The following is a 57,165-nucleotide window of genomic DNA, read 5'->3' on the forward strand; positions in this document are numbered from 1 at the left end:
ATCTCCACATCGAGATTGACACCCGATATCAACTATCCTCTGTACTCGCCTACATTATCCCGCTCGTCGAACATTTGGAAGGCAGGTACGGACTCAACACTTAATCCAATGGATGTCTTTAAGGTTGATGTGGCAGGACAATGCGGCTACAAGCAGACATTTAGTCATGCGATCGCCTCGGGCGCCTGGGTACAGCCGGACGATAAGACGACGCTCAGTCTCGATGGCAAGGTCATCAAGTCGAAAAGTGTTTAAATGATTCAAAGGACTTCAGCTTCTAAGTTGAAGTCCTTTGAATCATTTACCAAAAATAAAAATTATATCCCTTTCGACATCTAGAAATATGGTAATAATTAACTTGATATCAAAAAGGGAGAGGATGGATTGTTAAGCACTAAGTATTTAATAAACATTTTCCGCGTTTTGTCATTGGGACTGGGAATAGTGTGGTTATGGGGTTCAGTTCTTGGAGGAATGACTCCAGAATCCTATGCTCCAACGATAATAATCTTTGCCTGTATGTTAATAGCTGACTATTTAAGCAGGATTCAATTGTTGATTATCGAAAAGAATAACTACATAATACCTATGTTAGCTAAAGTTCTAATAGTTGCTAATATTGGAGTTTATTTCGTAATGGTTTTGCCAGTCATTAGTGGAGGGTATATACCTTTAAAGACAGATTCTGGCGGACTTCACATCTTTGTAGATACTTCTATGGTGCCTTTTGATTTTTGGATAGGAGAAATAAAACTTTACCTTAAGAGAGCGCTTGAAATTGCAATAATAGCTGTAGTAGCTACTGAGTATTTCTTCTATATTTGTCCAACACTCGATAGAGAAGAGTATGAGGCTTTTTTGAAACAGCTACGAAGTGTCAATGAAGATGAATCGAAACGAACATCTTAACTAAGGAGGTTTACAATGTTAAGAATTGTTTTAATCTCACTAATAGTGATGTTTCTTATGACAGTATTTGTCTTCTACTCTTCATTAGGTCATATGGGAGTTCAAAGCGTAAGAAGAAAATTGATCTATACAGTTCTTGGGACTACATTTGCTATTAAGATGGCTTTTAACTTTAAAGGCAGATTGAGCATGATCACGAGACATTTAAAAACTCGAGGCAAGCCCATTCCCTCAAATTTCAAATTAATGATGATGGTATTCTTAGACAGTTTTGATATCAAAAGAAACATTGAAGCATTAACATTCTCTTCTGCTGCTTTCGAAGAAGATCACCCCGTTAAAAGCAAATCTACAAATTCTATTCAAGCAGGAATTGAAGACTATGATTACATTCGAGAATATTTTAAAGAACATAACATTTCGAGATAGTTGCAGTTTTTCAACATCTGCACGAAAAGTCCCCACTTCAACTGAGTGGGGACTTTTTTATTGGGCAATGCCTTTTTCAGGAACAGACAAATCTGTCGGCCGTGAAAAACGACCTGTCATGAAATTGAAGTACACAGAGCATAGGTCGCCATCACAGCTGACGTGTAATAAGACCCTACCTTTTAGGATTTTTTCAACGCTGAAGATGACATCTCGCCTCTCAAAAGATGTTGAGAGTCGTGTATAGATCCAGTTTAGTTCCTCTTCGCTTGCTTGGCGGAATGGTTTACTATATCTAAAAGTCTCCAATATCATCACCTCACATAAAGAATAACGCCTAAGGAAAAAGTCGTCATGTGTCTATATCGTTAAAAGAAGGTAAGATATACATCATAAGAAAGAACTCTATATAGGAGTTTGTCGCGCCACTTCAAAAACATTTGCTTTTTAATAAGAAGATAGTGAACCAAAGCAAATGCAATTATAGTATTTATATCTAGTTTATTTGTTTGTACTTAAACACGAAAAATCAATTGATCGCGCGCAAGACGTTGTTCGTCGGCGGATTAAATTCGTCGATCGTTCATCCGCGCGACGTCTTCCGCGAAGCGCTCAAGCTGTCGGCGGCGTGTTTCATCGCTCTGCATAACCATCCGAGCGGGGACGCGACGCCGAGCCGGGAAGACATCGAAGTGTCGGAGCGCTTGGTCGAAGCGGGCAACATTGTCGGGATCGCGTGCCTCGACCACGTCATCATCGGCGAGGATCATTATGTCAGTATGAAGCAACGGGGCTATATGAATGGGTGAAATGGAATTAATTTTCCAAATGAGACATCTGTTTGTTATACTGACAGACGAGGTGTTTACATTGGAGAAATTAATTTGGCTTTTAATGATTAGCTTTGCATGTTTAGCGAGCTTCGTTCCGCTCGACCCAATCGTATTATCACTCGTCGTCTTCGTCCTGTTCGTTTTGATCAGTATTGGGTTATATTACCGACTACAGAAACATCATTGGCTCGATCGCTTCTCACCGCTCGTCGGCATCGGAATCGGCCTCACCGCACTCGTCGCCTATCTAGCTGTGTTTCTCGCTTGGGGGAATGCAACGCTTGATTCACAAATGTGGCAGATGGTCGGACAACTCACTTTCACGTACGTCGGGGGTTATTTGTTCGTTCTGATCATCTCAAGCTTTGTGGCTGGAGCGACGCGTCAAAAGCCATCGCGGTTTTATCGGCCGGTGCTTCTCCTCTCCGTAATTTGCTACGGGGCGATGCTGTTAATGTCACTTTCGACGCGAACTTGAATCGGCCGTAATTTGAAGCAGGCGCATATCCGCCTGCTTTTTTGTATTTTAGAGGAGTCGTCAATCACCGCGTTGAAGATGTAAGGACAGAAGGTTAATCAAAGGGGACATGAAAATACATGAACGAGGAGAGTATTTACAGTGAACAAGAGTTAAAGCTGACGTTGAAGGCCATCAAAAACCGGACAGCTCAGTTACACGAATTAGACGAGGATCGCGTCATCCAATCGATGCTCCATCATATCGGTTCGACGGACCCCGAAATGCGAGATCAGTTGATTTATACGCTCTTTTACCGGTTCATCATCGAAGACGAGCAACTGACGAACGAACAGTTGACGAACATGTTGAAGACAACGCTCAAATACCACTTGTTCCACGGAATCGGAGAAGCGGAATCGGATACGGTCTTCACACGGTCGTTCTCGACGTTGTTGATTGCCTTGATTGTGTATCAAGACCGTCAACAAGGATTTTTACCGGAAATGGATATCGAGATGTTGAAAGCAAAGCTCCTGGCGTATCTTGATTGTGAAATCGATACGAGAGGCTATGTGCCCGCAAAAGGTTGGGCTCATTCCATCGCCCACGTGGCCGATGCATTCGACGAACTAGTCTTGCATCCGAAACTTGACGAGACGGAGTTCAGCGAAATCTTGGAGGCGCTATGGAACAAAGTCATGATTCCGACTGTCTATCTGCATGACGAGGACGAGCGCTTGCTGAATCCCATTTTTGCCTTGTTACATCGCGGGATGGACGAACACGAAATTATCATTCTGCTAGAAGGCTTGCCTGCTAGATTGAGTGTACAAAAACAGCAACTCGAGGCCGAACAGTATTGGCACGTCGTTTGTAACGTGAAGTCGTTTTTGAAAAGCTTTTTTGTGAAATCATTTGAGATGAACCGACCGATGCTTCAAACCACCGTGTCTGAAACGTTGAAGCAGATATGACGAGGTCCAGGCAGGCGCTTCCATGCGTCTGCTTTTTGATTTGCGTTTTTGTTGAAAAGAAGGCACACTAATATACGGTGGAACAGGACTGAGATGAAGGGGATTGTAAATAACCTGTAATCGATTGAACGTTTTCAAACATGATTTTTCCGTTATAATAATAATTAGTGTAACCAGGAGAGGGGCAGTACGTATGTTTCGTAGTTTTAACCGAGAAATCGGAATCGACCTTGGAACGGCAAATACGCTCGTTTATGTAAAAGGTCAAGGCATCGTTGTTCGTGAACCGTCCGTAGTGGCGTTCCGTACAGATACAGGTAGAATTGAGGCCGTAGGTAATCAGGCCAAAGATATGATTGGACGTACGCCGGGGAACGTCACGGCACGCCGTCCGATGAAAGATGGGGTTATCGCTGACTTCGAAACGACAGCAACGATGATCAAATATTTCATGGAACAAGCACAAAAATCAAAGAGCGGGTTGTTCTCATCGAAAACGAACGTTATGATCTGTGTGCCAAGCGGCATCACGTCAGTTGAAAAACGTGCGGTTGAAGATGCGGCCAAGCAAGCAGGCGCTCGCGAAGCGTATACGATTGAAGAACCGTTCGCGGCAGCAATCGGCGCCGGTCTCCCAGTTTGGGAACCGACAGGCTCGATGGTCGTCGATATCGGTGGCGGTACGACCGAAGTCGCAGTGATCTCACTCGGCGGCATCGTGACGAGCCAATCGATCCGTGTCGGTGGTGACGAAATGGATGACGCCATTATTCGTTACATTAAAAACAAATACAACCTCATGATCGGGGAACGTACGTCAGAAGCGCTCAAGATGGAAATCGGTTCGGCCCGCATCGACGAGTCGAACGAAAACGAAACGATGGAAATCCGCGGACGCGATCTCGTGACCGGTCTCCCGAAACAGATCGAAGTAGGGGCAGTTGAAGTGTGCGAAGCACTTTCAGACACGGTCGACGCGATTCTAGCCGGTGTGAAACAAACGCTCGAACAAACACCGCCAGAACTCGCAGCCGACGTCATGGACCGCGGTATCGTCCTTACAGGCGGCGGCGCGCTCCTTAAAAACTTGGACGGTGTCATCTCTGATGAGACGCACATCCCGACTCTCATTGCGGATGAACCGCTCGATTGCGTTGCGATCGGGACTGGAAAATCTCTTGAAATGATGGACGTCCTCCGTTCAAAATCAGGCATCTCGTCACGCCGATGAAAGGTGTTAAACGATGAGCCGGTTTGTACGTAATAAAAAGCTCATCATCACGCTGATCGGTATCATTTTATTTCTTGTCATTTTAGGAGTTTCGATTCGAGGACGGTCGGAATCCGCCTGGTACCAAGACGTCACGCGTGATGTGGTCGGAACGTTCCAACGGGTGTTCACGGTGCCGATCGGCTGGATGGATAGTACCGTGTCCTCGATTTCGAACGTCCGTGAAATTTATGAAGAGAACCGTGAATTGAAGCAACATTTGACGAAATACGCCGAAGTGTCTGTCGAAGCTGACGACCTGCGCCGTGAGAACGAGGAGTTGCGTCAAATGGTCGAGGCGGGCGAAAGCTCGCTCCGTGACTTTGATTTGATTCCGGCAGAGGTCATCGGGCGCACGCCGAACGACTGGCAGCGCTATGTGACGATCAACGTCGGGCAAGAACGCGGCGTTGAAAAAGGCATGGCTGTGACGGCCGCTGGCGGCATGGTCGGGCGCGTCATTCAAACGAGCGCCTATACGTCACAAGTTCAGCTCCTGAGCGACAACAACCGGACGAACAACGTCTCTGCGGTCGTCAAAGATGCGGACGGTAAGGCGGCGTACGGAACGATCGACGGCTTCGACAGCGAGACGAACGAACTCTTTTTCACAAAGGTTTCGAACAGCGTCAAGTTGAAAGAAGGCGAGATCGTCTCGACGTCAGGGCTCGGCGGACGTTATCCGGCCGGTCTCGTCATCGGTAAGGTGAAGTCGATCGAGACCGATGAATATGGTGTGTCTCAAGTTGCCCGCATCACGCCAGAGGCGGACTTCAACGAGTTCTCGCAAATGTTTGTCATCGATCGAACGCTAGACGAACCGTTTTTGACGGGTCCCGAGGAAGGAGGAGCAGCGGGTGAGTAACATGAAAGTGTTCATCGCCCTGTTCCTCCTCTTTCTTATTGAAGGGACATGGGCTGCCATCTTTTCATGGCACTACGCGACGCCGTTCGTGTATTTGACGTTGATTGGGTTAATGTACGTCGGTTTGTATGGCCGGTTTGAGTCGGCACTCGGATTCGGTCTCGTATTCGGGTTATTGTATGACATCGTCTACACCGACTTGCTCGGAATTTACTTATTTACTTTTTCACTCATTCCTCTCTTAGTCAGCTTCGTGTTAAAATATATAGGTGAGAACTTCTTCTCGGTCGTCATCACGTTCACGTTCATGATTCTCGTCTTCTCCTTCGGGATATACGGTATCATGGCAGCGGTCGGTGGGACGACGATTACCATACAAACACTATTAGTTGAACAGATTCCAGGGACGCTCGTCGTCAATGTGATCGCCGTCGCGATTCTTTATTATCCGATGACGCGATACGTGGCGGTGCGCCCTGTAGCGAAAAGAGGGTAGCCATGATGGAGCGTAAACGACACATTACGATAAAAGGACATCGCAACGGTATTGCAATCCACTTCAATCCACGGAGTGGCGTCGATGAGGTGCTCGGAGAGCTTGAGGCCACGTTACAAGAAATGGAGCCGCCCTCTGGGGAGATTGCACTCAAGTTGCACGCGGGTACTCGTTATTTGGACGAGGAGCTGTCACGTCAAATTCGTGAAGTCGTTGCTCGTCATGGCGTTTTTTATATCGAGGAGCTGTCGAGCGAGGTCATGTTGACCGAAGAGGCGAAAGCGACTTACGGGAAAAAGACGTTCCATTACCATAGCGGTACGATCCGCAGCGGGCAAGTGCTCTCGTTTGAGGGTTCGGTGCTCATTGTCGGCGACGTCAATCCGGGGTCTGAAGTTCGGGCGACGGGAAGTATCTATTGTTTAGGCACGATACGAGGAAATGTCCGGGCCGGTGTCGAAGGATGGGAGGACGCGGTCATTACCGCAAGCCTATTGCATCCGCTGTTTCTAGCGATCGGTGAACACGTGCTCACGCCAGACGACGATGCCGAGATGCCAGAGATCGAGATGGGCTGCGCGTATCAGACGAATCATGGCATTGAAATGACGCGTCTCCGCCAAGTCATGACAGGGCTTAAAGACGCATATGCAATGGAATTACAGAGAGGGTGAGTTTGATGGAGCAAGTAGTAGAGCCTGTACATACAGCAAAAGAAGTGAAGAAAGGTCGGGCCATCGTCGTGACGTCGGGGAAAGGTGGCGTCGGCAAGACGACGACGACCGCTAACCTCGGGACGGGTCTCGCATTGTCCGGACACTCGGTCTGTCTCGTCGATACGGACATCGGTCTACGGAACTTGGATATCATCCTAGGACTCGACAACCGGAGCATCTATAACCTCGTCGACGTCATCAACGGGCAGTGCAAGTTGCCCCAAGCGCTCGTCCGTGACAAGCGGTTCGAAGAGATGTACCTGTTGCCGGCGGCCCAGTCAAAAGACAAGACATCGGTCCAACCGGAGCAAGTCAAAGAGATCATCGACCAGTTGAAGACGGAATATGATTTCGTCTTGATCGACTGCCCGGCCGGAATCGAGCAAGGATTCATGAACGCCATCGCCGGCGCCGACGAGGCTATCGTCGTGACGACGCCTGAGAAGGCGGCCGTCCAAGACGCGGACCGCATCATCGGTATGCTCGAACAAGCGGAACACGTCGCGGCGCCTAAACTCATCGTCAACCGCGTGAAGAATCATCTCGTCGCATCGGGCGACATGCTCGACATCGATGACATCATGCGCATCCTGTCGATCGACCTGCTCGGCGTCGTCGTCGATGATGAAGAAGTCATCGCCGCGGCAAACCGGGGTGTCCCGGTGACAATGAACCCGGACAATAACGCCGGACAAGCGTATCGCAACATCACACGCCGTATTCTCGGTGAGTCGGTGCCGCTCATGTCCATCCAGACGGACCAACAACCGACCGGATTTTGGGCACGATTGCTATTGAAGTTTGGAATGAAAAAAGTCTAAGGCAACGAAAGTTGCCTTTTTGTGTCGAAAGGAGTGCTCGTATGAAACTCATCTATGAACGGACCCCGTCAATCGAGCGGGCCATGCTCGTCGACGGCGAGCGTCTGCTTGAAGTCGAGGAGCGCTTTGTCGATCAGCTCTCGGTCGGGACGATCCTTGAAGCCGCGATCGAACGGATTCATCCGTCACTCGGTGCCGCTTTCCTCGTCAACGGCGAGACGACATTTTTCTTGCCGATCGCCGAGACGCTCCGGGCGCTCGCTGCCTACCCGGAAGTCCCGGGTATCGGTCAGGCGGCCGTCGTCGGGGAGAAACGTCTCGTCCAAGTGACGAAAGAGGGCATCGGGGGCAAGCACCACAAAGTGACCGAGAACATTCGGTTCGGAGGGCGCTATCTCGTCTACTTCCCGTATGGACGGCGCCAGTTGTTCAGCCGCAAGCTCGACCTCGCTACGCAGGACCAGTTGTCGAAAGTGTTCACGCTCAATGAGGCGGAAGGTGTGTTGTTCCGGACCGAATCAGGACAAGCCAGTCCCGAGGCGCTTCGCGAGGAGCTGGCCTTGTTGCGGGCCCGGGCAGCTGACGTCGAGACGGCGCGCCGCGGTCAAGACGAACTGCTCTGTGAGCAGTTCGTCCGGCGTCATTCGGTCGAGTCGGTACTGTTGAACGATAAAGAGGCGCAAGAGCGTTTGAAGCGGCTCGACGTCCCGGTCGAACGCCACATCGGCAAAGGCCGGATGAAAGAAGCCGCGCGTTTAGACACAGCGATCGAGAAGCTCGGGAACCGTGTCGTCTGGCTCGAAGGCGGGTCTTACGTCTTGGTCGAACAAGTCGAGACGATGACCGTCATCGACGTCAACAGCGGCAAGAACGTCGCCGTCAAAGACAAAGGGCGCGCCGCCGACACGATCAATGAGGCGGCGCTGTATGCGATTATGGAACAGCTCCGCCTGCGCAATATCTGCGGCATGGTCGTCATCGACTTTTTACGCGGGTCAAAAGACGGACAAGACCGACTTTTGAAACGAATGAAAGAACTCGGGGCCCGTGACCCACGTCGTGTCGAAGTGTACGGCTTCACACGGATGGGACTGTTCGAACTATCGCGCGAGCGGACCGGACGTTCGATTCAAGACCGGATGACGTATAACGGTGCACCGTCGAAGCTGGCCGTGTTCTCGCGGCTTGAACGCACGCTCATGGAGCTAGACGGAAAACGGGAGGCGGTCGTACTGTCGCTGCCGGCGAAGTGGCAAGACGGGGCCTGGGACGCGTCAGGTCTTCATGTGTTCTTTATAGAAGGAGAGCCCGACGTCGCTTTTCATGGTACACTCGAGGAATGTGAGAACTTCGTATCTCGTCATTGACAAGCCTCGCGCGAGAGTGGTAATATCTATAACGTTAGTTCGTTTGGAAGCACCCAAATGGCTACAACCGCACAGAACGGGTTGAAACGGTTTCGCCCTGCCCTGGATGGCGAGTCTGAGTTTAATAAGGAGGTGCACGTATATGTACGCAATCATCAAAACTGGTGGTAAGCAAATCAAAGTTGAAGCAGGTCAAGAGATCTACATCGAAAAACTCGATGCTGATGTCGAGGGTACTGTAGAATTCGGTGAAGTTCTTTTCGTTGGTGGTGACGATGTTAAAGTCGGAGCTCCATTCGTAGAGGGCGCTAAAGTAGTAGCAACTGTCGTTAAACACGGTCGCGCGAAAAAGATCACTGTCTTCAAAATGAAAGCTAAGAAAAACTACCGTCGTAAGCAAGGTCACCGTCAGCCTTACACGAAAGTTCGCATCGAGAAAATCGAAGCGTAATTTCTATGATTCAAGTAACGGTCAGACGAGACGAGACGAAGTCGATTCGTTCCGTCGAAGTGACAGGTCACGCCAACTTTGCTGAACCCGGTTCTGACTTAGTGTGTGCCGGCGTTTCCGCCATCATTTTTGGGGCGTATAACGCTGTCGAGGTACTCGCAGGCCAGTCGCTTCTTGTAGAAATGGCAGACAAAACAGAGGGTGGTTACTTTTATGTCGAGACATATCCTGAACTATCACCGCAGGATATGACTCGCACCCAGCTGTTATTAGAAGGGATGCTCGTGCAACTAGACACGATCGCCCAAAGTTACGGTGATTATATCCAAATTGAACAATAGGAGGTGGACCTCATGTTACAATTGAACCTTCAGTTCTTCGCATCGAAAAAAGGAGTTGGATCGACTAAAAACGGTCGTGACTCGATTTCGAAACGCCTCGGCGCTAAACGCGCTGACGGACAGACAGTTTCAGCTGGATCGATTCTCTACCGTCAACGCGGTACGAAAATTCACCCAGGTGAAAACGTCGGCCGTGGTGGCGACGACACATTGTTTGCTAAAGTTGACGGCGTAGTACGCTTCGAGCGTCTTGGTCGCGACAAGAAACAAGTGAGCGTTTACCCAGTTGCGTAAGTAGAACCACGCAAAAGACTCTAGCCACTTATTTGGTTAGAGTCTTTTTTACTAGGAGAGGATCAAATGGACTCACAGGCAACGCTGAAATTATTATCGACCGTCCGTCACGAATGGATGAATCGGCTTCAGATGATCTCCTTGTATGCGGCGCTCGAGCCTGATAGACTCGAGGAGCTGTACGAACGTTATCGTCAGCACGCCGACGAGGAGAGTGCGCTCGTTCGCTTAAATATGCCGGCGACTAGTCTCGTCATCATACAGGCGAATTGGGAAGGGCGGTTGACCTATAAGGTATCGACCGACCGTGCGTCGTTGGACGACGCACGCGTGGCGGATAAACTTGTCCGTCTTCTGTCAGGAACGGATGGACCGATTCATGTGACGTTCACGGACGGACTGGCGGTTCGCGTCTTCGGCAACGTGCCGGGAGATGTGTTCACGTCAGACGAAGTGCACGAACAGACTGTAGAATGTTCTACGTTTCGTTTAAAAGGAGGGAATTAAATGTTTGTCGATCAGGTGAATATTTTTGTAAAAGCTGGAGACGGTGGTAAAGGAATGGTCGCGTTCCGTCGCGAGAAGTATGTTCCAGACGGTGGACCAGCAGGTGGTGACGGTGGTCACGGTGGCGACGTCGTCTTTGAAGTAGAAGAAGGATTACGGACGCTCGTTGATTTCCGCTTCTCGAAGAAGTTCATCGCCTATAACGGTGAAAAAGGAATGTCGAAAGGGATGCACGGACGTAAAGCGAAGCCGCTCGTCGTCAAAGTCCCGCCAGGCACAATCGTCTTCGATTCAGTGACGGATACTGTCATTGCCGACCTTACCGAGCACGGCCAACGGGCCACGATCGCTAAAGGCGGCCGCGGTGGACGCGGAAACTGTCGATTTGCGACACCGTCGAACCCGGCACCAGAAATCGCTGAAAACGGAGAACCGGGCCAAGAGCGTGAGTTGCGTCTTGAACTGAAACTCCTCGCCGACGTCGGTCTTGTCGGATTCCCGTCAGTCGGGAAATCGACGCTCTTGTCGGTCGTCTCATCGGCACGTCCAAAAATCGGAGCATACCACTTCACGACGATCACACCGAACCTCGGTGTCGTTAAAACAGCTGACGACCGTGACTTCGTCATGGCCGACCTTCCTGGACTTATCGAAGGCGCGAGCCAAGGCGTCGGTCTCGGTCACCAGTTCTTGCGTCATATCGAACGGACGAAAGTCATCGTTCATATGATCGACATGAGCGGGATCGAAGGACGTGACCCGTTCGAAGACTACACGACGATCAACCGTGAACTCGAGTCGTACAACTTACGTCTCCTCGAGCGTCCACAAATCGTCGTCGCCAACAAGATGGATATGCCGGATGCGCCAGAACTTCTTAAAGAGTTCCAACAGAAAGTCGGCGATGACGTCAAAGTCTTCCCGATCTCGGCACTCGCGAAAGAAGGACTTCGCAACTTGCTCATCGAAGTAGCTAATCTCGTCGACGCGACACCTGAATTCCCACTTGAAGAGCTCGAAGCGAAAACAGCCACACCACGTGTCGTCTATCGTTACGAGAAGGAAGAGAAAGGGTATCAGATTCATGTCGATGAGTACCAACGCTTCGTGATCACGGGGCCGCGCATCGAGAAACTATTCAAGATGACGAACTTCGATCACGATGACTCGATCAAACGATTCGCCCGTCAGATGCGTCAAATGGGCGTCGATGAGGACCTTCGTAAGCTAGGTGCTCAAGATGGCGACGTCGTTGCGATCTCTGACTTTGAATTCGAATTTGTCGAATAATCTTTTAAATAGGAAATGGAGTGTGAAGTAAACGTGGACCCTGTGCCCTCGTCTAGTTTAATTCTTTATGCAGTTCTAGTATTTTTGTCAGCTTTCTTCTCTTCAGCAGAGACCGCGCTCTCGAGCGTGAACCGCGTCCGGATGATCCGGATGAGTGAAGACGGGGATAAGGGCGCGAAACGCGTCCTCCACCTCGTCGACCGGTTTGACGATACGCTCTCGACGATCCTCGTCGGGAACAACATCGTCAACATTGGTGCCGCGACCGTTTCGACGGCGATCGCCACGAGTATATTCTCGGGTGGGACCGGCTTGATTGTCTCGACGTTCGCGACGACCGTTGTCATCTTGATCTTCGGTGAGATCTTGCCGAAATCACTCGCCAAAGAATTCGCTGAAAAGTATTCACTTTTGATCAGCGGAATCTTGTTGTTCCTTGTTAAAATCCTGAAGCCTGTCACGATGATCTTTACAGGTCTCAAGCGCTTGACGCTTCGCATGATCGGGATGGCCGACAAAGAACCGTCGGTGACGGAAGAAGAATTGAAAGTGCTCGTCGATATGGGTGAAGAAGAAGGAGTGCTCGGTGAGAAAGAAGCCGAACTGGTGCATAGCGCCTTCTCTTTCAACGACATCACCGTCGATGACGTGTTGACGCCGCGGATTGACATCCTCGCCGTCGACATCGACGATACGCTCGAAGAGATCAAAGACACGATCTTTAGCGGGGGGCACTCTCGTCTCCCTGTGTATAAAGACTCGATTGACAACGTCATCGGGGTGTTGTCGGAACGTGACTTCCTTCGTTCGATGATGCGAGACGAAGTGACGGATATCCGTTCACTCATTCGTCCGCTCACGTACGTGTCACCGCAGACGAAATTGATCGAACTGCTCCCGATTCTGCAGCAAAAACAATCACACATGGCTGTCGTCCTCGATGAGTTTGGTGGGACGGCTGGTCTCATCACGCTCGAGGATATGCTTGAAGAGCTCGTCGGCGATATTTGGGACGAGCACGACGAATCGATCGTCTACTTGAGACGGCTTCGAGACGGCGTATACGAGTGTATGGCCGACATGGACGTCGATCAGTTCGCTGACGAGATGGGGATTAAAGAACCTGAAGTAGATGCCAACACGATGGGTGGTTGGATCGTCGAGCTGCTTGGCGACATCCCAGAGAAAGGTGCGCGTGTCACGTATGACGACATGACGTTCACCGTTCTCCACGTCGAAAAACGACGCATTCGCAAACTGTTAGTCGAAACGAGTCAATCCGAATCGGCTGAACAGGCATAAGAAAAGGAGATCGCCACGTGGCGATCTCCTTTTTGTTTAGACGGTATGGTGGCGCTCGACGCGCTCGAGCAACTCGTAAGGGCGAACCTTGTAGATTGCGTGCGGGATGTACGTCGGGTCGATCGCATCAATGAGACGCATCTGGAAGTGGTCACGTTTGATGTAGTCCGACACGTTCGACGCATCGATCGGGAAGAAACCGACCTCGTGTGTCTCGCCAGCTTGCGGACGAAGGTCGCCCGAGACGTAACGTCCATGGAACGAGACGCAGAGGACGCGTGACGACACGTTTTGATAGATCCCGATGATACCGTCGATTTCGACGTCGGCCCCGGTCTCTTCTTTCACTTCACGATGGATCGCATCGATGATCGATTCGTGTTCTTCGACCTGTCCGCCCGGCATCTCGTACGTGTCGCTCCGGTGCGTGTTTTTGACGAGCAGCACTTCACCGTCATCGTTCGTGATGTAGGCGGTCACGGAGACGATCGTGCGCGGCGGGGTGTAGTGCCCGGTCGGCATCATGAACTCTTCGCTCGACTTGATGTATAAGTCTTTCCCGAGACGGGCCCGCTTCTTCATCGCCTCGCGACGGAGTGCGCTCGAGCGGTAATCGCGTTCGACTTGTTCATAGTGCTCACGGTCGCGGTATTCCCAAAGTGCCATGACCTCGGTTTGGTCCTCGGTCACCCAACGGCCGACGAGCCGTGCGCCGTGCGATACCTGAATCGGATACAGGTATGTATGGAAAAACTCAGTGAATTCTTGCAAGCGTTCGGGACGGATCGTATACGTTTTTCGACGATGGAACATGAAAATTCCTCCTTTGACGGTTGCTGTCTCTGTGCTTTAGAAATAGATTGATTTCCTCACTATGACGTATTCGCCATACGTATCAGTTTACCCTCTATTTAAAAAAAGTCAGCCCGAACTTTTGTTCAGGCTGACTTTTTCATGAAGTTCGGATGTGAGCGGATATAGCGGGCGACAAAGAAGATGCCGATGCCGAGCCCGATATAAGGAAACAGGCCGTGTGTGTATTCGCCGATATATCGCCAATTACTGCCGAGCATCATGCCGACTTTGACGAAGACGAACGACCAGACCGCGAAGACGATCGTTGTCATCGTCAGGAATTTACGGAACGACAACCGCATCACGCCGGCGCTGATGGCGAACAATTGACGCCAAATCACGCTGAGGCAGACGATCCACGCCCCGTACTTCTCAAACCACGACTCGGCTTGAAGCTGTTTCTCCTGCTTGATCCGAAACGAGCGATACAATCGCAGGGCGACCGGTCGTCCGCCGTAGCGGCCAATCCCATACAATGCGACCTGGGTCACGACGAAAGCCGACCAAGCGAGCAAAAAGATGAACAGGAATGACGCGTCAAGGGAACCGACGAGATAACCGCCGTATGCGAGGACGAGCTCGTTTGGGATGACTTGGATGAAGATGCCGAGCGGGATACTGAAGACGCCGCATCCGGCCAAGAGTTGCTCGAGGAAGTGCCACATGACAGATCACTCCTTTCAATACGTAGTAGGGAATTTGTTCCATCCATCAGTATAACGGACAAACTAGGAAAGCAAAAGAAAAGATGTCACAAAGGCGTGACATCTTTTAGTCGAGTTCGGAAACGAGCACGCCGAGGCGCTCAAGTTCAGAGACGGCGGCATCAATCGCGTCCGCACTGTCGGCTTCGAGCGTGTGAATGTGCAGCCCACCCGTCAAATGGGACAGTGGGGCAGCCTGGTTGGCCTCGACGCGTTCGAGGAAGGCCCGGACGTCGCGCCGGCTCTTCACCATCAACTGACCAGTCAGCGACCCGTAGACGGGGTGGTCGATGATGACGTCACGAATCGTGACACCTTCGTCGACGATGGCGTTCATCTCGGCTTCCATGTCCTCGGCTTCGTGCCGACAGACGACTTTTCGTGTGTAGGCGGACGGTGACGCCTCGCCGGGTAGATAGACATAGCCGCGGGCGGTCGCGACGATTTGGTGGCCTTTCGCCTTCAAGAGCGACAAGTCTTGGACGATGACTTGGCGGCTGACCGCGACGCGGCGGGCGAGCTCGGAACCGGTGATCGGTTCCGTACTCGCTTCAATCAATTCCAATAAAGTGCGCCGGCGTTCTTCACCGGCTAAACGTTTGTTCATGGTGTTCAACTCTCCTTGCTAAAGTGACGATGGCATCGGCGAGTGCCGCCGTGGCTTCGGCGGTTGTCTGTTCGCCGAAGGAAATTCGGACGAGCCCGTGGCAGGCGCTCGTCTCATAGCCGAGTGATTCGAGCATGCGGTTCGGTCCGTTTTGACCGGCCCGGCAAGCCGAGCCGGCCGACACTTGGAAGCCGAGTGCGTCGAGTTCGGTCATCCACCATTGGCCGTCCCGTTTGTCCGAGACGAATGAGAGGATGGCCGGACTTTGGTCGTCGAACTCGAGCCAGTCAACATGTGACGATGTCTTCTCTTTCAAGATAGCACGAAACGCTAAGAAATTTCTTTCGTGACGTGTCCGATTCTCGTGCCGATTGGTGAACGCCTTGACGAACGCAGAGATGCCGGGCACGTCGATCGTTCCGGGACGGATGCCGTACTGATGGTGACCCGGGTAGTAGGGTGGAGGCAATAGACGTTCCATATAGAGACCGCCGACTCCTTTCGGCCCGCCGACTTTATGGGCGCTGAACGAGTAAGCGTCGATCCCGTCGACCGAGACCGGTATTTTTCCGAGCGCTTGTACTCCGTCGATATGGAGCAGTACTTTCTTATATTTAAGTTTACAGAGGATGTTATGGAGCGGCAAAATCCAGCCGGTGTCCGAGTTGACGTGCTGAAACGTGACGAGTCCGATATCACGATCGAGCAAGTGGAGGAACTTGTCGTGGTCGAACTGGCCGTCTTTCAGCTTGAGGCGATGGACGATCACACCTTCAGCTTCCCACTCGTCGAGGAGGAGCGAGACCGAGTCGTGCTCTTGCCAGGACGTGATGACTTCGCTGCCTTTCATGCGTTTGCGCAGACTCGTCAGCGCGATGTAATTGCTTTCCGAGCCGCTCCCGGTAAACAACAGCTTCCCTCTCAGCATATCGAGACCGAGCGCCTGCTTGACGAGCCGGCGCGCCTCTGTCAAATAGTCCTCGGCTATGAACCCATGCGTATGAAGCGACGAGGGATTGCCGGGGACGCCTTTGGCCATGGCGACGTAATGGTCAAGGGCGGGTTGGGTCATCGGGTGTGTCGCCGCGTAGTCAAAGTAACCGTTCATCGAAGTATCCCCTTTTCTCATGTTGTCTTCTTCACAAAATTATGCGAAACTAGTTTACAAGTCAACATTACATATGAAATACAGGTGATATATAGATGTCTTTACAATTAAAACAAGTCGATGTTTTGATTATCGGGGCGGGGTTGGCCGGGGTCACGGTGGCACTCCATTTGCCGGAGACGTACCGCATCCTCCTCGTCTCAAAACGTGACGTGACCTCCTCGAACTCTGACCTCGCCCAAGGCGGGATCGCGAGTTCATATTTGGAGCCGTCGAGTCTCGATCACGCACACGATACGCTCGTCGCTTCCAAGATGACGGCGCAAGCGGACCGGGTCGTCACGCTCGTCGAGGACGGCCGTGGTGTCGTTTCAGAGATGGAGCGGTTCGGTGTCGCGTTCGACCGGGACGAGTCCGGGTATAAGATCGGCCGAGAAGGCGCCCACGGGAAACATCGGATCTACCACGTCGGAGGTGACGAGACCGGACGTCATGTGATGACCGCGTTACGGGAACGGCTCCCGCAAAACGTTGAAGTGATGGAGCACGTCTTGATCGACGGACTGACAAAAACGGGAGGCCGAGTCGTCGGTGCGACCGGTTTCCAAGGTGACGAACGAATCCATATTCAAGCGGGCGCGGTCGTCTTGGCGACAGGTGGCATCGGCGGGCTCGTCGATTGGACGTCGAACTGTCGGGCCGTGACGGGGGATGGACTCGTCTTGGCGAGCGCTGCCGGTGCCGAACTTTCCAACTTGACCGAGATCCAGTTTCATCCGACACTGCTAGCGGTCGAGACGCCGCACCTCGTGACCGAGGCGCTGCGAGGTGCGGGTGCGGAACTCGTCGATGAGGACGGGTGTCACGTGATGCGGCACCATCCGCTAGGCAGTCTGGCGCCCCGTGATGAAGTGGCGGCCGTGCTCACGCGTCACTGCGGCCCGGTCTATCTCGATACGAGTCGCGTCAAAGACATTGCGGCCCGGTTCCCGAAATTGTGGGCGACGTGTCAGGCCGAACGGATCGACGTCGCTCGCATCCCGGTCCGGCCGGGTCTGCATTTTCATATGGGCGGGGTGCGGGTCGATGAAACCGGATCGACGGGTGTGGCCGGGCTTTACGCGGTCGGTGAAGTCGCCGACACGGGTGTTCACGGGATGAACCGGTTGGCTTCTAATTCACTACTTGAATGCTGGGTGTTCGGAAAACGGGTCGCTGCATCGGTGCGACTTGAAGAAAGGCCGTTCACGGTGACTGAAGTGACCGCTTATGAGTTATCGAAGGAGGCGTTTCAAGCGTATCGTCGGCGATTAGGCAACTGGCTGACAATCTCGCCTGAGTTTGGAGAAATGAGAAGTTTCTTAGAAAATACCCAACAACTGGCACGGACGAAACACGTGACAAGACAATTGGCAGAACGAACATTACAACTTGAGGCGGGCCGGATTTTAGCACGCGCCTTTATGAGAATGGAGGAGTTCCATGAACAGAACGTTACTGCGCGAACAGCTCACACAATTTCTAACTGAGGATATCGGATTTGGAGACGCCTCGAGCGCGCTCATCGACCCGCTCGACGGGGCGACAGCCGTCGTCACCGCCAAGGCGGACGGGGTCTTCGCCGGTGTTGACGTCGTGATGGAACTCGCGGCGATGCAGCGGCTCGTCGTCGAACAGTGCCGTGACGATGGGACGGATTTGAAAAAAGGTGACGTCATGTTCGCTTTGCGAGGCAAGACGCGGACGATCCTCGAGACGGAACGGGTACTGCTCAACCTCGTGCAACACATGTGCGGCATCGCCACGCTGACAAGGTGCTGTGTCGAGGCGCTCGCCGACCCAGCGATCCGGGTCACCGACACGCGGAAGACGACGCCGGGACTGCGGATGCTTGAAAAATACGCCGTCCGATGTGGTGGGGGGTACAACCATCGGCTGCGTCTCGACGATGCGGTCATGATCAAAGACAACCATATTGCGGCACTCGGGGGCATCACGCGGGCCATCGAAGTGGCGAGAGCTCAAAACGGGCATACGACACCGATCGAAGTCGAGGTCGAGACGATCGAGCAGTTGCGTGAGGCGATCGCGGCAAGTCCTGACATCATCATGCTCGATAACCGGTCACCGGAAGAGTTGAAGGCGTGGGTTGCGCTCGTGCCGTCCCACATCACGACGGAAGCGTCGGGTGGGATCACCGTCGACACGATCGCCGCCTACCGCGGTACGGGCGTCGACGTCATCTCGGTCGGACAGTTGACGAATTCGGTGACGGCTCTCGATTGCAGCTTAAATCTTAAAGGAGGGGTCAAATATGCAGTTACTCGGAACGATGCCAGCACAATACGCTAATATGACGATCGAACAGATGGAAGCACGGATCGAAGCCATTAAAGCACGGCTCGGCAGCCGGCTGTTTCTACCGGCACATCACTATCAAAAGGATGAGGTCGTCCAGTTCGCGGACGCGACCGGAGATTCGCTCCAGCTCGCACGACTCGCCGAACAAATGAATGGGGCCGAGTTTATCGTCTTTTGCGGCGTCCATTTCATGGCCGAGACGGCCGACATGCTGACACGCGACGACCAACTCGTCATCTTGCCGGACATGCGGGCCGGTTGTTCGATGGCGGATATGGCCGATATCGACCAGACCGAGATTGCTTGGGAGGAATTGACCGACTTGTTCGGTGACGACATCATCCCGATCACGTATGTCAATTCGACGGCAGCGATCAAGGCGTTCGTCGGAAAGAACGGCGGTGCGACCGTCACGTCGTCAAACGCCCACGACATCGTCCGTTGGGCACTCGAGACTGGCGAACGGATTATGTTCTTGCCAGATCAACACCTAGGGCGCAACACGGCGTTTGATCTCGGTGTGCCGCTGGCGGCGATGGCCGTCTGGGACCCGCTTCGTGAGCGTCTCGACTACGAGGGCCACATCGAAGACGTACGGGTCATCCTCTGGAAAGGGCATTGTTCGGTCCACGAGAAGTTCAATGTCGCCCAAATCGAGGCGTTGCGGAAGCATGACCCGGAACGACGCATCATCGTCCATCCCGAGTGTACGTTTGACGTCGTGCAGGCGGCGGACGAGGCCGGGTCGACGTCATACATCATCGACCAGATCGAGGCGAGCGCTCCGGGGACGAAGTGGGCCGTCGGGACGGAGATGAACTTGGTCAATCGACTAGCAATGACGCATCCCGAGCAAGACATCGTCTCCCTCAACCCGTACATGTGTCCGTGTCTGACGATGAACCGCATCGATTTGCCGCATCTGTTGTGGGCGCTCGAGTCGCTCGAGACGGATCCGGTCAACATCATTCGTGTCGATGAGGAAACGACGAAATGGGCAACGCTCGCTCTTGAGCGGATGTTAGCGAGATAACGGACAGGCGATCGCCTGTCCTTTTTTCACGACGTTTTCTATGGTACAATGAATGCAGTTTTCCTATGAAGAGGAGATAACAAAGTGATTGAATTCGTAAAAGGATCCGTCGCCTACGTGTGTGCGGAATATATAACGTTGGATGTTTCGGGCGTCGGCTACAAAGTACATGTGCCTAACCCGTTTTTTTATCGTGAACAAGACGAACATGTAATCGTGTTTACGCACCATTACGTCAGAGAAGATCAACAGACGCTGTACGGTTTCCGGTCACGCCGGGAGCGCGAACTGTTCAATAAACTGCTCGGCGTCAACGGCATCGGACCGAAAGGCGCGCTCGCCATCGTCGCCTCGGGCGACATGGACGCGTTGATTGACGCAATCGAGACCGAGAACGAGAAGTACTTGATGAAGTTCCCGGGCGTCGGCAAGAAGACGGCCAAACAAATGGCGCTCGATTTAAAAGGGAAGTTGTCAGAGCTCGCACCGGACTACGTGCCGAACACAGGCTTGTTCGCACAAGGCTCGTCAGAACTTGACGAAGCGTGTGAAGCGCTCGCCGCTCTCGGTTATTCGGAACGTGAGATCACACGTGTCCGTAAAGAGTTGAATTCAGAAATATTGACGACAGACGCTTACATAAAGCGCGCCCTGCAATTGTTGTTGAAATAAGGAGGAACCTATGGACGAACGATTGTTGTCACAATCCCACCAACAGTATGAAGACTCTGAAGAGTGGAGCCTGCGTCCGCAACGGTTCGAGCAGTATATCGGACAAGAGAAGGCGAAAGGGAACTTATCCGTCTTTATCCAAGCGGCAAAAATGCGGAGCGAGACGCTCGACCACGTCCTCCTTTACGGGCCACCCGGTCTAGGGAAGACGACGCTCGCACAAATTATCGCCAACGAGATGGGCGTCGGCATCAAGACGACAGCCGGCCCCGCGATCGAACGGCCCGGCGACTTAGCAGCGATCTTGTCAACGCTCGAGCCGGGGGACGTCCTGTTTATTGACGAGATCCATCGGCTCAGCCGGACGATTGAAGAGATCTTATATCCGGCGATGGAAGACTACTGTCTCGATATCGTCTACGGACAAGGCGAGATGGCGCGCAGCGTCCGCATCGACCTGCCACCGTTCACGCTCGTCGGCGCGACGACACGGGCCGGCATGTTGTCGGCCCCGCTCCGTGACCGTTTCGGGGTGACGCTCAAACTTGAGTATTACGAGGCACACGAACTCGCGGCCATCGTCAGCAGGACGGCCCAGCTGTTCCGTCTGTCGATCTCACCGGAAGCGAGCGGCGCGATCGCCAAACGCGCACGCGGGACGCCACGGATCGCCAACCGGCTGTTGCGTCGTGTCCGTGACTTCGCGCAAGTGGAAGGGACGAAAGAAATCGACCCGGCCATGGCATCGAGTGCGCTCGATCGCCTGCACGTCGACGCCCTCGGGCTCGACGAGGTCGACCATCGGCTCTTGCGGGCCATGGTCGAACGGTTCGGCGGCGGTCCAGTCGGGCTCGAGACGCTCGCCGCGACAATCGGTGAAGACGCCCAGACGATCGAGGACGTCTACGAACCATACTTGTTACAACAAGGCTTCCTCCAGCGGACACCGCGAGGACGCATGATCACACAATACGCTAAGACGCATTTTGGATACGAAGAGGAGTAAATGATGCAAGATATTCAATTGAACGTAAACGACTATGATTTTGACTTGCCAGAAGAATTGATCGCCCAAGTCCCGCTCCTTGATCGGACGAGCTCACGTTTGCTCGTCCTCGACCGTGACACAGGTGACATCGAGCACCGCCACTTCCGTGACGTGCTCGACTATTTACAAGCAGGCGACGCGCTCGTCGTCAACGATTCGCGTGTCTTGCCGGCCCGTCTGTTCGGGGCGAAGCAAGAGACGGGCGGCAAAGTCGAGCTGCTGCTCTTGAAGCAGACCGAAGATGACGTCTGGGAAGCGCTCGTCAAACCGGCGAAGAAAGTCCGCGTCGGCGCCATCGTCGAATTCGGGAACGGATTGCTCCGGGCCGAATGTGTCGAGGAGCTCCCGGAAGGCGGACGCCGCTTCAAGTTCGAGTATGACGGGATCTTCTATGAGATTTTAGACGAGCTCGGCACGATGCCGCTCCCGCCTTACATCCGCGAACAGCTTGACGATCAAGACCGCTACCAGACCGTCTACGCCCGCGAACGCGGCAGTGCGGCCGCACCGACGGCAGGTCTTCATTTCACAGAAGAATTGCTCGAGGCTGCCCAGGCGAAAGGGGTCAACTTGATCCCGCTCACACTTCACGTCGGGCTCGGGACGTTCCGCCCGGTCACGGCCGATACGATCGAAGAGCATACGATGCATAGCGAGTACTTTGAACTGTCCGAGAAATCGGCACGGGCGCTCCGTGACGTCCGCGCGAGCGGCGGCCGCGTCTTCGCGGTCGGAACGACGTCGACACGGACGCTCGAGACGATCATGCGCGATCACGGGAATTTCGTCGAGTCATCGGGCTGGACGGACATCTTTATTTACCCTGGCGTCGAGTTGAAGGCGATCGATGGACTGATCACGAACTTCCATCTGCCGAAGTCAACGCTCGTCATGCTCGTCTCGGCGTTCGCGTCACGCGACATCATCTTACACGCCTACCGAACCGCGGTGGAAAACGAATACCGCTTCTTCAGCTTTGGAGACGCGATGCTCATTACGAGGAAGGAAGAAAACAAATGACCAAACATGCAGTCACATACGAACACATCCACACGTGTAAACAATCAGGAGCGCGGCACGGGATCGTCCATACGCCGCACGGCTCGTTCGAGACGCCTGTCTTCATGCCGGTCGGCACGCAGGCGAGCGTCAAGACGATGGCACCTGAACAAGTGAAAGCGATGGGTGCGAACATCATCTTATCGAACACGTACCACCTATGGATTCGTCCCGGACACGAGGTCGTCAAGCAAGCGGGCGGACTTCACAAGTTCATGAACTGGGACGGCGCGATCTTGACGGACTCAGGCGGCTTCCAAGTGTTCTCACTCGCTGACCTGCGTAACATTCAAGAAGAAGGCGTCCATTTCCGTAACCATTTGAACGGGGACAAGTTGTTCTTGTCACCAGAAAAGGCGATGGAAATCCAAAACGCGCTCGGTGCGGACATTATGATGGCGTTCGATGAGTGCCCGCCGTTCCCGGCGACGCATGAATACATGAAGAAGTCGGTCGAGCGGACAAGCCGTTGGGCCGAACGTTGCCTCGCGGCGCACGAACGTCCGGAGGACCAGGCGCTGTTCGGCATCATCCAAGGTGGCGAGTACGAAGACCTTCGCCGTCAAAGCGCCGAAGACCTCGTCTCACTCGATTTCCCGGGTTATGCGGTCGGCGGTTTGTCGGTCGGCGAACCGAAAGACGTCATGTATCGGGCGCTCGAGTTCACGACACCGTTCATGCCGGAAGATAAGCCGCGCTACTTGATGGGCGTCGGATCACCGGATGCGTTGATCGAAGGTTCGATTCGCGGGATCGACATGTTCGACTGCGTCTTGCCGACACGGATCGCCCGTAACGGCACGCTCATGACGTCTAAAGGTCGCGTGACGATCAAACACGCCAAACATAAGACGGACTTTGGCCCGATCGATGAGAAGTGCGATTGCTATACGTGTAAGAACTATTCACGGGCATACGTGCACCATTTGATCCGTGCCGATGAGATGTTCGGTCTCCACCTTTGCTCGACGCATAACCTTCATTTCCTCGTGAATTTGATGGAGCAGGTCCGTCAAGCGATCCGCGAAGACCGTCTCCTCGATTTCAAAGAAGAGTACTTCGAAGAATATGGATATAACAAACCGAACGCCAAGAATTTCTAATTCTTCTAACAGCGATTATGTGACAACGAATCGGTTTCACGGTATAATGAACCTGATATTGAAGGAAAGGGTGAATTCTACAAATGGAAACTCTCGTAGCACTATTACCGATGATCCTTATTTTCGTCGTGTTCTACTTCTTGTTGATCCGTCCACAGACGAAGCGACAAAAGCAAGTACAAACGATGCAAAATGCGCTTGAGCGTGGCGATCATGTCGTGACGATTGGCGGCCTTCACGGTGTCGTCCATCAGATCGAAGACACAGAAGTCACATTGAAATGCGACCAAGCACTTCTCAAGTTCAATCGCAGTGCGATTGCTGAAGTGACGAAAAAAGGAAACTCTTCATTCGCTGAGTAAGCAAATGACGCCTGACCAGTATATGGTCAGGCGTTTTTTCGTGCGGGTAATAGGCGAGGAATGATACGACGAGCCCCTTCTTGACCGCCGTAGATGGCACGAGCGAACGGACCGACGATCAAGTCGGCGTAAGCGCCAGTCATGTAGAAGTTGTCTGTCCAAGCGAGTGAGGCATCAAGTACCGGTGTGCCGCACGGGGTGAGCGGTAAGTCGAGCTGCTCCATGAGCGGCCGTAAAAACGTCTCTTTCGGATGGAGCGGGCGGATCCCCGTGCAGCAGACGATCTCGTCAGACGGCAACGCAATCCCGTCGACGAATAACTGGTCACCGTCACGGACCGCTTCTCCAATGATGTGTCGAATTTCACCAAGTTGCACGAGCCGCTTCACTTTCAAGACGAGGTCGTTCGGGGACGTCCCAGGCTTTCGTTCTTGCTTGACGAAGTCACGTTTCTCGATCCAGTTGTCTTCCAACTGATGGAAAGCGCGTAACCCCTTTGGACCCATGAAACTGCGGTCGGCGTCGAACTGGCTCACCTCGAGCGGGCGCTTCGTGACGAGCGTGACGTCATGGCCTTTACTATGACGCGATACCGTATAATGTAACGCCGTGATCCCGCCGCCGACGACGGTAACGTTCGATTGTTCCGGCTGATCGTTAGCTGAAAAGACGTGTCGGCATGTCGGGATGTCCGCAAAGCCCGGTAGATGCATCGAGCTCGATTGACCGGTCGAAACGATGACCGTCTCGGCGGTAATCCGTCGAGTCGATGTCGTCACTTCGTAGACGTTGCCGGACCGTTTAATCGAGGAGACGGGTTGATTGCCTAAAAAACGAGAACGAAGATTAAAGTCCGCGATGAGTTGATCACAATGATCGTTGAACAACGCTAAAGACGGTCGGCCGAACGTATCCTTGAAATGATAAGAGCCATAGTCGTTCGCCGCCGCGAACTGTTTCAACGCGTATGGATTAGACGATATATGATGGACGCGCGTCGAGCGCAAATGTGACATTTCAATATGAGCGGTTTGGGACTTCCAGTTCTTGAGTAGTTGATCGTGAGCGTCAATTAGCAGAAGCTCTTCTAACGCACCGCCTTGTTCTAAATAAGATACAGCGAGGGTCATACCGTGAACGCCGGCGCCGATGATTAATACCCGTGTTGACAGATCAGTCATGCTTCCACCTCTTAAATAGTAATAGTTACGATTTGTATCATAGGGTAAGTGTCTGCTTTTTGTCAAACTTCATCAATCCCTCGAATCATCGACCTCATTTCCAAAAATCAAATTGATTAGTGAAAACGTTTGCATTAATGTCAAGTTGAGAAGAAATTGGAAATGAGGAAACGGACATGGACGTTAAACGATTATTACAACCGATTAAAAAATGGCAAGGTTGGGCTCGCGTCAAACGACTGAAAGGACGTTCGTCGATCAAACGAACGAAAGGCCGTTCATCGATGCGACGGAAGATGGCGATCGCGCTCGTGCCGACAATCATTGCCTTGCTCCTCGTCGGCGCGCTCGGTTCTTATCAATTAAAAAATGCCACTGCTGAGTACGATCGGGTGTTGAACGAAGGTCTCCGTGACATGTTGATCGCCGAAGATTTGGCGTTGACAGTTACAGATGCCGAGCGCTATTTGAATTATTATTTACTCGTCTCGAACCCGAAGACGTTAATCAGCTTAGAAGCGTCGCAACAAAAGCGTGACGAATTGATGGATGCACTTAAAAAGTCTTCATCTGACGACAAAGTGCTCAGTTGGCTCGGGGACTTAGAGAAGTTCAATCAACTGCTCGATACCGATATGGCACGTGCCATCGAGCTGCGCCAACAACAAGATGAGATCGGGTACAAGACGGTACTCAACACGAGCGTGACCCCGACGACCGATCGGGTCCGGATGACGGTCACCGATCTCGTCGCCCATCAAGCGGAGATGCTAGACGATGAGACGGCGGCTGTGCAAGCAAACGCCGGCACCTCGATCGTCTGGATGATCATCATCAGTATCATCGGTGTCGCCATCGGGCTGTTGTCGCTCTATGCGCTCCAAAAACTGTTCTTAACACCGATCAACCGTCTCGTCCGTGAAGCACGAGTCGTCGCGGAAGGGGACTTGACCGGTGAAGACATCGCCGTCGAATCGAATGATGAGCTTGGTGATCTCGTGACGGCCTTTAACGAGATGAAACACAACCTCGTCGGGTTGATCCGCCAGGTCGGAGCTGCTTCGGATAAAGTGACGGCGTATTCGGAAGAGTTATACGCGAGCACGGACCACGTCGCGACGACGACTCAAGGCGTGGCTGGACTGTTCGAAGACATGAATATCGCGGCCCAAGTGTCGGCCAAGCGCGCCGAGGAAGGGACGTCTGGCGTCAATCAGGCTGTCACCGGCTTGAATCAAATCGCTGCCGCCTCCCAAGGTGTGAATGAACAGACGATTCATACACTTGAGGCGGCGAGCGGCGGACTTGAAACGATTCAGTTGGCCGAGAGTCAGATGCAAGAGATTCAACGGGCCAACGACCTGACCCAACAGATGGTCGAACGTTTATCGAACCAATCGCTTGAGATTGAAAAGATCACCCGGTCGATTACGGCCATCACCGAACAGACGAACTTGCTCGCTTTGAACGCCGCCATCGAGGCAGCGCGGGCAGGGGAGCACGGGAAAGGGTTCGCGGTCGTCGCCGCTGAAGTCCGTAAACTCGCCGAAGAGTCGAAACAATCGGCCAAGAAGATTCAAGCGGTCGTCGTCGATATCCAACGCGACACGAAACAAGTTGAGGCGGCGTTTGACGTGACGAGCGGTCATGTGACGAACGGCGTCGCCCAAATGGGTGAAGTCGCCGGGGCGTTCCGTGAAATCGTGTCGGTCATTCAAGAGACGTCGCGTCAGATGAGCGAAATTGCCGCGGCGACAGAGGAAGTCAGTGCGAATACGACCGAAGTCGCGGTCTCGGTCGAGGACATGTCGACGAACGCGGTTTCGACGCAACGCAGTGTCGAAGAAGCGGGGGCGAACGTGGAAGAACAGCTCGCCGCGATTCAAGAAATCAATGGCATCGCCGAGACGATGAGCCATATGTCGGTCGAGTTGAAAGATCTCGTCCACTTGTTCAAGACTTCTACACCGCATTGAAAAGGGGTTTAAGTGTGGACAATACGAGCGATTTAATCGGGATATTAGTAGACAAGACAGCAAATGATGCAGAAAGAGACGATGCTGCTATCGATTTGGGTTTTATTTCAAACAATGAAGCAATAGAGATTGCATTGTTGACCGTCGCAAATGATGAAGGCACGGATGAGATGATTCGAGCAAGTTGTGGAGAATCTTTAGCACAAATTTGGATTGAAAATAATGTATTAAACCTTAAAAACATTTCATTGCTGACAGGAATCGCTTTTTTTGAAGCGCTAGAAATTTTTAAGAAGAAAAACTCTGAATGATGAGTAGAGAACAAAATCATCTTAAGTGAACTACTATCTATGAAATGAAAAGAGGTCATTGAGACGGATAATCCGTTTCAACGACCTCTTTATTGATAGGTGCATAGATTGACACATGTCTTCGTTACATTAAAAGAACAAGACTCGCTGCCATAACCATCATTCCGGCGACCATGCCGTATACCGCATGATGGGCTCGGCCGTATTCACGGGCGGCCGGTAACAGTTCGTCGAGCGAGATGAATACCATGATCCCGCCGACGGCTGCGAACAACAAACCGAAGATCGTATCGTTCAAGAATGGCATCAAAATCAAGAAGCCGACAATGGCACCGACCGGTTCCGCTAGACCTGACAGGAACGAGAGTTTTAACGCTTTCTTCCGCGAGCCGGTCGCGTAGTAAATCGGCACCGAGACGGCAATCCCTTCCGGAATATTGTGCAAGGCGATGGCAATCGCGATGGCGATACCGACGGCCGGGTCGTCGAGCGCGGAGATGAACGTGGCTAGTCCTTCAGGGAAGTTATGAATCGTGATGGCGAGCGCCATAAACAGACCCATTTTGTGAAGACGTTGTTTTGTCTCCTGATTTAACGGCACAGGCTCACCCTCTGTTGCGGTTGCGGTCGTGGCCAGTTCTTGTGACGACGGATCGTTTTGCATCGTCTCGACGAATTTGACCTCATGCGGGTTTTCAGGGGAGGGGATCAACTTATCGATTAAAGCGATCAGAAGCATCCCTCCAAAAAATGCGAGCACGGTATAAATTGTGCCGGCTTTTTCCCCATGGGCACCGACGAGTTCGACAAGTGCTTTCGGGAAGATCTCAATGAACGAGACGTAAATCATGACACCGCCCGAGAAGCCGAGCGAGATTGACAGAAAGGCTGTGTTCGTCCGCTTCGCGAAGAAGGCAATCATGCTTCCGATCCCGGTCGCGAGCCCAGCGAATAGTGTCAATAAAAAGGCGAAAATAATTGTACTATCCATTGTAGAGGACTCCTTTGCAAACGTGATATATTTTCGATAGTCATAGCATAACGCAAGTTTTGCCCTAATGCAACTTTTAGTCGTTCGGGCAAAAAAGCCAGAAAATCTCGAGGTTGATGTTACAATTTTAGGAAAACGATTGATAAATGTTTAGAATATTTGTAATGTTAACGGGAGAAGTTTTATATAGAACACGTATCTAGAAAGGAAATAGCCGTATGTACAAAAAAGGGAATATCGCGATTTTTGCGGTCATCATGATCGCAACGATCTTGCTCGCTGTGTTCACGACGCCATGGGTCGTCAAGAACACGAACCTTGGACTCGACTTAAAAGGCGGATTTGAAGTGCTGTACGAAGTCCAGCCACTCGAAGACGGTGATGTCATCGATCAATCAGCGATGAATGCAACCGTTCGCGCTATCAACAACCGTGTCAACGTCTTAGGTGTCTCTGAACCGGATATCCGGATTGAAGACGAGAACCGAATTCGTGTCCAGTTAGCTGGTGTCTCGAATCAGAATGATGCGCGGGAAGTGCTGTCGTCGACAGCGCAGCTCACGTTCCGTGACATCGATGACAACGTCTTGCTCGATGGGAAAGACCTCGCACCACGTGGGGCTGCCATCAGTTATGACCAACAAGGGAACCCGGTCGTCGAGTTGACGCTCCAGTCAGCGGAACAGTTCGGCGAAGTGACGTCGAAAATCGCAGAGCGTCCGGCCCCAGAGAACCGTCTCGTCATCTGGTTAGACTTTGAAGAAGGCGATTCATATGAAGAAGAGATTCAAAAAGAGAACTCGAAGATCGTCTCAGATGCTTCGGTCAACGGACCAATCCTATCTGACAAAGCGATCATTTCGGGCGGCGATATCGATGCCGAAAGCGGACAACGCTTGGCCGACATTTTGAACGCCGGCGCGCTTCCAGTCAAGCTCGAAGAGATTTACTCGACGTCAGTATCAGCCCAGTTCGGACAAGACGCGCTCGATAAGACTGTCTTCGCTTCGCTCATCGGGATTGCAGCTGTCTTCTTGTTCATGTTGTTCTTCTATCGTTTACCTGGACTCGTCTCGATCATCACGCTCGTCTTGTATATCAATTTGATCATGTTGTTCTTTAACGGTATCAACGCCGTCTTGACGCTGCCAGGAATTGCCGCTCTCGTCCTCGGGGTCGGGATGGCAGTTGACGCGAACATCATCACGGCCGAGCGGATTAAAGACGAGCTTCGCTCAGGCAAGTCGGTACTGTCGGCGTTCCGCGCCGGTAACCGCCGTTCGCTCAGTACGATCATCGATGCCAACTTGACGACGCTCATCTCAGCCGCTGTGTTGTTCTACTTCGGGACAAGCTCGGTTCGAGGGTTCGCCATCATGCTCATGATCTCAATTGCGATGACGTTCATCTCGAACGTCTTCATCTCACGTTATTTGATGCACCTCCTCGTCGCTAGTCGCTTGTTCGACAAACGTAAAGGTTGGTTTGGTGTGAAGGAGAGTGAAATCCGTGAACTTTAAGCTCACTGAATTAAATTATGTGAAACATATGCGCACGCTGTTCATCATTTCGTGTGCCGTCGTTATCATCGGTCTCGGTATTTTATTCTTCCGAGGGTTAAACCTTGGAATCGACTTCGCGTCAGGGACGCGTGTCGAAGTGCAGACGGAGACACAAGTGTCACAACAAGAACTTGAAGCCGCCTTTACAGAAGCAGGCGTCAACGAGTCAATTTCTTCGATTCAATATGCCGATGGCGGGTCGCTTGCGAACGTGACGTTCGTCGGTCAGCTCAGCCAGGATGAAGTCGCTTCAGTTAAAACTGTATTTACGGAAACGTTTGGAAGTGATCCGAATATTAGTACCGTATCAGCCGAAGTCGGTCGCGACATCGCCCGTAACGCCGTCTATGCGGTCGCCCTTGCGTCGCTCGGGATCATTCTCTACATCACGTTCCGATTCCAATTCTCGTATGCGCTCGCGACCGTCGTCGCGATGTTGCACGATGCGTTCTTCATGATCGTCGCGTTCTCGATTTTTGGGATCGAAGTCAACTTGTACTTCGTCGCCGCGATCTTGACAATCATCGGGTACTCGGTCAACGATACGATCGTCACGTTCGACCGGGTGCGCGAGAATATTCAAGCGTACGAAAAAGAGCGGAAGATTAAGTCGATGGACGTCTACCAAGATATCGTCAACACGTCGATTCAAGAGACGATTGTCCGTTCGGTCAACACGGTCATCACCGTACTCGTGACGGCGCTCGCTTTGTACATCTTCGGAGCCGAGTCGATTCGCGGCTTCGCGGTCGCGCTTCTCATCGGACTTGTCATGGGGATGTATTCATCGATCTTCATCGCGTCATACCTCTGGCTCATGCTCAAAAAATTAACAATCAATAAAAAGAAACAAGCCACACCCGCCCCTGAGGCGTGATGACAAGGTCTTCCGATTCGTTCGGAGGACCTTTTTCATATGTCAAGACGGCAAAACACGTCCCCGTTCTGATATAATCAACAGTTGATTGGAGTGAAGGATATGTATCATGCAAAGAAACGGTGGGTGTATCCGGAGACGGATGCGGCCGCGATCGAACAACTACAGACAGAACTAAATATATCGGAACAACTCGCGACGTTGCTCACGCAACGAGGCCATCGAGAGCCTGACGCAGCGAAGGCGTTCCTTCAGATCGAGGATGAACTCGAGTTCCACGACCCGAACTTGTTCGAGCAGATGCCGAAAGTCGTCGAGCGCTTGAAGCGAGCGGCTGACGAAGGCGAGATGGTGCTCATCTATGGGGATTACGACGTCGATGGGGTCAGTGCCTCGGCTGTCATGTGGCATGCGTTGACTGAGATCGGGGTCATGGCCGAGTGCTATATCCCGAACCGGTTCACGGAAGGATACGGGCCAAACAAAGAAGCGTTCAGTTGGGCGGCAAGTGAAGGGTTCACGCTCGTCATCACGGTCGACTGTGGGATCTCGGGGATCGAAGAAGCGGCGCTGTTGAAAGAACTGAACGTCGACTTGATCATCACCGACCACCACGAGCCGAAAGCGACGCTACCTGACGCGTTTGCGATCATTCATCCACACATCGATCCGTCGTATCCATACGACAAACTCGCCGGAGCCGGAGTCGCCCTTAAAGTGGCACACGCCGTGCTCGGGCGGATGCCTGACGAGCTGCTCGACTTGGCTGTCCTCGGGACAATCGCCGATCTCGTCCCGCTCGACGGAGAAAACCGTCTGCTCGCGAAGCTGGGTCTCAAGGCGCTCGATGAATCGAAGCGGCCCGGGATTTTAGCGCTGCGCGAAGTTTGTGCCTTGACGGACAGCACGCTCAACGAAGAGTCGGTCGGGTTCGCGTTCGGTCCCCGCATCAATGCGGCCGGACGACTTGACTCGGCGATGCCAGCCCTCCAGATGCTGCTCGCCGAAAGTGTCGAAGAAGCACTCGTCTTAGCGAATCAACTCGATAAACAAAACAAAGAGCGTCAAGACATCGTCAAGACTATCGCGAAAGAAGCAACCGAACTCGTCGAAGCATCGATGACGGACGACCGTGTCCTCGTCGTCGCGAGCGAACGTTGGAATCCGGGTGTCGTCGGAATCGTCGCCTCACGTCTCGTCGAGGCGTACTATCGACCGGTCATCCTGCTCTGCCACGATCCGAAGACGGGGAAAGCTAAGGGTTCGGGCCGCTCGATCGATGGTTTTGACTTATTTAAAGAGCTTTCTAAAAACGAAGATATTCTCCCGCACTTCGGGGGACACCCGGCAGCGGCCGGGATGACGCTCATGTCAGAGAATGTGGCGGAGCTGAGACGACGCTTGAACGAGCAAGCGGAATCGATTCCGGACGAGACGTTCGTCGCCCGCGTGAACGTCGATTTGAAGCTCGACGTCAGCGACGTATCGCTCGACTTGATCGCAGAAATCGGCAAGCTCGCCCCGTTTGGGATGGGCAACCCGTCACCGCGCGTCGTCGTCGCGGACGCGAAACTGCGCGATATCCGTCAAATCGGGCGCGACAACACGCATCTTAAAGTTCAGCTTGCTGGAGACAAGCGCGAACTCGACGGCATCGGCTTCGGGTTCGGTCACGTCGTCTCGGAAATCTCGAAGATGGCACTCGTCTCGGTTATGGGGAGTCTCCAAGTGAACGAATGGAATGGGATGCGCAAGCCGCAACTCATGATCCAAGACATCCGTGTCGATGGGTTCCAAGTGTTCGATTATCGAGGTAAGAAAAACTCGATTGATGAATTGAGACAGCTTCCGAGTGACGCGACATCGTACGTGTCATTCAGAGGCGAGTCGAACGAGTTTTCACTCCACGATTTCAAAACGCCGGTCAAACGGTTCGTCGTGTTGCTCGATTTACCGGACGACGAGACGACGCTGTCCGACCTGCTCAATGAAGACGTCGAGCGCGTCTATTGCGCGTTCGGCCAAGCGGGCAATTCGTTTTTCGAGAAATTGCCGAGCCGGGAAGATTTCCGAACGTATTACGTCCATATGGCCACGTGCGAACGGAAACACCTGCGTGAAAACTTGATTCGTTTGTCAATCGAACGAAAATGGACAAAAAATACGATTCAATTTATGCATCAAGTATTCTCTGAACTCGAATTTCTTGTTACAATGGAAGACGGACTGCCTGGAGTGAATCCAGAAGCACCGAAACGTGATTTGACCGAAGCGCCTTGTTACAAACGTCGCGTCGGACGAGAACAACTCGAAGAACGTTTCGTCTATGCGTCGTTGGCAGAGCTGAAAGAGCGGTTACAATCATTGCGATCGAACAAGATGCAGGAGGCTTACACATAAAATGGATTTCAAACAGCATATTAAAGAAGTAGCGGATTACCCGAAAGAAGGAATCAGCTTTAAAGACATCACGTCGCTCATGCAAGACGGACCTGCCTATAAGAAAGCGGTCGACGAATTGATCGTCTACGCGCAGGAACGTGGCGCTGAACTCATCGCCGGACCAGAAGCACGTGGATTCGTCGTCGGATGCCCGGCGGCTTACGCCCTCGAACTTGGCTTCGTCCCGGTACGTAAAGAAGGCAAGTTACCACGTGAGACAGTTCGCGTATCGTACGGTCTTGAATACGGTACGGACATTTTGACGATGCACAAAGATTCAATCAAGCCAGGTCAGCAAGTCGTCATCCTCGACGATTTACTGGCGACGGGTGGCACAATCGAAGCGACGATCAAAATGATCGAACAACTCGGTGGTGTCGTTGCTGGAATCGGGTTCTTGATCGAACTCGACGGCCTCGGTGGACGCGAACGTCTCGAAGGATACGACTTGTTCTCACTCATCCGCTACGAAGACTGAGGAAACGGGAAGCTCATGCTTCCCGTTTTTTGAATAGTTTTTGAGGAAAACAACCTACAACCTTTGACAGTTCGTCAGATTTTTTTGATAATGGTAATAAAAAATAGAACAACTTGTACGCAAACTACTACCATGCTGCGACGAATCCGAGACGTTGGGAGCGGTAAGAAAAAGGGTGTCGAATGTTATGACCAAAAAACAAATCGTAAGTATTGAGGATCTTCTCGACGCGCTCGGGAAGTATATGGATGAGCATGATGTTGCCGAAGTGAAACGCGCTTACGAATACGCAAAACTTCATCATACCGGTCAGTTCCGACGTTCAGGTGAACCCTACATCCTGCACCCGGTGCAAGTGGCCGGTATTCTCGTCGACATCGGCTTAGATGCGACGACGATTGTCGGTGCCTTGTTGCACGACGTTGTCGAGGACACGGATGTCACGCTCAAAGAACTAACTGACGAATTTGGGGTTGAAGTCGCCATGCTTGTCGATGGTGTGACGAAGCTTGGGAAGATCAAGTATAAGTCGAAGAAAGAAGAACTCGCGGAGAATCACCGTAAGATGATCATCGCGATGGCTGAAGACGTGCGCGTCATCTTGATCAAACTCGCCGACCGCTTGCACAACATGCGGACGTTGCAGCATATGCCGAAAGAGAAGCAAGTCCAAAAAGCCGAGGAGACGCTTGAAATCTTTGCGCCGCTCGCGCACCGGATGGGGATCTCGACGATCAAGTGGGAGCTTGAAGATATTTCGTTACGCTATATCAACCCGCAGCAATACTATAAGATCGTCTCAATGATGAAACAGAAACGGACAGAGCGTGAAGCGCTCGTCTCATCGGTCATCACCGAAGTGAACGCCGTGCTCGATGAAGTGAGTATCGAAGCCGATGTCAACGGTCGACCGAAACATATATACTCGATTTACAATAAGATCGTGAAGCATAATAAAGAGTTCAATGAAATTTACGACTTGATGGCGGTCCGGATCATCGTTGATTCGATCCGTGATTGCTACGCTGTCCTCGGGATCATTCATACGCAGTACAAGCCGATGCCGGGTCGTTTCAAGGACTATATCGCCATGCCGAAACCGAACATGTATCAATCGCTTCACACGACGGTGATCGGACCGAAGGGTGAGCCGCTCGAGGTGCAGATCCGGACGAAGGACATGCACTTCATCGCCGAGTTCGGGATTGCCGCGCACTGGGCTTATAAAGAAGGCAAAAATGTCGCGACGAACGGGTTCGATGAAAAGATTGCCCATCTTCGTGAAATTTTAGAGTTGCAAAAAGATACGACCGACGCCGAAGAGTTCATGGAGTCGCTCAAAGTCGACTTCTTCAGCGACATGTTGTACGTCTTCACGCCAAAAGGTGACGTGTTCGAGTTGCCGAAAGGCTCGGTCCCAATCGACTATGCGTACCGCATCCATACCGAGATCGGTCATCGGATGACCGGTGCGAAAGTGAACGGACGCATGGTGCCGCTCGACCATAAACTTGAGACGGGTGACATCATTGAGATCATCACGTCGAAACATAGTTATGGACCGAGCAAGGACTGGCTCAAACTCGCCGTCTCGAGTCAGGCGAAGAATAAGATCCGCCAATGGTTCAAACGCCAGCAACGCGAAGAGAACGTCGAGAAAGGCAAAGAACTCGTCGACGTCGAGATCAAGAAGCTCGGCTTCGAACCGAAAGAAGTCATCGACGACCAGTCGATCAGCATCGTCGTCGAGAAGTTCAACTTCGGGAACGAAGAAGAGATGTACGCCGCCGTCGGCTATCACGGCATCACCGCGGCCCAAGTCGCGCACAAGTTGACGGAGAAGCAACGGAAAGAGCCGAAACTCGAACTGTCTGACGCGATCAACGAACTAAAAGTCAGCCAGTCACCGAAGAAGAAGACGGCCGAGGCCGGCGTCTCGGTCAAAGGGATCGACAATATGCTCATCCGGATGAGCCGGTGCTGTAACCCGGTGCCGGGCGACGAAATCGTCGGATATATCACCCGCGGTCGCGGCGTCTCGATCCACCGGAAAGACTGCTTGAACATCATCAACGAGCAACACCCGGAACGCCTCTTGACCGTCGAGTGGGAAGCGGGCCAGGCGAAAGAGAAGAACTACAACGTCGATATCGAGATCACCGGTTATGACCGGTCGGGACTGTTGAACGACGTGCTCCAAGCCGTCTCAGCGACGAACACGAACATCATCGCCGTCAGCGGACGTGGGGACCAAAACAAACAAGCCCGCATCTCGATGACGATCTCGATTCCGAACGTGAACCATTTGCAAAAAGTCGTCGACCGGATCAAACAGATCTCGGACGTATACTCGGTCAGCCGAGTCATGATGACGTAACGAAAGGAAGATTTTAAGTGCGTGTATTGTTGCAACGAGTGAAGGAAGCATCTGTCAAAGTCGATGAACAGACGGTCGGACAAATCGACGCCGGCTATCTGCTCCTCGTCGGGGTGACCCATGAGGATACTGAGCAGGAAGTGAACTGGCTCGCCGATAAAGTGGCGGGGCTCCGTGTGTTCGAAGACGCGGAAGAGAAGATGAACTTGTCGATTCAAGACGTCGCCGGCAAAGTGTTGTCAGTGTCGCAGTTCACGCTGTACGGCGATACGTCGAAAGGCCGCCGTCCCGCGTTCACGCAGGCTGCGAAACCCGACATCGCCGAACGTCTTTACGAACAGTTCAACGCCCGTTTGCGGACGCACGGACTCGTCGTCGAGACCGGAAAGTTCGGGGCGATGATGGACGTCGGGCTCGTCAATGACGGTCCGGTCACGCTCATGCTTGAAAAAAACGCTTGACAGAAGGCGCCAAAATTCGGCATCATGAACCATATAACCTAACACCTACGATAAAGAGAAGTACGGTCACCCCACCAGCAAAGAGAGCGATGCCTTGGCTGAAAGCATCGACTGGATGATGACCCGAACGACACTTTGGAGGTGCTTCCTTGAACGTTTAGTAGGGGAAGCCGTTTCATCGGGCGTTAACCGATTTCGAGTGGCAGAGTATCGATTTTGGCTCTGCAACGAGGGTGGTACCACGGGAAACTTTAACAGGCTCTCGTCCCTTTGCGGACGAGGGCCTTTTTGTATTCTAAGGAGGGAATTTTGATGAAAGCACCACGCGGTACACAAGACCTGCTCCCGGGCACGGTCGAGACGTGGCAGTATGTCGAAGACAAGTTACGCGACATTAGTGCCCGCTACAACTATAAAGAGATTCGCACACCGATTTTTGAAACGACGGACCTGTTCACACGCAGCGTCGGCGAGACGACGGACATCGTCCAGAAAGAGATGTTCACGCTCGTCAAAAAAGGCAAGGACGAGTACACGCTCCGTCCGGAAGGAACGGCCTCGGTCGTTCGCGCTTTCGTCACGAACAAACTGTTCGGCAGTCCCGATCAACCGACAAAGCTGTACTACATGGGGCCGATGTTCCGTTACGAGCGTCCGCAAAAAGGCCGTTTCCGCCAGTTGCACCAGTACGGTGTCGAGGCGATCGGCAGCAGTGACCCGGCCGTCGACGCCGAAGTAATCAGCCTCGCCTACACGATCTACAAATCGTTCGGCTTACAAAAAATCAAAGTCGTCGTCAACTCGCTCGGTGACGCGGAGAGCCGCAACGCCCACCGCGAAGCGCTCATCCGTCACTTCGAGCCGTTCCAAGACGAATTATGCCAGGACTGTCAGACGCGCCTGCACCAAAACCCGCTCCGCGTCCTCGACTGTAAAGTCGATCGCGATCACCCGGCGATGAAGTCGGCACCGTCGATCCTCGACTTTTTGAACGAAGAGTCGAAAGCGTATTTCGACAAAGTGCTCGAGCATTTGGACGCGCTCGGTGTCGCATACGTTGTCGACCCGACACTCGTCCGTGGCCTCGATTACTACACGCACACGGCGTTTGAGATCATGTCGGAAGCAGAAGGCTTCGGCGCAATCACGACGCTTTGCGGCGGTGGACGCTATAACGGCCTCGTCCAAGATATCGGTGGACCGGATATGCCAGGTATCGGCTTCGGGATCGGACTCGAACGGCTCATCCTCGCGCTCGAGAACGAGAACGTGCTCCCTGAGCTTGCAACCGGGCTTGATGTCTTCGTCGTCGCCCAAGGCGGGAAAGACGTCGAGACGACAGCGACGCGCCTGTTGCAACTCCTCCGTATGGAAGGGTTCAAAGCCGATCGCGATTACCTCGGACGTAAGTTCAAAGGTCAATTCAAACAAGCCGACCGCTTAAATGCGGCATTCACCGTCATCCTCGGAGACGATGAAGTCGAACGCGGCTCGGCCTCGCTCAAAGTCATGGCAACTGGAGAACAAGTCGACGTGCCACTCTCGGCCGTCGCAGACAAAATTCGTGAACTATCGGAAGGAGCAGGACAATGATCGGACGCACACATATGAACGGCCGCGTGACAGAGTCACTGATCGGCCAAGAAGTACAATTGAAAGGTTGGGTCCAAAAACGACGCGACCTCGGAGGACTCATCTTCATCGACCTTCGTGACCGCACAGGCATCGTCCAAGTCGTCGTGCGCCCTGAGAACGAAGCGGTGCACAAGCTCGCGGAATCAATCCGTAGCGAGTACGTCTTAGACATCAAAGGGACCGTCCTCGAACGTGAAAACAAAAACCCGAACATGCCGACAGGGAACATCGAAGTCATCGCTTCAGAGATCAACATCTTGAACGCGGCGAAGATGACACCGATCCCAATCGGCGACGAAGCGGAAAACGTCTCTGAAGACCTTCGCCTCAAATATCGTTACCTTGACCTCCGTCGTCCGGCACTCCAAGAGACGTTCCGCCTCCGCTCGAAGGCATCGAACACGATCCGTAACTTCTTGACGGAAGAAGAGTTCCTCGAAGTCGAGACGCCGATCTTGACGAAGTCGACACCGGAAGGCGCGCGTGACTACCTCGTCCCGAGCCGTGTCCACGGCGGCGAGTTCTACGCGCTCCCGCAATCACCACAGTTGTTCAAGCAACTCCTCATGGTGGCCGGGTTCGACCGTTACTTCCAAATCGCCCGTTGTTTCCGCGACGAAGACCTCCGGGCCGACCGTCAACCGGAATTCACCCAAGTCGACATCGAGACGAGCTTCATGGACGTCGAAGACTTGATGGCGATGATGGAAGCGATGATGGGGCAAGTGATGGAAGCGACGCTCGGTCGCACCGACACACCGGCCAAGTTCGAGCGGATGACGCACGAGGAAGCGATGCGTCGCTTCGGTTCGGATAAGCCGGACACACGTTTCGGTCTCGAACTCATCGACGTTGCCGACGCCGTTACAGGCGCTGGTTTCAAAGTGTTCGATATGGCGCTCGAGTCGAACGGACACGTCAAAGCGATCAACGTGAAAGGCGAGGCCGACAAGTTCTCGCGTAAAGACATCGACAAACTTCAAGAGTTTACGGCTGTCTATGGCGCGAAAGGCCTCGCATGGCTCAAAGTGACGGCTGAAGGCTTGAACGGACCGATCGCGAAGTTCTTCGACGAGACGTACGCACAGAAGTTGATTGCAGCGACGAACGCGGAAGCGGGCGATCTTCTCTTGTTCGTGGCGGCAAAACCAACTGTCGTCGCCGACAGCCTCGGCGCCCTTCGCGTCAAGCTCGGTCATGAGCTCGGACTCATCGACGAGTCGAAGTTCAACTTCCTTTGGGTGACGGACTTCCCGCTCGTCACGTTCGAAGAAGAAGACGGCCGCTTCTACGCCAACCACCACCCGTTCACGATGCCAAACCGTGACGACCTCCATCTTCTCGAGACGGACCCAGCAAGCGTGCGCGCGCTCGCGTATGACCTCGTCTTGAACGGCTATGAGCTCGGTGGCGGATCACAGCGGATTTATGAGCGCGACATTCAAGAGCGGATGTTCAAACTGCTCGGCTTCACGGTCGAAGAGTCGGTCGCCCAGTTCGGGTTCTTACTCGAAGCGTTCGAATACGGCACACCGCCGCACGCGGGTATCGCGCTCGGTCTCGACCGCCTCGTCATGATCCTCGCGGGTCGTTCGAACCTTCGCGACACGATCGCCTTCCCGAAAACGGCGTCGGCAAGCTGTCTGTTGACGCAAGCACCAAGCCCGGTCGCGGACGCGCAACTCGAAGAGTTGTCAATCCGGACAGCGGTGAAAGAGAAGAAACAAGGATAAACGAAAGGAGGTTCGCCGCGGCGAACCTCCTTTTGTTTACACGGAAACAGATATGACCCAGTTTTCTTTGATTTCTTGAACGATGCGGTCTGGATTTTCCCAATGTAACATGTGTGAGACAGATGGAACCGCTTTGACGGTCGCACCGGTCAATTTGGCAAACTGACTTGACGCATCAACTTTAAATGGCTCATCCGATTCTGGAAGAGTGGCTCGCAACAGGATCATCGAGTTCGTTTGCACCTGGCTCGAAAAATCGAGCACTTCGTCACGATACATCGATCGAATGATGGCTGCACCAGTGCTTCCACGAGCATGCCAATAGTAACGGTTATCATTATGTAAGGCCAGGTCTTGCGCGGCCAGGTCCAAGAGCGGTGAACGTCTCGAGATGCCATCGTACACCGCAATCGATTCAAATTCACCCCATGACTCACAAAAGTCTTCGAAGTCTTTCTCATAAAATGAGGATTCGTTTTCAGGAGAGTTTCCGCGAAGTCGCTTACTTTGATAACCGCCATCAATCAAGATGGAGCCGTCGACACGCTCGCCTTGATTAATCAAATAGTAGAGGTGAATGAATGACCCCCAGGAATGAGAGAGAAAATAAAAGCGATTCACATCGAGCATGTCGAGCACTTGATTCAACCACTCACAAAAACGCGGAAAGTCATATGAATGGTCATCACGGAAAGATTGTGACATTCCATGGCCCGGTGCATCAATTGCGAGGATGCGGAAGTCGTTTTGCAGTTTGTCCGCAACTTCGATGAAACTGAGTGCTGTACTGCCGAGGCCGTGTAAACAAAAGATGACTGGCTTGTCGCGCTCACCCCATTCGGTCACGCGGATATCGATGTCTTGGCAATGAATCATATAGCGTCTCATTTTCAAATTCCTCCAAATCGTATGTATAAAAAAAGAAGGGCCGACTGAATCGTACGACACCTTCTCTAATAATTCTTTATCTCTTGTTATTTATCCTCTTGCTCATGCATCTTCTTTGCTGTCCGCTGCAACGCAAACCCGAAGGCGAACAGCGACGCAATCACGGCCGTCATCGTATAAACGGAGTCGGTGAAAGCGAGGTAGATGCCGAACAAACCGAGGCCGAAGCTGAGGAGGAACCAAAGCATCAACTTCGGGTGCTCCTGGAGCGCTTGTTTCATGCGCTCGGAACGTTCAGCTGGCAACCGGTCCCATCGGTCACGAGCAGGTTCGAGTTGAACACTTGGCCGTTGCTCTTCAAGACGAGCGACCGTTTATCGTCGCGGTAGTCGATGATCATGTCTTCGTCCAAAAAGACTTTCGTCCAGTTCTTGATGAGGATTGGCCCGACGTTCGAGTCGATCTCGACGTCTTCCGGTGTCGTCTCGGTCACGTAGCGGATCTCGAAGATGCCGCTATTGCCGCAACCGCAGCCTTCCGTCTCATAAAACAAGTGCATCTGTCCGTCACGGTCACCTTTCAAGGCGTTGATACGCTCGTTCGCGCGGTCTGTAATCTGTACGTTCATTGTTATCACTCCTTACGTCCATTATACATCGTCTGAAAAAAGATTGAAAAAGACGTGCTTCCCATTTTCCACTTCCTGCAAAAAAGCGTAAACTATTTGTTTAGAAGGGGGAAAGGAAATGATCTCACGTTTTTTTAGTTATTACCGTCCACATAAGAAGTTATTCATCCTTGATTTCTCGTTCGCCATCCTCGTCGGCCTGCTCGAGCTTGGCTTCCCGCTCGCTGTGAAATGGTTCATCGACGTTCTGTTACCGGGCGGCGAATGGAACTGGATTATTATCATCAGTATTGGCCTGCTTATTCTGTACATACTCGCTATGATGATGCAGTACGTCGTCAACTATTGGGGACATAAGCTCGGGATCAATATCGAGACCGATATGCGCGAAGAACTGTTCACGCACATCCATAAGCAATCGTTCCGCTTCTTCGACAACCATAAGACCGGTCACTTGATGAGCCGGGTCACGAACGACTTGTTCGACATCGGCGAAGTGGCACACCACGGCCCGGAAGACTTCTTCATCGCCATCATGACATTGCTCGGCGCATTCGGAATCATGTTCTCGATCAATCCGCAACTTGCGCTCGTGACGGTCATCGCCGTGCCGTTCCTCGTCATCATGATCACGTACGCCAATAAAAACATGAACAAGGCGTGGCAGAAGATGTACGGCAACATCAGTGAAGTGAACGCCCGCGTCGAAGATAGCGTCTCTGGCGCGCGTGTCGTCCAGTCGTTCACGAACGAGACGTTCGAAATCAACCGGTTCCAACAAGACAACAACTTCTATCGCGGTTCGAAGATCGAAGCGTATCGGGTCATGAGTAAGTCGCTCGCCGGGATCTATATCACGACACGGCTCATGACATTACTCGTCCTCGTCTACGGGGCGTACTTGACGTATGAAAACGAATTGACATACGGTGAGCTCGTCGGTTTCATCTTGTATATGAACTTGCTCATCAAACCGGTCGAGAAGATCACGGCGCTCCTCGAGATGTATCCGAAAGGGATGGCCGGCTTCAAACGGTTCACAGAACTGATCGATGAGGCACCGGACATCGAGAACCGTCCGGACGCGGTCGAGGTCAGTTCACTGAAAGGGAACATCGCTTTCCACGATGTCTCGTTCGGCTACTCGGACTACCGAGAAGTGTTGACGCATATCGACCTCGACATCACGACCGGGTCGACAGTCGCCCTCGTCGGGACGAGCGGTGCTGGCAAAACGACGATCTGTTCGCTCATCCCGCGCTTTTACGACGTGACGGATGGGGCCATCACAATCGACGGAATCGACATCCGTGACATGACGAAAGAGAGTCTACGTCGCCAGATCGGGATCGTGCAGCAGGACGTGTTCTTGTTCGCCGGGACGCTCCGCGAGAACATCGCCTACGGTAAGCTCGAGGCAAGCGACGCGGAAGTCATGCACGCGGTCGAGAAGGCACATTTGAACTCGCTCGTCGACGAACTCGAGCACGGGCTCGACACACAGATCGGAGAGCGGGGACTGAAACTGTCGGGCGGACAGAAACAACGGATCGCCATCGCCCGCATGTTCTTGAAGAACCCGCCGATCTTGATATTAGATGAAGCGACTTCCGCCCTCGACACGGAGACGGAAGCAATCATCCAGGAGTCGCTTACGGAACTCGCGGCCGACCGGACGACGCTCATCATCGCTCACCGTCTTGCGACCGTGAAGAATGCCGACCGCATCCTCGTCGTCACCGCCGATGGCATCGTCGAGGACGGGACGCACGACGAGTTGAGTGCCAAAGGCGGCGTCTTCGCCGGGCTGCTCAGACGGCAACAACTATAACTAGTCGGACAGCCACCAGTGATTCAAGTCTTGGTGGCTGTTTTGCGAAAAATGGGTATAAACAAGCATCAGTGTATGTGTGAGGAGGAAATGAATTGATGAAAGCAGTTCAAGTCATCGGATACGGTGACGTCGATCAATTACAGGTCGTCGACGTCCCGGTCCCGACACCGAATGACGATGAGGTACTCGTCCGCGTACAGGCGTGCGGCATCAACAATACGGAGATATGGATGCGAGAAGGGGCGTACGGGACGGAGCAGGAATCAGGCTGGCGTCCGGAGGGAGTCCAGTTTCCCCGGATTCCAGGATCAGATATTACCGGAGAAATTGTCGGGGTCGGGAATCAAGTGGATGAAGGGATGATCGGCCGACGTGTCGTCTTGTTTCCGTTCACGTCGAGTGGGGCGGACGGTGCGGAGCATCTCGCTCCCGACATGTCGTTCATCGGCTCGGAATATGACGGCGGTTATGCGGAATATGTCGTCTGGCCGGCCGAGCTTTGTTATGACATGCCGCTCGACAGTTTCGTCGACAGCGCCGTCTTCTCGGTGAGCGGGTTGACGGCGTGGCACATGAACGAGCAAATTCAAATCCGTCCTGGTGAGACGGTCGTCGTCACCGGTGCGAGCGGCGGTGTCGGCTCGTTGAACGTGCAGATTGCAGCGCACGTGTTCGGAGCGAACGTCATCGCCATCATCGGCGATTTGAAAGACGCACCGAAACTGAAAGCGCTCGGGGCGAGCCACGTCGTCTCCTATCGGTCGAAGACGCTCGCGGACGAGATTTTAGCAGCGAACGGTGGACCGGTCGATGCCGTGCTCGACGTCGTCGGGGATGCGTTGTTCGCAACGTCGCTCGATGTATTGAAGAACGGCGGTAAGTTTTGCATATCCGGATCGGCCGGGGGACAACGGACCGATCTCGATTTCCGTACGCTCTACTTGAAGCACATTACGATGTATGGATCGGTGCTCGGGACACGAGCGGAATTCAAAGCGATGCTCCAAGCGATTTCGAGCGGTCAAATCAAGCCTGTCGTCGACCGCGCATTCCCGTTAGAAGAGGCCCGAGCGGCGCAAACGTATTTCAAACAGCAAGGCAAGGTCGGTAAGATCGTCCTCGTCCCGTAACAGCAAAGAGAGGAAATCGGACCCTCGAGTCCGATTTCCTCTCTTAAATTCAGGCGATATCGGCTTTCGCCCGGTCGATGACCGAGACGAGCCGGAGGAACTGTTCGAGCCAAAACTGGAAGAACGGACCGATCAAGAAAATCGACAGCACCGTCCCGAAAAAAACGGGACCGCCGAGCACCCAGCCAATCAAGCAAGCGGAGAGTTCCATCCACGTCCGCATCATGCGGACCGACGTATTGAAGCGGTCGGCCAAGGCGAGCGTCAGTCCGTCACGCGGGCCGGCACCGTAACCGATGGCGACATACAGCCCGGCGCCCATACCGATGACGAAGATGCCGAGGACGAGCCAGGCGATATTGAGTGCGGTGCCGTCGAGCGTCGGTAACCAGTGATGCTCGAGGATCAAGTTCATGAACACGCCGACGAAGACGGCGTTGACGAGCGTCCCGAACTGCGGTCGGATGCGGTCCAATATGTATTTGCATAAGACGAGCAACAGTCCGACGAGGAGAATGATCGTCCCGACCGAGATAGGTGTGTGCCGGGCGAGCCCGAGATGGAGCACGTCCCACGTCGAGACGCCGAGGTCGGCCGTGATCATCATCGACGACCCGAGGGCGAGCAGGAACAAACCGCCCATGAACAACGCCCACTTCAAACTGATTCGTAAAGATTGTATCCATACCGCCTGCATGTTGGTCGCCTCGATTCCCTAAAATGTTCCATCATCATATCATAATTGGTTTCAAGGCGAGAAAAAAACGCCTCAGCTTGGCTGAGACGTCATTGATTATTTTTTAGGTGTTTCTGCTTTTTTTGCTTTGTTCTTTTTATAATAATTGTAGACGAACGGAGCGACCGCCGTCGCGACTTTGATGAGTGTACCAAATTTTCCTTTTCTAGCCATGTTGTTGCACCCCTTTCGCTTCTCTAAAGAGTTATATTCCACACGTTGCGGAAATGAAAACATATTTCGAACAGGTTCGACACGATTGATGGCACATGCATCACGCATAATAGAGCCAGGAGGCGAAGAATATGAAGACGATTATTTGGTATCAGAACGATTTACGGATCGATGACCATCAGCCGCTCGAAGAGGCGCAGAAACATGATGAGGCGATCGAGGGGCATTACTTTATAAGGGAAGACGAGCTGAACGAAAATCAGTTCGGCGTCATCCCGCTCGGGGCCAGACGGCTTCAATTTTTAAAAGAGTCGCTAGAAGACTTGGCCGGATCGCTCGATGCGCTCGGAATCCCGCTCTACGTGCATGTCGGTCATCCGCTCGACATCCTCGACCCGACAGACCGGCTGTTGTTTCAACGGTCGATCGGGTTGAACGAACGCTTGCTTGAAAAAGACGTCATCGCACGTTGGCAAGGGGAGTGGCAATCGTTCGACGGATTCACGCTGTACCCACGCACCGAAATCCCGTTTAAGAAAATGCCGTTTTTGTTCACCGAGTTCCGAAAAGCGGTCGAGGACGATGCCCGTCCTGAACAGCTGGTCGAACGGACGAGCTCAGGTCAATCGCGTCCGCTCCCGTTTCCTGTCCCGTTCGAGCGCCCGACGCTTGACGCCCGGTCCGCTTTTCCGTTTCAAGGCGGCGAGACGTCGGGGCGGAAACGTCTGAGCGACTATTTGGCAGGTCCCGTCCGCACGTATAAAGAGACGCGGAACGGCTTTGGGGTCGACGACTCATCCAAGTTGTCGGCTTTTCTTGCCAACGGGTCGCTCTCGCCGCGGCGTGTGCTCCATGAACTAGAGCTTCATGAACGACAGCACGGGGCGAACGAGTCGACATATTGGCTCTATTTTGAACTGTTGTGGCGCGAGTTTTTCCAATGGGTCGCGCTCGAGCAAGGGAAGCGGTTGTTCCGTCGCCAAGGGATACGTTCGAAAGATAAATCGTGGAAAGTGGACGAGGATGTGATTCATCGGTGGCAGCAAGGCGAGACGGGCGTCGCGTTCGTCGATGCGTTCATGCACGAGTTGAACGCGACGGGATGGATGTCGAACCGGGGCCGGCAAATCGTCGCGAGCTATTTCGCCAAAGAACTCGGACAAGATTGGCGCTACGGTGCGGCCTACTTCGAAGCGATGCTCATCGACTACGACGTCGCCAGCAATTATGGCAATTGGGCGTATCAGGCCGGTGTCGGCAACGATTCACGCGACCGGCGTTTCAACGTCTCACGCCAACAAGATACGTATGACCCGACGCGTGCGTTTCGTGACACGTGGATGTGACGAAACCGTCACCGGAAATCGAGGTTTCTGATTGACTTCTTTTTACATGGGATGCTATAGTAAGGGCATCAGATGGGATACCTGAGGTGTTCGAGAGCCGCCTTCGTTATTTTGAGCCAACACTTTGAATACGGGAGATCGAACTGCCAGCCGGATCAACTGCCTCATCACGTGCAGGAGGACTTGTGAAGGGGACGCTAGATCACCCACCTGCTTAAGCAGGTTCAAAAGCAGGGCATCGTCACGGCACTCCGGGCCCCATCGATTTTATTGTAAAAACGTCGCTAGACGTCTTTTTTTTGATTATAATTCCGAGTAAAATAGTGTGAAAAAATAGTATTAATTTGGAGGAAGATTATGTTACACCAGTTTTCGCGTAATGAGTTGGCCATCGGTCAAGAAGGTATTGAAACGTTGAAAGGAAAGACGGTCGCCATTCTCGGCGTCGGCGGTGTCGGCTCGTTCGCAGCAGAAGCACTTGCCCGGAGCGGTGTCGGTCGGATCGTGCTCGTCGATAAAGACGATATCGACATCACGAACGTCAATCGTCAAATCCACGCGCTCTTGTCGACAGTCGGACAACCGAAAGTCGAGGCGATGGGGGCGCGTCTGCTCGACATCAATCCGGACGTCGAACTTGTCCAGTTGAAGATGTTTTATACCGAAGAGACGTTCGAAGAGTTCTTCGCTCAAAACATCGATTTTGTCATCGATGCGTCAGATACGATCATCTACAAGATTCATTTGATCGTCGAGTGTAAACGTCGTGGTATCCCGGTCATTTCAAGTATGGGGATGGCCAATAAGATGGATCCGACCCGGATTCAAGTCATCGACATTAAAGACACGTCATACGATCCGATTGCGAAGATGGTGCGGACGCGTCTGCGTAAACATAACATCTATAAAGGCGTGCCGGTCGTATTCTCGGATGAGTCACCGATCGTGACGCGTGAGGACGTGAACGAGGTCGTCGGTAAGAAAGACGCCCCGATCCGTAAAGCGAAGATGCCACCGAGCTCGAACGCGTTCGTGCCATCGGTCGCGGGACTCGTCGCCGCCGGGTACGTCATCAATCAAATGCTCGAGACGGCTGGTGTCGAGATCAATCGCATCCAGAACTGAGAAAACGACGCCGACTCGAATGAGTCAGCGTCGTTTTTCCCAATAGTCGAGCCGTTTTTGGAGTTGTGGCTCGAAGCCACGGCTCGTCGGTGTATAATATTTAGGACGTTTCCGGGCCAAATTTTCCGGCCAGTAGTTTTGTGGGACGTATCCGTCTTTCTCGTCATGCGGATATTTGTAGCCGGCGCCATTACCGAGCTCGCGTGCCCCAGGGCTATGCGCGTCGCGGAGATGGACCGGGACGGGACCACCTTCGACCGTCCGGACGTGATGGATCGCCTTATCGATCGCGGTGATGACGGCGTTCGACTTCGGTGCCGTCGCGAGATAGAGGACGGCCTCGGCCATCGGGATGCGTGCTTCCGGGAACCCGATATGTTCGCTCGCCCGTGCGGCCGCGTCGACGATGACGAGCGCGTTCGGGTCACTGAGCCCGATATCTTCGGCCGCGTGAACGTACAGGCGGCGCATGATAAAGCGTGGCGATTCGCCCGCCTCGATCATGACGGCGAGCCAGTACAGGGCGGCGTCCGGGTCCGAGCCGCGGATCGATTTGATGAACGCCGAGATGACGTCATAGTGTCGGTCGCCCGTCTTATCGTATTTGATGGCTTTTTGTTGGATCGACTCTTCGGCGACGTCGAGCGTGATTTGAATCTTGCCTTCGATTTCCGGCGTCGTCAAGACGGCGAGTTCGAGGGCGTTCAATAAGACACGATAGTCACCGTCCGCCATTTTGATATAATGGTCAACAGCCGCGTCTTCGATTTCAACCGGGTAGTTGCCGAGCCCTTTCTTGTCGGCGAGCGCACGCTCAAGCACGACCCGGAGCTCGTCTTGTCCAGGCGGCTCGAGCCGAAACACCGTCGCGCGCGACAATAGCGCCGCATTGACCTCGAAACTTGGATTTTCGGTCGTCGCCCCGATCAAGACGAGCTTGCCGGCCTCTAGCGCCGGGAGCAACGCATCTTGTTGCAGTTTATTGAAACGATGGATCTCGTCTAAAAATAAAATCGTCCGCTCTTGCTCGAAATCAAATCGAGATTCGGCTGCACGGATGACGCTCCGAAGCTCATCTAGTTTTGCCGTGACAGCGTTCAATTGAACAAACGTCGCTTTCGTATAGTTTGAAATGACGCGAGCGAGCGTCGTCTTGCCAGTACCTGGCGGACCATAAAGAATAATGGTGCCGAGCCGGTCGGCCTCGATGGCGCGGCGCAACAGCTTGCCTTCACCGATGATGTGGCGTTGACCGATGACTTCGTCTAACGTCTCCGGGCGCATCCGGTTGGCGAGCGGCCCGCTATTTGATTGTTGAAATAAATCACTCATACGTACACGTTCCTTTCGACAAACGTTTGTTCGAACAGTATAACAGAAGGAGAAACCAATATGAAAATATCTACTAAAGGCCGTTATGGTTTAACGATTATGATCGCGCTTGCCCGTGAGACGGACAACAAACCGCTCAGTTTGAAGAAAATCGCGGCGCGCCATGAACTGCCAGAACATTACTTGGAACAATTGATCGGCCCGCTCCGTAACGGCGGTCTCGTCAAAAGTGTCCGCGGTGCCTACGGTGGTTATCAGCTCGTCAAAGCACCGAGCGATATCACGGCTGGTGAGATCATTCGTCTGCTCGAAGGTCCGCTGACGATTGTCGAAGACTCGGAGACGGACGACGCCGTGAAGCGAAAACTTTGGGACAAGATCAAAGCGGCGATCGAGACGGTGTTAGAAGAAACGACACTCGCCGATCTCGCGGAAGAAGATTCAGAAGGCTACATGTTCTATATTTAACGATGAGGTGAACGGATATGAACTATTTTGACCACGCGGCCACGACGCCGATGCGTCCCGAGGTGCTCGAGGCGATGACTCCATATTTTTTAGAGCAGTACGGTAATCCGTCGAGCATACATGGTGTCGGCCGGAAAGCTCGGGCGGCGCTCGACGCGTCACGACGGACGCTCGCGACATGGATCGGTGCGACGCCAAACGAGATCGTCTTCACGTCGGGCGGGACCGAGTCAGACAATTACGCCTTGTTCGGCGCAGCTTATGCGAACCGACATAAAGGGAAGCATGTGATCACGACGAAAGTCGAGCACCACGCCGTCTTGCATGCGATGGGGCAACTCGAGCGTGAAGGGTTCGACGTGACGTACTTAGACGTCGACGAGTCCGGTGCCATATCGGTCGCTGCGCTTAAAGACGCGCTCCGTGACGATACGATTCTCGTCTCGGTCATGTACGGCAACAACGAGGTCGGGACAATCCAACCGATTGCTGACATCGGGACGTTGCTAGCCGACCGGGATACGTTGTTCCATACCGACGCGGTCCAGGCGCTCGGCACAGAAGCGATCGACGTGCACGCGCTCGGCGTCGACTTGTTGTCGGCGTCGGCGCATAAAGTGAACGGTCCGAAAGGTATCGGTTTTCTTTTTATAAAAACAGGTGTAAAATTAGCGACGCGTTCTTTTGGAGGACAACAAGAACGGAAACGTCGAGCCGGCACGGAAAACGTTCCGGGTGCCGTCGGGTTTAGCCGAGCGGCCGAACTGGTCATAGCCGAACGGAACGAGCGGGTGACAGCTTACCGAGAGATGGCTGACACGTTGCTACACACGCTTGATGAACTTGGCGTCGAGTACGAAGTGAACGGGGCGAACCGCTTGCCGCACATCGTCAACTTGTACCTGCCGGGCATCGAGCTTGAGCCGTTCCTGATCATGATGGACATGCGCGGTTGTGCCATTTCGAGCGGTAGCGCCTGCACGGCTGGAACGATTGAGCCGTCGCACGTGCTGACGGCCATGTACGGTCAATCTGACCGGACGAAACAATCGGTCCGCATCAGTTTTGGACTGGGCAACACGGTCGATGACGTGACACGGCTCGCCGAACGACTACATGAAGTCGTCTCGACATTTATGAACGGAGTGAGATAGATGAACTTACGAACAAAAGCCCCTGAAGACACGACGGTCGTCGTCGGAATGTCAGGCGGCGTCGATTCTTCGGTGACGGCCCATCTGTTAAAAGAGCAAGGGTATAACGTCATCGGGATCTTTATGAAAAACTGGGACGATACGGATGAGTCTGGATTCTGCACGGCGACAGAAGACTATGAGGACGTCATCGCGGTCGCCAACCAAATCGGGATCCCGTACTACGCGGTCAACTTCGAGAAAGAATATTGGGACCGCGTCTTTGAATACTTCTTGGCCGAGTATCGCCTCGGGCGGACGCCGAACCCGGACGTCATGTGTAACAAAGAGATCAAGTTCAAGGCGTTCCTTGATCATGCGCTCCGACTTGGGGCCGACTTCGTCGCGACAGGGCATTACGCCCGCGTCGAGTTCGTCGACGGCGAGCACCGCCTGTTGCGTGGGAAAGACGACAACAAAGATCAAACGTACTTCTTGAACCAATTGTCGCAAGACCAACTCGCGCGGACGATGTTCCCGATCGGGCACATGGACAAAAAAGACGTCCGTGTCATCGCTGAAGAAGCTGGACTCGCGACGGCGAAGAAGAAAGATTCGACTGGCATCTGCTTCATCGGAGAGCGGAACTTCAAAGAGTTCCTCGGTCAATACTTGCCGTCACAACCAGGTGAGATGCAGACGCTCGACGGGATTGTGAAAGGACGCCACGACGGGCTCATGTATTACACGCTCGGTCAGCGGCACGGTCTAGGCATCGGCGGAGACGGAGAGCCGTGGTTCGTCGTCGGAAAAGACGTCGAAAAGAACATCCTCTACGTCGGCCAAGGCTTCCATCACGACGCGCTCTATTCAGACGCGCTCTTTGCGTCACAATTGTCGTGGACCGGCTCGGCTCCTGAGGCGGAGTTCCGGGCGACGGCGAAGTTCCGCTATCGTCAACAAGACGTGCCGGTAACGATCGCGCCGCTCGATGGTGGCGAAGTACTCGTCAAATTTGATGAGCCACAACGTGCCATCACGCCAGGACAAGCCGTTGTCTTTTATGACGGCGATATCTGTCTAGGCGGAGCGACGATCGACAAAGCGTATATTAACGGGAAACAACTCGACTATATCGGATGAGGTGATGACAGTGAACGCAAACGAACAAGGCATCCAAGCGATGCAGCAAGGTGAATTTGAACAAGCGGCCAAACATTTCAACGACGCCATCGAGTCGAATCCGACGGACCCGACCGGTTACGTCAACATGGGCACGCTGCTTCAAGCGATCGGTGACCATGAACGGGCGGTCGTCTTTTACGATAAGGCGCTCGAACTCGACAATGCGTTCGGTGCGGCCCATTACGCGAAAGGCGCGCTCGCCTATGAGCTCGAACAAGTCGACTTGGCCGAGGCGTCGCTACGACAAGCGCTCCTTTCCGGCATGAATGATGCAGACTTGCACTTCATGCTCGGTTTGACGTACAAAGCGATGGGCGACTTCGTCCGCGCGTTGCCGCGACTTCGGGAAGCGAAAACGCAAGCGCCGGAAGACGTCGAGATCACGTTCCAATACGGGCTCGCGCTCGCGCAAAACGAACAGCTCGACTTGGCGGTCGACGCACTCGAGGACACGCTCGACTTGGATGCGTCTCATACGGACGCCCGCTATAACTTGGCCATCGCCTATGCGTTCCTCGGTGAGCAGGACAAGACGTACGCCGAACTCGAGCGCGTACTCGAACTACAGCCGGACCATGAGCTCGCACGTGACGCGAAAGCGAAAATGGATGAATTGCTCGGAAACTGATTACGAAAAGCGCCTCTCGCTATTTTTTTGCGAGAGGCGCTTTTCGTCCCGTTGTCAGTTCACAAGTTCTCCGGCGAACCAGACGAACAAGTTCAACGTCGTCAACAAAAGTGTGCAGGCGAGCACAATGTAGCTCCACACGACGCGTTTCCCTGATTTAGCCCGGCGTATACCATCCGTCAAAATGAGGAAGGTCACACCGAATGAGACGAATGTTAATGCGGCAAAAGAAGTCGGGCGATCGAGCGTCGGAAAAGCATCAATCATGAAATACAATACAAACGTGAGCATTCCGAGACCAATCATGAGCAGAAGAGGGAAGAATCGCATCTGGCACAACCTTTTCCATTTTCTCTCATCTTATCATGAAGAGAGAACAGTCGAAAACAGCCGTCATAGCTGTTTCGTCGTGATCTTCACCGGCTCGCCGGCAAACTCGCCGTATGCCTCGTCCATATTTTTCGTATACAGTTCGATGACGTTCTTACTCGGGTCTTTAAAGTAGGCCGAGCGCTCTTTGCCGTTGACCGTCTCGTCCTCGTCCCACGTCCGCAGCTTCGTCGGGATCGCTGACGCCTCGAGCACTTCTAGCGCTTGATCGAACGATTTCATCGGCACGAAAAAGGCGCAATGGACGTGGGCGCCGCCTTCGTCATACAGCGTGTCCCATTCGGTCACTTGTTGCTGGCGATTTTCTTCTTCGTCTGTCGTAAAGTCACGCTTCAGCCATAGACCGAGCCGCGTATTGCCGCCGACGTACAGCCATGTCGCCCATGGCTCGTTCGCACCTTCTTGCGATGCGCTCGGTTCGGCGTCATCGCCAATCCATTGCTCGACGACCGGCAAACCGAGCTTGCCGTGCCAGAAATCGACGGCCTCGGTCATGTCGGTCACTTCTAAGACGAGTTCACATAGTCCACTGATTGGTAGCCGTTTCGTCATCATTGTTTCCTCCTTCATGGTTTCACTTCGACAGTTCCCGCTTTGATTCACTGAAAAACGTGCATAGCTTGTTTCAGGTTCGGGGAAAAGAAGGGGAACGCTAGAAAGGGGAGACATCATGCGCATACTTAGTCTATTCAGTGTCGTCGTATTCTTCATTGTCGAATGGTTCATGCTCGGACGTTTATTTACAGCGGTCGATGACCGGCTTGCCAGCGGGGAGTGGACGAACAACGTGCTGTACCGGGTCGTCATCGAGTCCGAGCGGGCGACGTCGACGCTTTTGTTATTGTTTGTGACGTTCCTCGTCGTCGGGATCCTCATGCATTGGCTATTGTCGTTAAACCGGTCGTGGACCAAGACGCTCGGGACGATCGGGGTGGCGTGGGTCGTCCCAGCAATGCTCGCGCTCACCGCTTGGTTCATCCCGAACCCATACATTCAACTCGTTATCATCGTCTTGCAGCTCTCGTTCATCCCGCTCATCCCGTTCGTCGGACAGACGGTACGGCTCGGTCACGTCGTTCTCAACTGGGGTGTCCACGTAGTGGCCGCCGGGCTCGTCTTCTTCATTCAACGACCGTCACTCGAGCAGCTGTTCCGCATCGAGCGGACCGAGCTATTTGATCGGCTCGAAGGATACGTCAACTCAGGTGAACTCGAACGGTTCGAGCGGTTGCTAGAGACCGTCGACTTGGAACAACTCGAACGCATCTTAAATCGGGTCGATATCGACCAATTGATTCGGTTGCTCGAGCGGCTTAACCTCGATCAACTCGAGCAAATCTTGAATCTATTCAGTTAGTCCATTTGTTCTACCGTTCGAACTCGGGCTATAATGGGGAATGGAAAACTAGCTGGAGGTGGCTCGAATGATAGCAGCACCTTACGAGTTGACAGGAAAAGTCATCCGCGTCCTGTTTCAATCGGAAGAAGAAGCGCATACTATTGCGCTCGTACGTATAAAAGAGAAAAATTTTGAGACAGACGAGACTGAAATGGTCATCGCCGGTGTCGGTGTCGGCATTGAGAAAGGCGAGACGTACAAAGCGCACGGCCGTCTCGTCGACCATCCACGGTTTGGCAAACAGATGAAAGCGGATTGGATCCGTCGCGTTGTCCCGATGACGAAGCGGGCCGCTGTCCGTTTTTTGACGAACGGATCGTTCCCAGGGATCGGCCAAAAGACGGCACAAAAAATCGCGGACACGCTCGGTGACGATTGTATCGACCAGATCGTCAAGCATCCCGATGTCTTATCGAAAATCGATGGGTTGAAAGAAAAACAAGCCCGCGTCATCACCGAGCGGTTGAACGTCTTATATGGGGTCGACCAGCTGTTGCTGTTTTTAGCCCCGTTCGACGTGACCCCGCGACTCGCTTCGAAGATTCATAAAGAGTATGAAGGACGGGCTATGGAGACGATTGAAAAGAATCCATACGCGCTCATGTATGACGTTCCAGGCATCGGCTTCAAGACGGCCGATGCCATCGCCGCTCACTTCGGGATTCAAGGCATCCATCCGGAGCGGATCGCGGCGGCGGTATTGTATGTGCTCGAACTCGAGCAAGGGAACGGACACTTGTTCGTCACGGCCGATCAACTCGCGAGTGAGATGCCGCGCATCATCGGTGGCGATCCGGCCGAGGCGCTCAATGCCGCGCTTGAGACGCTCGTCAAAGATGAACGGATCATCGTCGAGGACGGTGTCGTCTATCACCCGCGCGTCTACCGGGCTGAACGGAAAGCAGCCGAAGAACTGGCCCGGATCATGTCGACATCGACGACCGAAGACGTTGATATGACGACGATTTTTGACGCCGTCGGTCGGGTCGAAGAGATGTTTTCGATCGAATATGCCAAGCAACAGCGCGAAGCGATCGAGCTCGCCTTGAAGTCCCCGCTCATGGTGCTCACCGGCGGACCGGGAACAGGGAAGACGACCGTCGTCCGCGGCATCATCCACGCCCTCAGCGACGTGTTCGATTGGAAGCTCGAGCCGGTACCGAACCAACCGTTCCCGTTCGTCCTCGCCGCACCGACCGGCCGCGCCGCCAAGCGGCTCAGTGAATCGACTGGGCTACCGGCTTCGACGATTCACCGGTTGCTCAAGTTCGACGGCAGCTCGTTCCAAGTCGATGACACGAACCCGCTCGTCGGCAAAGTGTTGATCGTCGACGAGGCCTCGATGATTGATATTTTCTTGTTCCGTAGCCTGCTGCGGGCCGTTCCGAACGGGATGAAGATCTTGTTCGTCGGCGACCGTGATCAACTCCCGTCGGTCGGACCGGGCCAAGTGCTCGCCGACTTGATGGCGACCGGCGGCATCCCTGTCGTCCGGCTCGACGTCGTCCACCGCCAGGCGTCCGAGTCGAGCATCCTGCGTTTGGCGCACGCGCTCAACGCGAAACAAATGCCCGACGACTTGCTCGCGGCGTTGCCGGACCGCCGCTTCTATACAGCGAACCAAGAGACGGCGTTGCAGGCGATCTGTCAGATGGCCGGCGCCGCGCTGCGAAAAGGCTATTCGCCGTTCGACATCCAAGTGCTCGCCCCGACATATCGCGGGGTGTGCGGCATCGATGGGTTGAACGAGGCGCTCCAAAACGTGTTCAATCCGAAGTCGGCGGCAAGGGAAGTAAAACACGGCAATCGGACGTACCGGAGCGGCGACAAAGTGCTCCAACTCGTCAACAACGCCGAAGAGAACGTCTATAACGGTGACATCGGTGAAATCACGAACATCTTCTTCGCCAAAGAGAACGTCGACAAAGTCGATAAGATCTACATCCGCTTCGACCAGACCGAGGTCGAATACAACCGCAGCGAATGGGATCAGTTCACACATGCCTATGCGATCACGATCCATAAGTCGCAAGGCTCCGAATTCCCGATCGTACTCATGCCCGTCTTCTTTAACGGCGGCTTCCGCTCGTCGCGAAACTTGATCTACACGGCCGTCACGCGGGCGAAGAAGAGTTTGCTCTTGTTCGGCGACGTCCGGGCGCTCGAGGCGGCGACGCGGGAAGAAGAGCCGGTGCGGCGGACAAAACTCGTCGAACGGCTTGGCGGCAAGTCTTGACGTCTGGTTTCTGACATGTGATAATGACCAATAGAAAACTGAAACGATTAAAGACGATGAAGGAAATGAGTAAGTCGTAACCGCCTCACCAGAGACATCTTCCTAGGCTGTGAGAAGATGGGGGTCGGTCGACCGAAGCTAGTCTGGAGTCCCCACTCACCCTGGGCGTCTCATCCGCGTTATCGGATGTTTCGAGGCACGGTAAATCCGTGCGAACGAGGGTGGTACCACGAAGCGATGCTTTCGTCCCTTTCCACAGGGACGGGCATCGC

General features: G+C 53.3%; 58 protein-coding genes, 1 other RNA gene, 1 pseudogene and 2 other annotated features. Of the genes and pseudogenes, 47 read left to right on the top strand and 13 right to left on the bottom strand.

Annotated features, from left to right (window positions below; translation table 11 throughout):
• Positions 1-108: 108 nt before the first annotated feature.
• The 18 genes and pseudogenes from A6395_RS16025 (at position 109) to A6395_RS13510 (ending at position 13,325) form a co-directional block, all read left to right on the top strand.
• Positions 109-255: a hypothetical protein gene (locus tag A6395_RS16025; RefSeq protein WP_159429467.1), complete on the top strand. Its 147-nt coding sequence runs from the start codon at positions 109-111 to the stop codon at positions 253-255.
• A gap of 129 nt (positions 256-384) precedes the next feature.
• Complete coding sequence (locus A6395_RS13430; protein ID WP_071399435.1) at positions 385-909, top strand: hypothetical protein; 525 nt, start codon at positions 385-387, stop codon at positions 907-909.
• Positions 910-924: 15 nt separating this feature from the next.
• Entirely contained in the window at positions 925-1,338 is a 414-nt protein-coding gene (locus A6395_RS13435) for a hypothetical protein (protein ID WP_071399436.1), read from the top strand.
• A gap of 500 nt (positions 1,339-1,838) precedes the next feature.
• Positions 1,839-2,147, top strand: a pseudogene (gene radC / locus A6395_RS13440) (RadC family protein); the annotation flags it as partial.
• 85 nt (positions 2,148-2,232) lie between these two features.
• Entirely contained in the window at positions 2,233-2,649 is a 417-nt protein-coding gene (locus A6395_RS13445; protein WP_071399474.1) for a hypothetical protein, read from the top strand.
• Between the two features lie 119 nt (positions 2,650-2,768).
• Positions 2,769-3,605 (top strand): DUF2785 domain-containing protein, encoded by an 837-nt coding sequence (locus A6395_RS13450; RefSeq protein ID WP_071399437.1) that lies wholly within the window; start codon positions 2,769-2,771, stop codon positions 3,603-3,605.
• Between the two features lie 193 nt (positions 3,606-3,798).
• Positions 3,799-4,836, top strand: a complete 1,038-nt coding sequence (locus A6395_RS13455) for a rod shape-determining protein (RefSeq protein WP_070327697.1) — start codon at positions 3,799-3,801, stop codon at positions 4,834-4,836.
• A 13-nt stretch (positions 4,837-4,849) separates the two neighbouring features.
• Positions 4,850-5,740, top strand: coding sequence for a rod shape-determining protein MreC (mreC, locus tag A6395_RS13460; protein WP_070327696.1), 891 nt, complete (start codon positions 4,850-4,852; stop codon positions 5,738-5,740).
• A gap of 1 nt (position 5,741) precedes the next feature.
• Positions 5,742-6,236 carry a rod shape-determining protein MreD gene (mreD, locus tag A6395_RS13465; RefSeq protein ID WP_084813088.1) on the top strand — a complete coding sequence of 165 codons (495 nt, stop codon included), beginning with the start codon at positions 5,742-5,744 and terminating at the stop codon, positions 6,234-6,236.
• Positions 6,237-6,241: 5 nt separating this feature from the next.
• Positions 6,242-6,910: a septum site-determining protein MinC gene (locus A6395_RS13470; protein ID WP_233589613.1), complete on the top strand. Its 669-nt coding sequence runs from the start codon at positions 6,242-6,244 to the stop codon at positions 6,908-6,910.
• Between the two features lie 5 nt (positions 6,911-6,915).
• Positions 6,916-7,773 carry a septum site-determining protein MinD gene (gene minD, locus A6395_RS13475; RefSeq protein ID WP_071399440.1) on the top strand — a complete coding sequence of 286 codons (858 nt, stop codon included), beginning with the start codon at positions 6,916-6,918 and terminating at the stop codon, positions 7,771-7,773.
• Positions 7,774-7,814: 41 nt separating this feature from the next.
• Complete coding sequence (locus tag A6395_RS13480) at positions 7,815-9,140, top strand: ribonuclease E/G (protein ID WP_071399441.1); 1,326 nt, start codon at positions 7,815-7,817, stop codon at positions 9,138-9,140.
• Positions 9,141-9,195: 55 nt separating this feature from the next.
• Positions 9,196-9,267 (top strand) — a sequence feature (ribosomal protein L21 leader region).
• Positions 9,268-9,282: 15 nt separating this feature from the next.
• Positions 9,283-9,591, top strand: a complete 309-nt coding sequence (rplU, locus tag A6395_RS13485; RefSeq protein ID WP_070327691.1) for a 50S ribosomal protein L21 — start codon at positions 9,283-9,285, stop codon at positions 9,589-9,591.
• Between the two features lie 5 nt (positions 9,592-9,596).
• The gene (locus A6395_RS13490; RefSeq protein ID WP_070327690.1) at positions 9,597-9,932 is read left to right on the top strand and encodes a ribosomal-processing cysteine protease Prp; all 336 of its coding nucleotides are present in this window, start codon (positions 9,597-9,599) and stop codon (positions 9,930-9,932) included.
• 12 nt (positions 9,933-9,944) lie between these two features.
• Positions 9,945-10,226, top strand: coding sequence for a 50S ribosomal protein L27 (gene rpmA, locus A6395_RS13495; protein ID WP_016508537.1), 282 nt, complete (start codon positions 9,945-9,947; stop codon positions 10,224-10,226).
• A 66-nt stretch (positions 10,227-10,292) separates the two neighbouring features.
• The gene (locus tag A6395_RS13500; RefSeq protein WP_070327689.1) at positions 10,293-10,733 is read left to right on the top strand and encodes a Spo0B domain-containing protein; all 441 of its coding nucleotides are present in this window, start codon (positions 10,293-10,295) and stop codon (positions 10,731-10,733) included.
• On the top strand, positions 10,734-12,023 hold the full coding sequence (obgE, locus tag A6395_RS13505) for a GTPase ObgE (protein ID WP_070327688.1): 1,290 nt from the start codon (positions 10,734-10,736) through the stop codon (positions 12,021-12,023).
• 15 nt (positions 12,024-12,038) lie between these two features.
• Complete coding sequence (locus tag A6395_RS13510; RefSeq protein WP_071399442.1) at positions 12,039-13,325, top strand: hemolysin family protein; 1,287 nt, start codon at positions 12,039-12,041, stop codon at positions 13,323-13,325.
• A 36-nt stretch (positions 13,326-13,361) separates the two neighbouring features.
• Here A6395_RS13510 and A6395_RS13515 read toward each other — a convergent pair whose 3' ends face one another.
• The 4 genes from A6395_RS13515 to A6395_RS13530 all read right to left on the bottom strand — a co-directional run bounded on the left by A6395_RS13515 (position 13,362) and on the right by A6395_RS13530 (position 16,599).
• Positions 13,362-14,138, bottom strand: coding sequence for an NUDIX domain-containing protein (locus A6395_RS13515; protein WP_071399443.1), 777 nt, complete (start codon positions 14,136-14,138; stop codon positions 13,362-13,364).
• A 125-nt stretch (positions 14,139-14,263) separates the two neighbouring features.
• Positions 14,264-14,845 carry a DedA family protein gene (locus A6395_RS13520; protein WP_071399444.1) on the bottom strand — a complete coding sequence of 194 codons (582 nt, stop codon included), beginning with the start codon at positions 14,843-14,845 and terminating at the stop codon, positions 14,264-14,266.
• Positions 14,846-14,951: 106 nt separating this feature from the next.
• Positions 14,952-15,491 (bottom strand): transcription repressor NadR, encoded by a 540-nt coding sequence (locus A6395_RS13525; RefSeq protein ID WP_070327684.1) that lies wholly within the window; start codon positions 15,489-15,491, stop codon positions 14,952-14,954.
• Positions 15,469-16,599, bottom strand: coding sequence for a cysteine desulfurase family protein (locus A6395_RS13530; RefSeq protein WP_233589612.1), 1,131 nt, complete (start codon positions 16,597-16,599; stop codon positions 15,469-15,471). The genes A6395_RS13525 and A6395_RS13530 overlap by 23 nt, the downstream gene beginning before the upstream one ends.
• Positions 16,600-16,694: 95 nt before the next feature.
• On the opposite strand from A6395_RS13530, the gene A6395_RS13535 reads away from it, so the two are divergent.
• The 8 genes from A6395_RS13535 (at position 16,695) to yajC (ending at position 24,237) form a co-directional block, all read left to right on the top strand.
• Positions 16,695-18,128 (top strand): L-aspartate oxidase, encoded by a 1,434-nt coding sequence (locus A6395_RS13535; protein ID WP_252100545.1) that lies wholly within the window; start codon positions 16,695-16,697, stop codon positions 18,126-18,128.
• Positions 18,082-18,951, top strand: a complete 870-nt coding sequence (gene nadC, locus A6395_RS13540) for a carboxylating nicotinate-nucleotide diphosphorylase (protein ID WP_071399446.1) — start codon at positions 18,082-18,084, stop codon at positions 18,949-18,951. Before A6395_RS13535 ends, nadC begins: the two co-directional genes overlap by 47 nt.
• Positions 18,914-19,993 (top strand): quinolinate synthase NadA, encoded by a 1,080-nt coding sequence (gene nadA, locus A6395_RS13545; protein WP_071399447.1) that lies wholly within the window; start codon positions 18,914-18,916, stop codon positions 19,991-19,993. The genes nadC and nadA overlap by 38 nt, the downstream gene beginning before the upstream one ends.
• Positions 19,994-20,077: 84 nt before the next feature.
• Entirely contained in the window at positions 20,078-20,665 is a 588-nt protein-coding gene (gene ruvA, locus A6395_RS13550) for a Holliday junction branch migration protein RuvA (RefSeq protein ID WP_070327680.1), read from the top strand.
• 10 nt (positions 20,666-20,675) lie between these two features.
• Positions 20,676-21,671 carry a Holliday junction branch migration DNA helicase RuvB gene (gene ruvB / locus A6395_RS13555; protein WP_071399448.1) on the top strand — a complete coding sequence of 332 codons (996 nt, stop codon included), beginning with the start codon at positions 20,676-20,678 and terminating at the stop codon, positions 21,669-21,671.
• Positions 21,672-21,689: 18 nt separating this feature from the next.
• A complete protein-coding gene (queA, locus tag A6395_RS13560) occupies positions 21,690-22,733 on the top strand; it encodes a tRNA preQ1(34) S-adenosylmethionine ribosyltransferase-isomerase QueA (protein ID WP_149038991.1) in 1,044 nt (347 codons plus the stop codon).
• Entirely contained in the window at positions 22,730-23,875 is a 1,146-nt protein-coding gene (gene tgt / locus A6395_RS13565) for a tRNA guanosine(34) transglycosylase Tgt (RefSeq protein ID WP_070327677.1), read from the top strand. Before queA ends, tgt begins: the two co-directional genes overlap by 4 nt.
• Positions 23,876-23,958: 83 nt before the next feature.
• Positions 23,959-24,237, top strand: a complete 279-nt coding sequence (gene yajC, locus A6395_RS13570; RefSeq protein WP_070327676.1) for a preprotein translocase subunit YajC — start codon at positions 23,959-23,961, stop codon at positions 24,235-24,237.
• 26 nt (positions 24,238-24,263) lie between these two features.
• Here the strand turns inward: yajC and A6395_RS13575 are convergent, their stop codons facing one another.
• Entirely contained in the window at positions 24,264-25,418 is a 1,155-nt protein-coding gene (locus tag A6395_RS13575; RefSeq protein WP_071399450.1) for an FAD-dependent oxidoreductase, read from the bottom strand.
• Positions 25,419-25,594: 176 nt separating this feature from the next.
• Here A6395_RS13575 and A6395_RS13580 point away from each other — a divergent pair, with 176 nt between their 5' ends.
• Together A6395_RS13580 and A6395_RS13585 are read left to right on the top strand one after the other, a co-directional pair.
• Complete coding sequence (locus A6395_RS13580) at positions 25,595-27,394, top strand: methyl-accepting chemotaxis protein (protein ID WP_071399451.1); 1,800 nt, start codon at positions 25,595-25,597, stop codon at positions 27,392-27,394.
• A 14-nt stretch (positions 27,395-27,408) separates the two neighbouring features.
• Entirely contained in the window at positions 27,409-27,705 is a 297-nt protein-coding gene (locus A6395_RS13585; protein WP_071399452.1) for a hypothetical protein, read from the top strand.
• A gap of 124 nt (positions 27,706-27,829) precedes the next feature.
• Here A6395_RS13585 and zupT read toward each other — a convergent pair whose 3' ends face one another.
• On the bottom strand, positions 27,830-28,696 hold the full coding sequence (zupT, locus tag A6395_RS13590) for a zinc transporter ZupT (RefSeq protein WP_071399453.1): 867 nt from the start codon (positions 28,694-28,696) through the stop codon (positions 27,830-27,832).
• Between the two features lie 218 nt (positions 28,697-28,914).
• On the opposite strand from zupT, the gene secD reads away from it, so the two are divergent.
• From secD to aspS, 8 genes are all read left to right on the top strand, one after another.
• A complete protein-coding gene (gene secD / locus A6395_RS16265; RefSeq protein ID WP_084813086.1) occupies positions 28,915-30,216 on the top strand; it encodes a protein translocase subunit SecD in 1,302 nt (433 codons plus the stop codon).
• The gene (gene secF / locus A6395_RS16270; RefSeq protein WP_084813087.1) at positions 30,206-31,135 is read left to right on the top strand and encodes a protein translocase subunit SecF; all 930 of its coding nucleotides are present in this window, start codon (positions 30,206-30,208) and stop codon (positions 31,133-31,135) included. Before secD ends, secF begins: the two co-directional genes overlap by 11 nt.
• Before the next feature lie 102 nt (positions 31,136-31,237).
• Positions 31,238-33,535, top strand: coding sequence for a single-stranded-DNA-specific exonuclease RecJ (gene recJ / locus A6395_RS13600; RefSeq protein ID WP_071399454.1), 2,298 nt, complete (start codon positions 31,238-31,240; stop codon positions 33,533-33,535).
• 1 nt (position 33,536) lies between these two features.
• Entirely contained in the window at positions 33,537-34,055 is a 519-nt protein-coding gene (locus A6395_RS13605) for an adenine phosphoribosyltransferase (protein WP_071399455.1), read from the top strand.
• Positions 34,056-34,242: 187 nt separating this feature from the next.
• Positions 34,243-36,432 carry a RelA/SpoT family protein gene (locus tag A6395_RS13610; protein WP_070327670.1) on the top strand — a complete coding sequence of 730 codons (2,190 nt, stop codon included), beginning with the start codon at positions 34,243-34,245 and terminating at the stop codon, positions 36,430-36,432.
• A gap of 17 nt (positions 36,433-36,449) precedes the next feature.
• Positions 36,450-36,893, top strand: coding sequence for a D-aminoacyl-tRNA deacylase (gene dtd / locus A6395_RS13615; RefSeq protein ID WP_071399456.1), 444 nt, complete (start codon positions 36,450-36,452; stop codon positions 36,891-36,893).
• A gap of 38 nt (positions 36,894-36,931) precedes the next feature.
• Positions 36,932-37,166: a binding site (T-box leader), on the top strand.
• Positions 37,167-37,205: 39 nt separating this feature from the next.
• Positions 37,206-38,486: a histidine--tRNA ligase gene (hisS, locus tag A6395_RS13620; RefSeq protein WP_071399457.1), complete on the top strand. Its 1,281-nt coding sequence runs from the start codon at positions 37,206-37,208 to the stop codon at positions 38,484-38,486.
• Positions 38,483-40,261 carry an aspartate--tRNA ligase gene (gene aspS / locus A6395_RS13625; RefSeq protein WP_071399458.1) on the top strand — a complete coding sequence of 593 codons (1,779 nt, stop codon included), beginning with the start codon at positions 38,483-38,485 and terminating at the stop codon, positions 40,259-40,261. Before hisS ends, aspS begins: the two co-directional genes overlap by 4 nt.
• Positions 40,262-40,297: 36 nt before the next feature.
• Here aspS and A6395_RS13630 read toward each other — a convergent pair whose 3' ends face one another.
• From A6395_RS13630 to A6395_RS13640, 3 genes are all read right to left on the bottom strand, one after another.
• Positions 40,298-41,149: an alpha/beta fold hydrolase gene (locus A6395_RS13630; protein ID WP_071399459.1), complete on the bottom strand. Its 852-nt coding sequence runs from the start codon at positions 41,147-41,149 to the stop codon at positions 40,298-40,300.
• 86 nt (positions 41,150-41,235) lie between these two features.
• Complete coding sequence (locus tag A6395_RS13635; RefSeq protein WP_149038990.1) at positions 41,236-41,454, bottom strand: hypothetical protein; 219 nt, start codon at positions 41,452-41,454, stop codon at positions 41,236-41,238.
• On the bottom strand, positions 41,427-41,777 hold the full coding sequence (locus A6395_RS13640; RefSeq protein WP_070327665.1) for an iron-sulfur cluster biosynthesis family protein: 351 nt from the start codon (positions 41,775-41,777) through the stop codon (positions 41,427-41,429). Before A6395_RS13640 ends, A6395_RS13635 begins: the two co-directional genes overlap by 28 nt.
• A gap of 118 nt (positions 41,778-41,895) precedes the next feature.
• On the opposite strand from A6395_RS13640, the gene A6395_RS13645 reads away from it, so the two are divergent.
• Both A6395_RS13645 and A6395_RS13650 read left to right on the top strand, forming a co-directional pair.
• On the top strand, positions 41,896-43,608 hold the full coding sequence (locus A6395_RS13645; protein WP_071399461.1) for an ABC transporter ATP-binding protein: 1,713 nt from the start codon (positions 41,896-41,898) through the stop codon (positions 43,606-43,608).
• Positions 43,609-43,706: 98 nt separating this feature from the next.
• The gene (locus tag A6395_RS13650; protein ID WP_071399462.1) at positions 43,707-44,741 is read left to right on the top strand and encodes a zinc-binding dehydrogenase; all 1,035 of its coding nucleotides are present in this window, start codon (positions 43,707-43,709) and stop codon (positions 44,739-44,741) included.
• A 49-nt stretch (positions 44,742-44,790) separates the two neighbouring features.
• Here A6395_RS13650 and A6395_RS13655 read toward each other — a convergent pair whose 3' ends face one another.
• Positions 44,791-45,438, bottom strand: a complete 648-nt coding sequence (locus A6395_RS13655; RefSeq protein ID WP_071399463.1) for a YczE/YyaS/YitT family protein — start codon at positions 45,436-45,438, stop codon at positions 44,791-44,793.
• Between the two features lie 344 nt (positions 45,439-45,782).
• On the opposite strand from A6395_RS13655, the gene A6395_RS13660 reads away from it, so the two are divergent.
• From A6395_RS13660 to A6395_RS13670, 3 genes are all read left to right on the top strand, one after another.
• On the top strand, positions 45,783-46,997 hold the full coding sequence (locus A6395_RS13660) for a DASH family cryptochrome (RefSeq protein WP_071399464.1): 1,215 nt from the start codon (positions 45,783-45,785) through the stop codon (positions 46,995-46,997).
• Positions 46,998-47,072: 75 nt separating this feature from the next.
• Positions 47,073-47,259, top strand: a non-coding RNA gene (gene ssrS, locus A6395_RS13665) — 6S RNA.
• 95 nt (positions 47,260-47,354) lie between these two features.
• Entirely contained in the window at positions 47,355-48,122 is a 768-nt protein-coding gene (locus A6395_RS13670; protein ID WP_070327660.1) for a tRNA threonylcarbamoyladenosine dehydratase, read from the top strand.
• A gap of 24 nt (positions 48,123-48,146) precedes the next feature.
• Here A6395_RS13670 and A6395_RS13675 read toward each other — a convergent pair whose 3' ends face one another.
• Positions 48,147-49,454, bottom strand: coding sequence for a replication-associated recombination protein A (locus A6395_RS13675; protein ID WP_071399465.1), 1,308 nt, complete (start codon positions 49,452-49,454; stop codon positions 48,147-48,149).
• 60 nt (positions 49,455-49,514) lie between these two features.
• Here A6395_RS13675 and cymR point away from each other — a divergent pair, with 60 nt between their 5' ends.
• The 4 genes from cymR to A6395_RS13695 are packed head-to-tail and all read left to right on the top strand — an operon-like array spanning position 49,515 to position 52,868.
• Entirely contained in the window at positions 49,515-49,922 is a 408-nt protein-coding gene (cymR, locus tag A6395_RS13680; RefSeq protein WP_071399466.1) for a cysteine metabolism transcriptional regulator CymR, read from the top strand.
• A 17-nt stretch (positions 49,923-49,939) separates the two neighbouring features.
• A complete protein-coding gene (locus A6395_RS13685) occupies positions 49,940-51,076 on the top strand; it encodes a cysteine desulfurase family protein (RefSeq protein ID WP_071399467.1) in 1,137 nt (378 codons plus the stop codon).
• Complete coding sequence (mnmA, locus tag A6395_RS13690; RefSeq protein WP_071399468.1) at positions 51,077-52,198, top strand: tRNA 2-thiouridine(34) synthase MnmA; 1,122 nt, start codon at positions 51,077-51,079, stop codon at positions 52,196-52,198.
• Between the two features lie 4 nt (positions 52,199-52,202).
• A complete protein-coding gene (locus A6395_RS13695; protein WP_173647400.1) occupies positions 52,203-52,868 on the top strand; it encodes a tetratricopeptide repeat protein in 666 nt (221 codons plus the stop codon).
• A gap of 54 nt (positions 52,869-52,922) precedes the next feature.
• Here A6395_RS13695 and A6395_RS13700 read toward each other — a convergent pair whose 3' ends face one another.
• Both A6395_RS13700 and A6395_RS13705 read right to left on the bottom strand, forming a co-directional pair.
• Complete coding sequence (locus A6395_RS13700; RefSeq protein ID WP_071399470.1) at positions 52,923-53,198, bottom strand: hypothetical protein; 276 nt, start codon at positions 53,196-53,198, stop codon at positions 52,923-52,925.
• Between the two features lie 63 nt (positions 53,199-53,261).
• Entirely contained in the window at positions 53,262-53,810 is a 549-nt protein-coding gene (locus A6395_RS13705; protein ID WP_233589610.1) for a VOC family protein, read from the bottom strand.
• 118 nt (positions 53,811-53,928) lie between these two features.
• Here A6395_RS13705 and A6395_RS13710 point away from each other — a divergent pair, with 118 nt between their 5' ends.
• Both A6395_RS13710 and recD2 read left to right on the top strand, forming a co-directional pair.
• Entirely contained in the window at positions 53,929-54,615 is a 687-nt protein-coding gene (locus A6395_RS13710) for a magnesium and cobalt transport protein CorA (protein ID WP_071399472.1), read from the top strand.
• 67 nt (positions 54,616-54,682) lie between these two features.
• On the top strand, positions 54,683-56,893 hold the full coding sequence (gene recD2, locus A6395_RS13715) for an SF1B family DNA helicase RecD2 (protein ID WP_071399473.1): 2,211 nt from the start codon (positions 54,683-54,685) through the stop codon (positions 56,891-56,893).
• Positions 56,894-57,165 lie beyond the last annotated feature (272 nt).

The organism is Exiguobacterium sp. SH31 (genome assembly GCF_001816105.1).
GTDB classification, from domain to species: domain Bacteria; phylum Bacillota; class Bacilli; order Exiguobacteriales; family Exiguobacteriaceae; genus Exiguobacterium; species Exiguobacterium aurantiacum_A.

Bases quoted from the DNA above. Each gene is read 5' to 3' on its own strand.
- A6395_RS13695 (WP_173647400.1), top strand. From the start codon at position 52,203: ATGACAGTGAACGCAAACGAACAAGGCATCCAAGCGATGCAGCAAGGT.
- A6395_RS13645 (WP_071399461.1), top strand. From the start codon at position 41,896: ATGATCTCACGTTTTTTTAGTTATTACCGTCCACATAAGAAGTTATTC.
- A6395_RS13445 (WP_071399474.1), top strand. From the start codon at position 2,233: ATGATTAGCTTTGCATGTTTAGCGAGCTTCGTTCCGCTCGACCCAATC.
- A6395_RS13455 (WP_070327697.1), top strand. From the start codon at position 3,799: ATGTTTCGTAGTTTTAACCGAGAAATCGGAATCGACCTTGGAACGGCA.
- A6395_RS13450 (WP_071399437.1), top strand. From the start codon at position 2,769: ATGAACGAGGAGAGTATTTACAGTGAACAAGAGTTAAAGCTGACGTTG.
- A6395_RS13670 (WP_070327660.1), top strand. From the start codon at position 47,355: ATGTTACACCAGTTTTCGCGTAATGAGTTGGCCATCGGTCAAGAAGGT.
- zupT (WP_071399453.1), bottom strand. From the start codon at position 28,696: ATGGATAGTACAATTATTTTCGCCTTTTTATTGACACTATTCGCTGGG.
- A6395_RS13655 (WP_071399463.1), bottom strand. From the start codon at position 45,438: ATGCAGGCGGTATGGATACAATCTTTACGAATCAGTTTGAAGTGGGCG.
- A6395_RS13610 (WP_070327670.1), top strand. From the start codon at position 34,243: ATGACCAAAAAACAAATCGTAAGTATTGAGGATCTTCTCGACGCGCTC.
- cymR (WP_071399466.1), top strand. From the start codon at position 49,515: ATGAAAATATCTACTAAAGGCCGTTATGGTTTAACGATTATGATCGCG.
- A6395_RS13710 (WP_071399472.1), top strand. From the start codon at position 53,929: ATGCGCATACTTAGTCTATTCAGTGTCGTCGTATTCTTCATTGTCGAA.
- A6395_RS13525 (WP_070327684.1), bottom strand. From the start codon at position 15,491: ATGAACAAACGTTTAGCCGGTGAAGAACGCCGGCGCACTTTATTGGAA.
- A6395_RS13580 (WP_071399451.1), top strand. From the start codon at position 25,595: ATGGACGTTAAACGATTATTACAACCGATTAAAAAATGGCAAGGTTGG.
- A6395_RS13510 (WP_071399442.1), top strand. From the start codon at position 12,039: ATGGAGTGTGAAGTAAACGTGGACCCTGTGCCCTCGTCTAGTTTAATT.
- A6395_RS13685 (WP_071399467.1), top strand. From the start codon at position 49,940: ATGAACTATTTTGACCACGCGGCCACGACGCCGATGCGTCCCGAGGTG.
- A6395_RS13605 (WP_071399455.1), top strand. From the start codon at position 33,537: ATGGATTTCAAACAGCATATTAAAGAAGTAGCGGATTACCCGAAAGAA.
- rplU (WP_070327691.1), top strand. From the start codon at position 9,283: ATGTACGCAATCATCAAAACTGGTGGTAAGCAAATCAAAGTTGAAGCA.
- A6395_RS13530 (WP_233589612.1), bottom strand. From the start codon at position 16,599: ATGAACGGTTACTTTGACTACGCGGCGACACACCCGATGACCCAACCC.
- A6395_RS13535 (WP_252100545.1), top strand. From the start codon at position 16,695: ATGTCTTTACAATTAAAACAAGTCGATGTTTTGATTATCGGGGCGGGG.
- A6395_RS13700 (WP_071399470.1), bottom strand. From the start codon at position 53,198: ATGCGATTCTTCCCTCTTCTGCTCATGATTGGTCTCGGAATGCTCACG.
- mnmA (WP_071399468.1), top strand. From the start codon at position 51,077: ATGAACTTACGAACAAAAGCCCCTGAAGACACGACGGTCGTCGTCGGA.
- A6395_RS13480 (WP_071399441.1), top strand. From the start codon at position 7,815: ATGAAACTCATCTATGAACGGACCCCGTCAATCGAGCGGGCCATGCTC.
- A6395_RS13490 (WP_070327690.1), top strand. From the start codon at position 9,597: ATGATTCAAGTAACGGTCAGACGAGACGAGACGAAGTCGATTCGTTCC.
- yajC (WP_070327676.1), top strand. From the start codon at position 23,959: ATGGAAACTCTCGTAGCACTATTACCGATGATCCTTATTTTCGTCGTG.
- A6395_RS13650 (WP_071399462.1), top strand. From the start codon at position 43,707: ATGAAAGCAGTTCAAGTCATCGGATACGGTGACGTCGATCAATTACAG.
- A6395_RS13515 (WP_071399443.1), bottom strand. From the start codon at position 14,138: ATGTTCCATCGTCGAAAAACGTATACGATCCGTCCCGAACGCTTGCAA.
- hisS (WP_071399457.1), top strand. From the start codon at position 37,206: ATGAAAGCACCACGCGGTACACAAGACCTGCTCCCGGGCACGGTCGAG.
- A6395_RS13675 (WP_071399465.1), bottom strand. From the start codon at position 49,454: ATGAGTGATTTATTTCAACAATCAAATAGCGGGCCGCTCGCCAACCGG.
- rpmA (WP_016508537.1), top strand. From the start codon at position 9,945: ATGTTACAATTGAACCTTCAGTTCTTCGCATCGAAAAAAGGAGTTGGA.
- A6395_RS13705 (WP_233589610.1), bottom strand. From the start codon at position 53,810: ATGACGAAACGGCTACCAATCAGTGGACTATGTGAACTCGTCTTAGAA.
- obgE (WP_070327688.1), top strand. From the start codon at position 10,734: ATGTTTGTCGATCAGGTGAATATTTTTGTAAAAGCTGGAGACGGTGGT.
- mreD (WP_084813088.1), top strand. From the start codon at position 5,742: ATGAAAGTGTTCATCGCCCTGTTCCTCCTCTTTCTTATTGAAGGGACA.
- A6395_RS13660 (WP_071399464.1), top strand. From the start codon at position 45,783: ATGAAGACGATTATTTGGTATCAGAACGATTTACGGATCGATGACCAT.
- tgt (WP_070327677.1), top strand. From the start codon at position 22,730: ATGACCAAACATGCAGTCACATACGAACACATCCACACGTGTAAACAA.
- recJ (WP_071399454.1), top strand. From the start codon at position 31,238: ATGTATCATGCAAAGAAACGGTGGGTGTATCCGGAGACGGATGCGGCC.
- mreC (WP_070327696.1), top strand. From the start codon at position 4,850: ATGAGCCGGTTTGTACGTAATAAAAAGCTCATCATCACGCTGATCGGT.
- A6395_RS13435 (WP_071399436.1), top strand. From the start codon at position 925: ATGTTAAGAATTGTTTTAATCTCACTAATAGTGATGTTTCTTATGACA.
- nadC (WP_071399446.1), top strand. From the start codon at position 18,082: ATGAACAGAACGTTACTGCGCGAACAGCTCACACAATTTCTAACTGAG.
- A6395_RS13575 (WP_071399450.1), bottom strand. From the start codon at position 25,418: ATGACTGATCTGTCAACACGGGTATTAATCATCGGCGCCGGCGTTCAC.
- A6395_RS13630 (WP_071399459.1), bottom strand. From the start codon at position 41,149: ATGAGACGCTATATGATTCATTGCCAAGACATCGATATCCGCGTGACC.
- A6395_RS13500 (WP_070327689.1), top strand. From the start codon at position 10,293: ATGGACTCACAGGCAACGCTGAAATTATTATCGACCGTCCGTCACGAA.
- A6395_RS13470 (WP_233589613.1), top strand. From the start codon at position 6,242: ATGGAGCGTAAACGACACATTACGATAAAAGGACATCGCAACGGTATT.
- recD2 (WP_071399473.1), top strand. From the start codon at position 54,683: ATGATAGCAGCACCTTACGAGTTGACAGGAAAAGTCATCCGCGTCCTG.
- A6395_RS13640 (WP_070327665.1), bottom strand. From the start codon at position 41,777: ATGAACGTACAGATTACAGACCGCGCGAACGAGCGTATCAACGCCTTG.
- minD (WP_071399440.1), top strand. From the start codon at position 6,916: ATGGAGCAAGTAGTAGAGCCTGTACATACAGCAAAAGAAGTGAAGAAA.
- nadA (WP_071399447.1), top strand. From the start codon at position 18,914: ATGCAGTTACTCGGAACGATGCCAGCACAATACGCTAATATGACGATC.
- aspS (WP_071399458.1), top strand. From the start codon at position 38,483: ATGATCGGACGCACACATATGAACGGCCGCGTGACAGAGTCACTGATC.
- ruvB (WP_071399448.1), top strand. From the start codon at position 20,676: ATGGACGAACGATTGTTGTCACAATCCCACCAACAGTATGAAGACTCT.
- secD (WP_084813086.1), top strand. From the start codon at position 28,915: ATGTACAAAAAAGGGAATATCGCGATTTTTGCGGTCATCATGATCGCA.
- A6395_RS16025 (WP_159429467.1), top strand. From the start codon at position 109: ATGGATGTCTTTAAGGTTGATGTGGCAGGACAATGCGGCTACAAGCAG.
- A6395_RS13520 (WP_071399444.1), bottom strand. From the start codon at position 14,845: ATGTGGCACTTCCTCGAGCAACTCTTGGCCGGATGCGGCGTCTTCAGT.